Raw genomic sequence first — 57,671 nt, forward strand, 5'->3', positions numbered from 1 at the left:
CCACTAAAACAAAACCATCTCCTTAAATTGACGATTAGGAGCATTTAGTCAATTTTTAGAGGTGCCCTACAGTCTGCCACCGGCGATGATGCCAAAGAAAGCACCTGCCTGATAAAGACCGAACCCGCCGAACATCGCCTTACAATCCACCCGCTCCAACAGGTGCAATTGGTCGAGAACGAATTCTTCAAAAGAATCGTTTTCCATTTACAACCACCCTCACCTAACCTCTCCCATGAGGGAGAGGAATTTTATTAAACCTTCTCTATCTGTGTTCATCGATGGTTTCATCCATCCCCTCACCCAGCCCTTGTGATATTTCACCTTTGCCTTCATGCCCGGTACGGGTACTCACCTTGAAGGGGCGAGGAAATTTTGTACTAAATCCCCCTAACCCCCTTTTGTAAAGGGGGAATAATTGCCCCCCCTTCCGTGAAGGGGGCCGGGGGGATTTTTTTATCCTGTTTGTCCCGTTAAAATAGTTTTGTTTTGGTTTTCTCTGCGTCCTCTGCGTCTTTGCGGTAAATTTATTTTCTTATTTCAGCTCCGATCACCTGGTTGACCTCATTTAAGATGAGATCGGGGTCGACGTTGTGCATGTGTGCGGTCTCCTGCACCTGCTCGAACGCCTGACCGGGACAGGAGAAACAGCCTTCGCCGTAATGCTTTTCAAACACCGGCTTGGTTGCCGGGTAAATTTTTATCAGGCTTCCCACCAAGGTATCGGCCTGACACATTTCGCCGCGATGAATTTCTTTCCCTGAGGGAAGGTTGTCGTTTTTTTTGGATTCCTGCTTAGTGGGTGGAGATGCAGGTGCCTGCTGTTTTCCAGAGATGACAGCGTTTAATTTATTTACAAATTCGGCGCAATCCACATCGTGTTTCTTGCAGGCTTTTTCGATGCTGACGACTTTGGCGAAGGTCTTTCTCGCAGTGGGGTTGGCGAGCGATGTAAACCCGGCTTGCATGAACACCGGCATGGCTTGCGGAAACTGATCGAGGACCGTTCCCACTTTCATGTCCCCGGTGATTTCACTGGGTTTGTCGTCTTCCGTCTTCGCAGGTGACAGGACAAAATAGAGGTTATAGAACATGAATAAAAAGGCCACTCCCGCTGAAACCGCAAACAGGATAAATAGCGCGCGGAATACACCTCCTTGAAACACTGCTCCTGACGCATAAAGCGTCACCATCCCGATCAACCCGGTATTTTGCAGATAAAACTAGTATTTGACGCCTTCAGGCCACGGAACCGGACGGGCATTGAAGCGCGGCAGAACGTGAAAAGCCACTCCGGCGATGAACATCGTCATGAACCCCAGCAGGTTGAGATGAATGTGGACAAATCGTATCCGCCCCGCTAGGGAAGGTTCTACGGCCATCGCCACACCCAATACCGCTCCGATGAGGGCATAGATCAGGCTGGCTTTAATAAATAAACGTGGGTAGTTTTCCATAGAATGGGTTCAGGCCGGGTATTTTCTTCCCCGCCATTCGGTTTGCCTTTTGATGAGGGTTTGAAACATGGAGTTCAGCATGATCGCCGCCATTATAAACGCGCCGATGGGAAAAAGAAACGCGTTCCGGCGGTTGAGCCGGATTTCGTCACACAGGTGGATGGAAGCGCTCAACGTCAACAGCAATGCAACAAGAGCCACTCCCGTCAACAAGATCCCGGTTCCACTTAAAATATTCCCTAATAAAACCAGATAGGGGGTGACGAGAAAACCAAATATCACACAGATATAATACAAGGTACGAAGAACCGATTTTTTCATGGCGATGAAAATATTTTTTCTCCACCCCGTCCAGATTTCCTTAAGAGAATGATACATGCGGATCGAAAAAATGGATTTGGCATCAGCGGCCAGCAGTTTGAACCCTGCCCTTTTGGCGCGTTTCGCCAGCATGACATCTTCCAGGACTTCATCCTTTATGCTTTCATGGCCTCCGAGACTTTCATAAACTTCCTTTTTGACCATGATGAACGCACCAAACCCCATGGCGCTGGTGGAATCGGGGCTGTTTATTTTTTTGAAACGACTGAGCGCGGCGATAAAACCAAAAACCACCGGCTGCACCGCCCGCTCCCAAAACGAAACAAATTCTGTTCCCGGCATCAACGTCATCATATCCAGATCGTTCGTGGTCATATGGTATACGGCACTGGTCAGGACCCACGGCTGAAAAACGGGATCGGCATCGGTGAAAATTAAATATTCCCCTCTGGCTTTTTGCACCGCCTGATGCAGAGCGAAGGGTTTTCCCAGCCATCCACTAGGAAGCACCTGGCCTTTAAGGTGAAGCAGATTGGGGAACTCGGCGGCAAGGGACTGGATAATTTCTCCCGTGGCATCGGTCGAATGGTCGTCCACGGCGATCACTTCAAAATTTGGATAGTCCTGATGCAACAGGGACGTCAGGCAAGCCTTGATGTCACGCGCTTCATTGCGGGCCGGGACGCAGACGGAAATAAAAGGCGAGGATCGCAAGGAACCCTTCACCGGCTCCACCCGGACCAGATGGATGAGGTTCAACGCCAGATACACAACGACCGAAAAAACTAAAATAAATTGAAGAAATGTGATTAGTAATATCAAGATACAGGCCGCCTAAGCATTATATTTCTATCTCAAAAATACCCAGCATGACTTCACTATACCTTCATCTTATTGAAAAAAAATATCAAATTTAACCTTGAGAGAAAAAGAAAGGACGATTTTTCAGTTAATATTTGTTATCATCAAAGCAACAGAATTTTCTCAAGTTTTACTTTTACTTTGCGAACAAATGATCGCGAAATAAAATCTGTCACTTTCCTCGGTTTATATCTTCAAAATATCATTGAGTAATCCGGTCAGTTCCTGTGACTTGTTGAGGAAGTTTTAGTAAAAAAAATCATATCTGCAACCTTTATCCCCAAAACCTGATGCAAAAAATAATCAAACCGTTTTTCATTATTCTTTTCATGTTATTTTCGGGCCTCGAGCTTTTTCCGAAATCAAATGCGGAAGCCCTGTGTATCATTAACGATAAAGCCAACCTCCGGCAAGGGCCGGGCACACACTATGAAAAACTGTGGCAGGTTTTCAAATACATGCCCTTAAAGGAACTAAAGAAAAAAGGCGACTGGTATCGGGTGCAGGACCTCGATGGGGATATCTACTGGGTGCACAAAAAGCTGGTCACCACAAAGTACAAATGTGCGGTTATCAAGGAAAACAAAACCAACTTGCGCAAGGGCCCAGGGGCCAATCACGAACAACTCTCATGGAGTCCCGTGGATAAATATTTTTCCATGAAAGTTCTGGAAACCAAAGGGGAATGGGTCCGGGTGGAAGATAGCGCCGGAGACAAAGGCTGGGTTTACCAGCCTCTCATATGGGTTCAGTAATTTTCCATACAGGTCACGAACTGAAAGTTTGATTGATTGAAGTGACCTTTTCGAGAATGTGAAACAAAAACGGGATGGCGTGTAGTGGGAAGTTGATTAGCAGGGTTGACTACAGCATTCAGGTTTTCTGAGATTTCAACGTTGAAATTTTTGGCAGTCGGATTTTGAATTTGGTGCCGACACCCACCTCACTTTCTACCTCAATCTGCCCCTTGTGGGCTGCCACGATGTGCTTGCAGATGCTCAACCCCAGTCCGCTCCCACCCTCCTGACGTGATCGGGCTTTGTCGACCCGGAAAAACCGATTGAAGATGTTGGGGAGGTCTTCTTCGGGAATTCCAATGCCGCTATCCTGAACGGTGAAAAGAGCGGAATCCCCCTGATCCTCAAGGGAAATCTTTATCTGCCCTCCCGGCTGTGTGTATTTGATCGCATTGTGAAGAATATTCCAGACCATCTGCCGTAATCGTACCGGGTCGCCGTTGATTTCAACCGGCTCCAGAAAAGCAACGGTGATCCTGATATTTTTTTCATCCGCCAGGGCTTCCGCATGTTTAAAAATTTCGTCTATCACCTCTCTCAGGTTCATGGGTTTGCATTCCAGCTGAACCTGATTCTCATCGGACCTGGACAGGATGAACAGGTCTTCCAGAACTTTTGACATGTAGTTGATTTCCTCCAGATTGCTGGAGATGACTTCCTGATACTCTTTAACATCCCGCTCTTTATTGAGGGCCAATTCGTTCTGACCCTGAAGTACGGTGAGAGGTGTCCTGAGCTCGTGGGAGGCGTCACTACTGAACTGCCGGATTTGGGAAAATGAGCTTTCCAGACGATCCATCATATCGTTGAAGGTAGTGGCCAACTGGCCGATTTCATCTTTCACTTCCGGCACAGGAATGCGTTTACTGAGATCGACCCCGCCGCCAACTTCACGGGCCGTCTGGTTGATTTTAGATAGCGGTTTCAGAGCTCTGCGAGCCATGAGTCGACCAAACAGCGCCGCCGCCAACAGCACAAGCGGTACAGCCGTGAACAGAAAAATTTTTAGATTTTTGAGAGTTTCCTGAACCGAATCCAGAGAGGTGCCGACCTGCACCAGGTTCACCAGATCCTTGTTTCGCAATACGGGAAGGGTGATCACCCGGATCGGATGAATGCCATCGATATTGAATGTTTCGTAGGTGGTTTGGCCTTTCAGGGCTTCTGAATAGGCGACCTGGGTGAGGGGGAATTTCGAGGCATCCACATTTCTGGAACGGGAACCTACGTTGCCGGAGCCATCGTAAATCCGGTAAAACTTGTTCAGATTTGCATAACCCAGAAATTGATCAAAGAACTGTTCCAGACCAGGCAAAGGCGACTGGTTGAATTTCATCGTCGCGGAACGAGCAACCACCGTGGCGGATACTTTGAGCGAGTTATCTACACTCTCGTAAAGGCGTTTCGAGAGGAAGACATAAAGAAAAACGCTGAACAAAATCAGAACGATTCCCAGCAACACCACATACCATGCGGTCAATCGAGTCTGGATTGAATTCAACGCCATATTCATTCTTTCATGATATACCCAACACCTCGGAGGGTGTGCAGGAGCTTGTCGGGATAACTTTTATCAATCTTTTTACGCAAGTGATTGACATACACGTCTATCACATTGGTAAACGTGTCGAAGTTATAATCCCAGACATGCTCCGCGATCATGGTTCTCGTCAAGACCTTGCCCTGATTGCGCATAAAATATTCCAACACGCTGTACTCTTTTCCCGTCAGTTCAATCTCTTCCCCATTGCGGTTCACCTTGTGGCTCACCAGATCCAGGGTCAGTCCGTCGACTTGCAAAACTGTTTTGGTTTCCGCCTTGCCGCGGCGCAGTAAAACCCGGATGCGAGCAAGCAATTCCGAAAATGCAAACGGCTTTGTCAGATAATCGTCGGCGCCGGTATTCAACCCGGTCACTTTATCCTCAACTGAATCTTTTGCGGTGAGCAGAAGAATGGGGGTATCCACCTTATTTCCCCGTAACCGGGAGAGCACCTCCAAACCATCAATCACCGGAAGCATCAGGTCCAGAATAATAAGGTCATACTGGTTCTCCATGCCTAAATACAGCCCTTCTTCTCCGTCATAGGCCACATCGACAGCATAAGTTTCCTCCTCCAACCCCTTTTTAATAAAAGCGGCTACTTTTTTTTCATCTTCAACGATCAAAATACGCATTCAGGAGTCCCACTTTTTTTGAACCTTATGCAGTTCCATTTCCCCTTTAAGCATTTCGACGTGTTTTTCGCAATCTTTGAGAATAGCCTGATACATGGCCCGGCAACTATCGTCATTGGCATCGACCATCGCCTGCTTGCAGATTTTAACAGCGTCATGCGTAGCCGCCATCGCCTTGACTAGATTTTCGTTAAACTTTTTCGCCATTCTGAATGTTCCAGATAAATTATGAAGACAATACTTGACTGTCATTCTACCACATACCCCTCCTACCCCTCCGGGGCATGAGAGTTAATGAAGAGGATATCACAGGGGCATGAAGGCTATGGTGAAATTTCACAAATGCCTGCTAAGGCCTGTTCCTCTTTCTATTATTTCCACCACTCACTGCAAAAATTTGAGAACAACTTTCAACCCATAAAAAAATAAATATTCAGTGAGAGTTATTTTTCATGATCTCTTACTATCCAGTTCTTTACCGAATAAAAGCTGGACGATGATGATTCCCAGTGCAACTCCAAATAACGGAAGGTAATTGACCATTTCCAAAAGGAATTTACCAAAGGCCCCGTAATTTTTTACCAGGTTCTCAGCAAATTTAACCCCGGACTCATCCAGCCAATAAAATATAATGTTGATGATAGTCCCGCAAACAAAACCAATAAAAGCCCCAAAAATATAATAAACAATTTTTAGTATATTCATAACCCAACCCCTTGATTAAATGAAAGAAAATCCACCTGTTTTCTTTCGGAAGGACGGATTATCATGTTATATTCGGCTTTCTGGGTTCGAGGAACTTTCATTTACTTTATCTAACCATTATACATACGTTCCGGCAGAGATCAAAAACTAAGGAGAGTGCGGATGCGGCTGAAAAATAAAATTGCCATCATCACCGGCGGCGGCACGGGAATCGGCCTCAGCTGTGCCAAGCTTTTCTGCCAGGAAGGTGCGCGAGTGGTGATTTTTGGTCGCAGAAAGGACCGTTTGCAGGAAGCCGTTGCTGAAATTGGCGACCCCGCCCTGGCTGTATCAGGGGATATTACCTGCAATGAGGATATCAAGCGGCTGGTGGAAACCACTGTCAGCACCTATGGCCGGGTCGATATCCTGGTCAACAATGCCGGGATTTTTACCGGCTCCCCCGTTCACGAGATGCAAGACAGCGACTGGGACGCTATCCTCAATGTAAATTTGACCGGGGTTTTTAAATTGACTCGGGAAGTGCTTCCTCACATGATGCGTCAAAAGTCAGGAAGTCTCATCCATATCAGTTCAATCCTGGGTCTGGTAACCACTCCGAACGTGGCGGCCTATAACACGTCCAAAGGCGCCCTGAACCAGTTCAGCCGCTCCCTTGCCGTAGAGTATGGTTCTTCGGGAATCCGGTCCAATGCGGTTTGCCCCGGCCTGATCGCTACGGAAATGACCAAAGATCTTATGAACGATAAAGAATTGATGCAGGAATGGAGCAAAAATTACCCGATTGGCCGGTTCGGCCAGCCGGAAGACATCGCCTGGGCATGCCTCTTTCTGGCGAGCGATGAGTCCTCCTTTGTGACAGGAACCCTTCTTCCTGTCGATGGAGGTTACACGGCTTTATAATTTAAGGGGGTTGACTGCTTTTAAGACGGCAATTACAATACCTAAACGCACATTAACCCCCTCTATATAATGGGAATTTCCGTGCTCTCCGGAATCACAGACCACCGGTCGCTCGTAAAATTTTTAGAAATTACTATCAAATGAAGTACGAAATCGTGATTGGGCTGGAAGTACATGCCCAATTGAAGACCCAGACAAAAATTTTCTGCTCCTGCTCGACCGAATTTGGCCGCCCGGCTAACGAAAATACCTGCCCAATCTGTCTGGGCATGCCAGGTGTTTTGCCGGTGTTGAACAAACAGGCCGTCGATTTCGCTATAAAAGCCTGTCTGGCGACTTGCTGCCAGGTCAACTCGCACAACCAGTTCGACCGAAAAAATTATTTCTACCCGGATCTCCCCAAGGGGTATCAAATCACTCAGCTCGATCTTCCCATTGGCGAGCACGGCCACATCAATATCGAAGTGGATGGCAAGAAAAAGTGCGTTGGCGTGACACGCATCCATATGGAGGAAGATGCGGGAAAATTGATTCATGGGGAAAATATGGATTCTCCGGGGAAAAGTTACGTGGATTTAAACCGCACCGGGACCCCGCTCATAGAAATCGTCAGCGAACCGGATCTCCGTTCCCCTGAAGAAGCCAGGGAATATTTGACGCAGTTGAAGGCGATTCTCGAATACACCGAGGTGAGCGATTGCAATATGGAGGAAGGCAGTCTACGCTGTGACGCCAATATCTCTCTGCGGCCTGTAGGGCAAAAAGAATTTGGAACCCGGACGGAGCTTAAAAATCTGAACTCCTTCCGGTTCGTGCAAAAAGCCATCGAATATGAGGTGGAACGGCAAACCCAGATCCTGGAGCAGGGGGACAAGGTGATCCAGGAAACCCGGCTCTACGATTCCGATAAGGGCGTGACCCGCTCCATGCGAAGCAAGGAGGAGGCGCACGATTACCGTTATTTTCCGGAACCGGACCTGGTACGGCTAATGATAGCCCCGGAGGAAATTGAAAAGATCCGGAAAACGATTCCCGAACTGCCGGAACAAAAACGGCAACGGTTTGTTACGGAGCATGAAATCCCCGAATACGACGCGGGTGTTCTGACATCTTCGCTTGCTTTAGCTAACTATTATGAGGAATGTATTGCTCTTTTGGCGCAACCCAAAATCATCAGCAACTGGGTCATGGGAGATCTGTTACGCGAATTAAAAAATGACGATCGGGAAATCGAAAATTGCCCGCTGACCCCTGAGGCGTTGACCGATCTTCTGAAATTGATCGAAAAAGGCACCATCAGCGGAAAGATGGCAAAAACAGTTTTTGAAGAAATGTATCAATCCGGCAGGCCGGCGGACGAAATCGTCAAACAAAAAGGAATGACGCAAATTTCAGACAGTGGCGCGATTGAAAAGATGATCGACGACGTTATAAGCGCCAATCCGCAACAACTGGAAGGTTATCGCAACGGGAAAGAAACACTTTTGGGATACTTTGTCGGTCAGGTCATGAAAGCCAGTAAAGGTCAGGCCAACCCGGCTCTGGTCAACCAGCTGTTAAAGGATAAACTCGCGCCATAATGAATTCACCCTCAATTAAGATTTGATCGAACCATGTTATCACCGGCATTCACAAAAAATTTAAAACTTCCTTGGGCCGCCTTCTTTTTTTTCATGGCTCTGGCTGTCATCTTAACGGGAAGCGTTTCTGGTGAATCCCAGGACATTAAATATTCCGAGGACAAACGCTTCATCGATAACGACGACAAAACCGTCACCGACACGCAAACCGGGCTCCTGTGGATGCAGGAAGACTCCTACCAGTATAAAGGCCACTGGTTGAACTGGTTTCAGGCTTTTGATTACATTAAAGAACTCAACGAGGAAAGATTTGCAGATTACCTGGACTGGAGACTCCCGACGATCAAGGAATTGACCACACTCTATGAAGCGGAAAAATTTAATGGCAAGCAGGTAGGTTCCGAAATGAATCTGCGCATGGACCCCATTTTCGCCAAGGAAGGAAGCGGCACCCTTTGGACCTCCGAAAACAATGGCAACTACAATGCCTTCGGCGTGGTTTTTAATACCGGACAAAAGTTCAACAGTTCTAAAAGAAAAAAAGCGCGCCGGGCAATCAGAGCCGTCCGGCATTTAAACCCTTAGGGAAAACCTGTTTATTTAGAAAGTCCTATTTTATTATGAAACGCACCTGTCTGTTTGTACTATTTGCCCTGTTCAGCTTTGTTTATTTGTCGCCGGTGGCAGAAGCCACATTTCCTGGCAAAGCCATCTCTCATTGGTATCTGGCGGAAACCACAGATCATAAAGACCCCGATTATGAAAAAGTGCGCGAATTGGTGCGGGAGAAAAAACTCAAGGAGGCAATGGCTGTTCTCGATGAAAAAATAAAAAATTCCCCAAAGGAAACAACGGCTATTATGTTGAAGGGCCTGCTGCACAATGAAATGGGTGAATACGGGAAAGCTTTGAATGTGATCATGGCAGAAAGCCGGAGAGAACAAAAACATCCGGCGGTCCACTTTGCGTATTGTCAGATTTACCGCAACCTGGGAAATATTGAGCTGTCACAGCGAGCCTGCATCATCTCCGCTGACCAACACTATCAGGTGCCCGAGGCCCACTACGAATATGCCCAGACGTTGGCCATTCAGGGGGAAATGTCACCTGCCCTCAAGGAACTGCAAACAGCCGCCAAGCTGGACCCAAAAAACGTTCAGTACCCCATTGAAATGGGGATGATCGCTCTATATCTGGATCAAAATGATGAAGCGGAAAAATACTTTCTGCAAGCCTTGTCTCTGGACCCGGAGAATCTCGACGCGGCTTATGAGATCGCCTATTTATACGCAACACAGAAGAAATCGGAACTGGCAAAAAAATATATCTATCAAATCCTGGAAACCCGGCGGATCGACCCAAAACTCGATTCGGCAAAACTTCTCCTAGGTTACATTAGCAAAAATAACGAGGACAAACTCAACCGCAAAATCATCCCGCATATATATCATTTGAGCCGATCCCAGTCTTACTACCAGGCGGGCAAGTACGGGCTGTCCCTGATTGAAGTGCAAACCGCCGCCCGTCTCAAACCCGATGATTTGAAAATTCAGGAAATCCTGATCGGAATGTGCAGTGTCCTGTTCCGCCTTGACCTCGAAGAAAAAACGATCCACAACTTTATTGAGCTGGTTAAGGGTAAGGATGATTTGCAAGGAAAAGCTTATCAGGAATTAGGAGACATCCGCGTCACTCAAGGAAAATTAGCTGAAGCGCGTCAGTTTTATGAAAAAGCACTCTCTTTAGGAGATCCTGGCAACTTTGCAAAAATCACCCTGGCGCAATTTCCCGAGGCTTCGGCTGGCGATCCCTCTCTCCACAATCCCAACGAGCTATTTATAAAGCCCACCCATGCCCTCAACCGCAAGGGTGAGATCTTTGCTCATTACAAAATGTATGACCGGGCGATCGCCATCTATTCCATGGTGACCCGAATGGACCCGCAGCATCTGGATAGTGTCCTGAACACGGCCACAGCTTATTATCAATCCGAAAAATATGACCGCGCCATTTCAATTTTGGAGCGGTTACTGGTCACCCACCCGTCGCACGACCATATCCTGACCCATCGTTTTCTTCTCGCTCAGGCTTATGTCAAAAAAGGTGACCTGGAGGGTGGTTTAAAAAATATCCGGTGGGTCCTCAAACGGAACCCCGAAATGAAAAATACGGTCAAAGCCAGCCCGGTTTTTCAGCCTCTTCAAGGGAATACGGATTTCATGGAACTGGTTAAGTAGAGTCACCCGGAAACGTTCCTATCGAACCTCCGAATTTTATTAGACAGGAAAGCCGATTTCCCAGGCCAGGCGTGGACAACATAAAGTTTGACTTTATTTTTCCTTTCCTGTTAGTCTTGACTTTACATTGACTTTTCCATGACCCTAAAACCCCTCGTAAGCAAAAGGGGATTTTCAGCCCGAGGAGTGCCTAATATGTCCTTGAACAACATATCCCGCCAATTTTTTGATGTACCAGTAAAGTCACTTTTTACTATCTTCATGCTCTCCTTTTTTTCAATCAGCGGACTTGCAACCGCTTCAGCGGCTGATATTTGCAAAGAGGGAAAGAGGGATTTAGTCAAAAGTTTTGATGTCATTCAGGAAAAAGGTGGAATGTGGGGATTCATGGAAAAAGTTTCCGGTTTGAAGGAAAAGTCCGTTATTGGGTTGCAAGCCGATGGCAAAGTGAGGCGCACCGTCGGTATTTTTGAAGAAATGTGTGAGGATGGGAAAATACCAACTCCCGCGCTGTACGATGAAATCCAGAGTCTGATAGGGGATGGGCGGATGGTGTTTAACATGAACCCGGACCGGACGGCCCCGAAACTAATTATGGAACGCATCAACGCGGTGAACGAGAAAGCCACAGCCCTTTTAACAAAATTGGGCGAATGAACCCAGGCGAGATTTAAGAGGAATATTGCTTTATGCTTAAAGAAGGAAATAAGGCGCCCGACTTCACCGCCATCGACCAAAACGAAAACAAAGTAAAGCTCAGTTCCTTCAAGGGTAAAAAAAATGTGGTCCTGTATTTTTACCCGAAAGACATGACTCCCGGATGCACCACCGAAGCCTGTGACTTTAAAGACAATTTCAAAAATTTTAAAGATACGGTTGTCCTGGGTGTCAGTATCGACTCGCCCGAGAGACATCAAAAATTCATCGCCAAGCACGACCTCCCCTTTGATTTGATTTCAGACGTGGATCAAAAAGTCGTCAACAAATACGGCGTCTGGCAGGAAAAAAGCATGTATGGGAAAAAGTTCATGGGGATCGTTCGCAGTACTTTCATCATCGACAAAGAAGGCGTGCTCCGGAAAATTTACCCTAAGGTGAAAGTAAAAGGACACGTGGATGAGGTGATGGAGGTTCTTAAAGGAATTTGATTGCAAGGATCGCCCGGCAATCCCTCCCCTACTTTTTCGCCATCAATCGTTCGATCTCCGCAACCGTCTTGGGGATTTTCCGCGACATGTTGCGACAACCCGTTTCGTGGATAAGCAGGTTGTCTTCAATGCGGATACCGATTTCTTCATCATAGGTCCTGCCGTTCAGCTTGATCTTGAACTCCCCATACAACCCCGGCTCGTTGCTGATCAGCCACCCCGTTTTCATAGGCTCCGATAAGTAATTTCGGAAGGGATCGCCGTCGTGCTCCTGTTCGCCCATCAGGTGACTGACGCCATGCGGCCTGTTGTTGTATTTAAGTTTGCATTTACCCCCGGCCTTCTGAAACACGTTTTCCAGATCCGCATTGACAGAACCCCAGCAACAGTCATTCAGTTCGTCTATCGTCACCCCCGTTTTGGCTTTCTTCTCGACGGCCTTTTGCGCCCTCAATACAATTTCATAGAGCATTTTCTGCAACGGATTGAACTTGCCGGAGGCAGGAACGGTGCGGGAAATATCCGCATGCATCGTCATCCAACGGACGCCAAAGTCGATCAGCACCAGTTCGTTACGGGAAAAGTCATCGTCGTTTTTCATGTAATGCAACACCGTGGCATTATGACCTGACGCCACGATGGAAGGAAAACTGAGACCATACGGAGAATGCATCAGCATCTGCCCTTCCAGAAAACCCTGAACCTGATACTCGTTACTAAAACTTCTGAAATTTTTAAGGGTGGTTTTGAAGGCGTTTCCAGTAATATCACTGGCCTTTTGCGTGCTCTCTATATCATATTCATCCAATGGCAGTCGCAGAGCAAAATGGCCTTTCATGATATTGACCAATCCATTTCCAGAAGATTTCCAGGAGCGCATCCAGCGGGACAACCGGGATTTGAAGTTCCAGTTATGATCGGTGGTGATTTCCACCTTTTTACCGTTTTTGGTGCCTTCGATCCACAAAGTTCCCAGCTGTTTGTTCTTCTGCTTTAAAAACCTTTCTTTAAGGACTTTCTGTAAATCCCGGATGTCGCGCACATCTTTAATACCCGTCACTTTCTGAGCTTCGCGAACACTTTTTTCATCGCCCACGCCAAACCGAATCCCGTTCCAGAATTCAAGTTTCAAATCTTTCTCAGCCACAAAAAGAATTTCATCCGATTCTTTGGAATCCGGGTCCAGAAGCAACACCACGTCGGATTGGTTGATGCCGGTCAAATACATCATGGAGGGTTCCTGATAGGTTGCGCAGTAGGCGTAGGACCATACGGTTTGTCCTTCCGGCCCGTAAGGGACGCCGGTGATCACCATCAATTTTTGCTCCCGATCCATTAATTTTTTTCTCCGCTCGCGAAAGCGGCGTTTGGCGAACTTTCCCGCCCCGCCATCTCTGAAGATTCCTGTATAAGTTTTCTTTATATTTTTCATATCGCAGAATTAAAAATTGATAAGGTTTTCTTTAATAACCTATTATTATAGGGCATCTCTAAAAATTAGTTTATTACAGGAAATCGAACACTGTACAAGGATTTCTTATATTGGTGGCACGGGCGACCTATCCTTAAATTTAAGGGCAGGTCGCCTGTTCCACTAAAACAAAGCCATCTCCTTAAGTTGACGATTAGGAACATTTAGTCAATTTTTAGAGATACCCTATATTCATATTATCGGGTTTGCGCGATTTTTCCAATACAACCAACCTCTTTTTAGATTATGTGCGGACGCTACACCCTGACCAAACCAGCCAAATCGATTCAATCTCATTTTGGGCAAATCGAATTTAATTTTGAGCACCGGGAACGCTATAACATCGCGCCCACCCAGGAATGTCCGGTGATCGCTGTCCAGCAAGGAAATCGGCAGTTGCTGGCCATGCGTTGGGGGTTGGTTCCGCCGTGGGCCAGGGACGAAACAATGGCGGCAAAAATGATCAACGCCCGAGCGGAAACCGTTCAGGAAAAACCCAGTTTCAAACAGTCTTTTAAAACCAAACGTTGTCTGGTCCCCGCTGATGGATTTATAGAATGGAAAAAAACCGCCTCTGGAAAACAACCGCACTACTTCACCCGGAAAGGCAAGGGGCTTTTCGCCTTTGCCGGCATCTGGTCGGAATGGGAAAAAGACGGCGTCCTTCTATGGACGTTTTCACTAATCACCACGGCCTGCAATGCCCTGGTACAACCCATTCATCATCGGATGCCTGTTATCCTGGCTCCTGATGATTATGAAACCTGGCTCAACGCCGCCTTCGACGCAAAGACCCTGCAATCGCTACTCACGCCCTTTCCCGCGAACCTGATGGAGATGATTGCCGTTTCGCAGGAAATCAACTCCGCAAAAAATGACCGGATGGAATGTCTGCAACGTACGGTTCCTCAAGAAACGCAACCCTTACTTTTTCCTGAGTAACCCCAGCAACTCTTTATCTTTTCTTTTCTCGACCGAGTGAGGCGTTCTCTCGAGAGTTTCAATATCAAACTCGTCGGAAAAGTGTTCGAGGATATCCGCAGGCGTGGTGTTGAAAGGCGGCCCGCCTTTTTCGTTGGTTTCATAAAAAAGACCCGCCAGCAAACCACCTTTCTTTATAATCCGCGCCGCCGTTTCGACATAGGCAGAACGTCTGGACGGATGAATGGCGCAAAAAAACGCCTGCTCCAGCATGAGATCGTAACGCGAGATATGATTGTCACCCAACTCGAAAAAATCCTGATGCAGGATGTCGGCCTGCACACCTTTTTCCTGCAGTGATCGGGAAAGCAATTCCACAGCTCCGGGGGCATAATCTAATCCTGTAACCTGAAACCCATTCCCCGCCAGAAACAAGACCTCGTGCCCCCGCCCGCAACCGGGAATGATCACCCTCCCCTGTCCCAATTTCCCCTCTTCCCACAGCCGGACGAAAGGCGGAGCGACCTGGCCTAAATCCCAGCGCAGATCATCTTCGGCATAATGTTTCTGCCAGTCGTCTCTGCCGTATCCATCATTTGAGTTTTGCGAGCTATCCATAGTTAGAAAATATCAGGAGTTCGAGGCGCACCGAAAGCCGCCGTTAATATAGCGGGTCTCCGGCTCATAACTCTCCCGATAGGTGTGGCGAAGAATGTGGCTTTGACTGAAAACTTCATAAAACCCTTTAAGAACTGTGGCTATTCTAATAATTTTACATGGAAATTATTAAAGAATAAACCTTTGATATATTCAGAGTTTTGCCCAAAAGAAAAAGGGCAATGAAGACATTGCCCTTTTTCCAATAAGAATTGTTTTAATGAGACCCCCGCCTCAATCAGATCAAGGGGCCCTCTTTTTACTAGAATATTTTTAAATTTTTCCTAACATCTTTTATCGGTTCAGCACATCGTCCTTGACCGAACGAGCGATCTGAGCCGCTTCCCGAATCAGGTCGTTGGGAACGTTCAATTCCGTTAAAGTAGCGCCCAGGTGTTGCATCACGGCATCGAAGTGAGTCGAATTCATCCCCTTCGCAACCAAATCCTTATGTGCATCGCGCATATTTTTTCCCGAATAGTTCGGCGCGCCGCCAAAGGCATAGGTTAAAAAGGCTTTTTTTACTTGTTTCGTTGCCGGTTCATATCGACCCCGTCAAAGAACGGTTTTAATTTGCGGTCGGCTATGACCTTTTCATAAAAAATATCAACCGCGGCGTTGACTGCTTCTTTGCCGCCGATTTTTTCAAATAAAGTTTTATTTAAAGTTTTTTTTTTACCGCCGCTGGAATCACCGGTATCGGCTCCGTTGACAAGCGCCTGCAGTTCCGTAGCCAACTTGGACAGCTCCGTTGCCGCCGTCTGGGAATCAATCGCTCCCTGGGTGGTGCTTGCGGCGGCTTGCGCCACTCCAGCAATATTTTCAGATATTTCCCCGGACCCTTTGGCGGCTTCGGAAACATTTCGCGCCATTTCATTGGTCGTCGCCGTTTGTTCCTCCACGGCGCTGGCAATGGTGTTGGAGATATCGTTGATCTCGTTGATTACCTTGGTGATCTCTCTAATTGCCTCCACCGAACTCTTGGTATCTATCTGAATGGCCTGTATTTTGCTGCTGATTTCTTCCGTAGCCTTGGCCGTCTGATTTGCCAGCGCCTTGACTTCGCTGGCAACCACGGCAAACCCTTTACCGGCCTCACCGGCCCGGGCCGCCTCAATGGTCGCGTTAAGTGCCAGAAGGTTGGTTTGTTCGGCGATGGAGGTGATGACTTTGATCACCTGCCCAATTTCTATCGAACTTTCTCCAAGCTTGGTTACCGTAGCGTTGGTTTTCTCAGCAAGATTGACCGCCGACTGGGCGGTTTTGGCCGCATGACCGGCACTTTGTGAAATCTCCTTGATACTTGCGCTCATCTCTTCGGTTCCGGACGCCACAGTTTGAATATTTGTACTGACTTGTTCTGCAGCGGCGGCAACCACTGTAACCTGGGCAGAGGTCTCTTCCGCATTGGCGGCCATCTGCTGACTCACGGCGGTCAATTCTTCCGAGGAGCTTGCCAGAATCTGAGCTTTCTCGGTCACCCCATCCAGAATCCTCTTCATTTTCTCGCTGGTCTCTTTCTCATTACGTTCCATTTCCAGTCTTTTGGTGATCACTGACCAACTGACCATGGCGCCCATATAGTTACGATTTGGATCGTAGATGGCGCTGACTAAAAGATCCAGAACTTCGGGCCCCACTTGAATCTCGGCTTGATGCGGGAGATTTTTGGGGTCGGAAAGTATCTTGCGCTGATGCGCGGGGTTCTTGTGAAAGATATCGATCGACTGCCCCACCAGGTTGTCCACCTTGTCTGGAAGGTGTTGCTCCAAAGTCTTTAAGGTTTTAGAAGATGCCGGATTCATAAACTGAAGAATGAGGTCGGTGTCCGCGTACATGATGTTGATCGGAGCGTTTTCCATCATCGATGTCACCTGGGCGGCTTTAGTTTCCAATTCCAGCTTTTTAGTTATTACTTCCCAACTGACCATGGCGCCCATATAGTTCTTGTCTTTATCGTAGATGGGGCTGACCAGAAGATCCAGAACTTCGGGTCCCACTTGAATATTGGCTTGATGTGGGAGATTTTTGGGGTCGGAAAGTATTTTCCTCTGATGTGCAGGGTTTTTATGAAAGATGTCGATCGACTGGCCAATCAGGTTGTCTACCCGGTCCGGCAGATATTGCTCCAAGGTTTTTAAAGTTTTTGTCGAGATAGGATTCATATAGCGAAGAATGAGATCTGTGTCTGCGTACATGATGTTGATCGGAGCATTTTCCATCATCGATGTCACCTGGGAGACCTGAAGATCGGTCTTTTTCTTTTCAGTGATGTCGTCCCAACTCACAACATACCCGGCCAGCTGGCCATTTTGGCCATGAACGCCATTGATTTTTGCCGCTAGTGTAACAGTGCCAAAGGAAAACTCCGCCGTATGGGGTAAAGACCTGGGGTCCCGCAAAATCCTCTCGATCTTATCGGGATTGCGGTGAAACCGGTGGATCGACCCGCCAACCAGATCTTCTAAGGCTACGCCAAACTCTTTTCTTATGTCATCCCTGATCAGGGACAAAGTATCTTTGGCTTTTTCATTGGCATAGATAAGATTAAATTGAGGATCTGCAAAAAGCAGGTTCACTTGCATACTTTCCAAACTGGCAAGTAAATTTTCAGAAGATTTCAACAATGCCGACTTGCCTTTTCCCCCGTTCTTAAAAATACGAAAAATAAAAGGAACTTGAGATCCAGTTTTTTCCATTACATGCGCCATATGCCAACTCTCCTAAAAAGGATGTAGTGATTTTCTATAAATAATATCGCTAGCAGGATAATTGAAAACAACCCTAGCGAGTATAAACTAACAAAAATACTATAAATTTACATATAAATTACTGAAAAGTAAATAAATTACTATCGGATAAGCCTAAATTTAGCAATATTTACCTTTGGTTTTCCGAAAAAAATATAGAGGAGAGCCTATTTTATACTTAAAAAATTCAAGGAATGGGAAAGGAAGAGGCAGGTCAGGTTTGGCGGGTTGAAATGATAACAATGAAGAATTAATTTGGTTCCGGGATATCGGTTTTTATCATCCAAAAAAAGACTTGAGATGCGAAATGGCGGCCCGCCCCATCGCCTCCACCGCTTCAAGGGTGTTGCCGCCTATATGGGGGGTTGCCATCAGGTTGGGGAGAGCCAGAAACTCCGAATCCTCAGGCGGTTCCTGAGAAAACACATCCAGCGCCGCCCCGGCGATGCCTCCATTTTTCAGGCTCGCATTCAATGCATTCTGATCAACAACCTCCCCACGGCTGGTATTGATCAAATAGGCTGTTGATTTCATTCGTATTAGAACCTTTTCATCGATCATATTGCAAGTACTCTCGGTTAACGGCACATGCAGGGTGAGGAGTTCCGACTGTTCGATGACTTCATCGAGGCTGGCGATGGTGGCTCCGTGTTGCCGGCAAAATTCTGTTTTATCGATGACATCCTGCACCAGAACTCGGCATTTAAACGGGGCCAACAGGCGCACGACTTCGGACCCCACATGGCCGCAACCGATCACTCCCACCGTTCTCCCGGTCAATTGGATGCCCCCGTCCTTCTGCCAATCGTTCTGCTTTAAAGCAAATCCTCTGGAAAAGGTGTTGTGACAGAGGCCGATCATGAAGCCTAAAGTCAATTCCGCCACGGAAAGCCTGTTGACCCCGGCGGTCCAGCCGAATTTTACCTGATGACGGCGCAGGGCCTCCTGATCGATCGTGTCCAGGCCGACGCCGTATTTGGCGATGATTTTCAACTTGGGCAAAGCCTGCAACACATTCTCGTTGATGGGGTCCCTGCCGATGATGGCCCCCTCGGAATTTGACAGGAAGGCGATCAGCTCGGATTCGGAAAGATAACGACCTTTATCATTAAATGTGGTATTTGGAAACGATTTGCAAAGCTCGTCCCGAAGAATTGCAGATTTGCAAAAGGCTGGCGGGGTGACGGCAATTTTTATAGAGGCGGTTTGCATAAGTCCGATGGTTCGGGTTTTACAATGTTTTAGAAACCCAAGCTTTCCAGCTATGAAAAAGGGTTTCCTCCTCTCCTCCATTGGAGGAGAGGACTGAGGTGAGGAGGAATAAAAATTTATTTTTCCTCTAGCGCTTTTAGTATAACTTCCAGGATCGCTTCTGTTTCTTTTAGAACCTGATCGTTCCAAAACCTAAGAACTCGATAACCCTGAGTTTCCAAAAATTGAGTGCGTTCGTCATCTGCCTTTTTTCTTTCCACATGCTGACCGCCATCCACTTCTATGGCCAATAGCTTTTCAGGGCAGGCAAAATCAACGATAAATTTTTTGATAGGATGTTGTCGACGGAATTTGTATCCTACAAGTTGACGATTTCGGAGCAATGACCACATTCTTTTTTCTGCATCGGTTGAGTTTTTACGAAGGTTTCTGGATTTAGATTTGGACTTGGGTTTCATTGTTCCCCTCACCCAACCCTCGCCCCTTTGGGGCGAGGGATTATTTTAATAAAACCCAACCAACCTCACACCTGGTCTCTCACCCTATGGGCACTCCCACAAAATGGGCAAAGAGGTTTCCCCCTCTCCTCCATTGGAGGAGAGGGCTGAGGTGAGGAGAAATCGGTCATGTCTCGTCACCCAAAAATCTGGCTCACAATCGACGCTCCGGCCACATACGTCCCGATCGCCGACCCCATATTGGCAAGGAAAAAAATCATCAAAACCCGCACCACCCGGTTTTTCCACCACATCTTCATGGACCCCATGTCCTCGCGCAGGGCTTCAAAGTCACTCACCTTGGGCTTGCGCAGGTAGGATTCCACCAGACCGACCACCATTCCAGCGCCGACGGTCGGGTTCAGCGAGGTGAGTGGCGCGGCCACAAAAGCCGTCAGGATGGACAACGGATGCGCCAACCCAATCGCGGCGCCCAGGGCGCTAAAACCTCCGTTCACCACCACCCAGGTGATAACAAGTTGCATTCCCAGTTCCGGCGATTTGCTGTAACCCACATAAAACATGCTGAGGATCAATATGCAGATACCCCAGCCGATATAATATCCAACCTTGCCGGGGACGGGCTTTTCGTCCAATTCCTGCAAGCGCTTGTCATCCGGCGGATTGGAAAACGCCGGGACCATGCCGATGAGATGCCCTGCCCCAACGACCGCGAGGATATTTTTCGGCCCCTCTGGCAACTTGGCCAGACGGATCAAATTGCCCGTCATGTACTCATCCCGCTCATCGATAAGAACCTGTTTGAATTCCGGCAGGGCTTCTCCAAACTCCTCCACCACCGTCTGCAACATATCGCCATTTTTGAGTTCTTCAATCTGTTTCTCGCTCACTTCCTCGCCCACAAAAATACCCGCCACCAGTCCCGAGAAGATCTTCAGTTTTTGCCAGAAGGAAACACGGGTGACCATGCGTTGCAGGGTGATGGTGATATTGCGGTCGATCACTTCCAGCCGAATATCCTTTTCCTTGGAGAGCTGGATGGCCCGGACCATTTCCTGACCGGCTTCGACCCCCACCTTCTGGGCCAACCGCTTCTGATAGGCCGAAAGCGCCAGATTGACCAGTAAAAGTGTGGCTTTTTTCTGCCGGAAGACCTGGTAGATATCCATGTTTTTCCACCACGACCGGTTGACCAGATTTTCAAACCGGGGCTGGCAAAGCTCCACAGCAATGCAGTCGTATTTTCCGCTTTCAATGTGTTCTTCCACCAACTCGACACTTTGTTTGGACACATGCGCGGTGCCAACCAACGTAATGGTTGCATCGCCCACCTGAATGGTTTTCACTACTTCCTGATTGGATGCCACAAAATGCCTTTCTTTAATGAGCGCTACAAAAATTACAATCGAATGTAACTATTGGGTCCAGCGGTGTGCTTGCCTGGAAGAATGTTTCGCGTCGTGAGCAAGCTCGCCCTCCGCGAAGGAGTTGAGGAGAGAAACAGCGGATTGTGCTGATTCGCATAGCTCCAGTTTCCTTAATTTACCATAAAAATTATGCTATTTTAAATTCACTATTCCATGAACAGAGATTTAGCATGATTCCGTTTAAATTACAGGCCGAATTTCAACCCGCAGGCGACCAGCCCGAAGCGATCGCACAGCTGATTGCCAACTGCAGTTCCGAGACGCCCCGGCAAACACTGCTCGGAGTTACCGGTTCTGGAAAAACCTACACCATCGCCAATGTCATCCAGAAACTGCAAAAACCGACGTTGGTGCTGGCCCACAATAAAACCCTGGCGGCGCAACTTTACAGCGAATTCAAGGCTTTTTTTCCGGAAAACGCAGTCGGCTATTTTGTCAGCTATTACGACTATTATCAACCCGAAGCCTATCTCGCCAGCACCGACACGTTTATCGAAAAAGACGCGTCCATCAACGACGAGATCGACAAAATGCGACACGCCGCCACGCATTCGTTATTTGAACGCCGGGACGTGGTGATCGTCGCCAGCGTTTCCTGCATCTACGGGCTGGGTTCGCCGGAAGCCTACCACGGCATGCTGCTTTTTGCGGAAACCGGGATGCATATCGACCGCGAGCAGGTCCTGAAAAAACTGGTGGACATCCAGTACAAACGCAACGACATTGACTTTCAACGCGGCACTTTTCGGGTGCGCGGCGATGTGGTGGAAGTTCTGCCGGTTTACGAACGCAATGAAGCCGTGCGCATCGAATTTTTCGGCGACCAGATCGACCGCATCCAGGCCTTCGATCCGCTGACGCGGGAAAGTATACGGGATCTGGACCGGATCGCCATTTACCCCGCCAGCCATTATGCGACTCCCAAAAAACTTATAGCAAAGGCGACCGCCGCCATTCGGGAAGAGCTGATAGAACGCATCCACTATTTCGAAAGCCAGAATCTGCTGATCGAGGCGCAACGCATCGAACAACGAACCATGTTCGACCTGGAAATGATCAAGGAAGTGGGCTATTGCCAGGGCATCGAAAATTACTCCCGTCATCTCATGGACCGCCCGGCGGGGGAGCCTCCCCCTACCCTGCTCGATTATTTCCCGGACGACTCCCTGTTCATAATGGATGAAAGCCACGTCACCCTGCCGCAACTCAACGGCATGTACAAGGGCGACCGCGCACGCAAGGAAAACCTCATCCGCTACGGGTTTCGCCTGCCTTCGGCGTTCGACAACCGGCCTCTGCAATTTCATGAATTCCAGGAACACGTCAAACAGATCATCTACGTCACCGCCACGCCGGGTCCTTACGAAATCGAACAATCCGAAGGCAAGGTGGTGGAGTTGATCGTGCGCCCGACCGGGCTTGTCGATCCCGAGATTGAAATCAAGCCGGTCGGGGAGCAAGTGGACGATCTTTACCATGAGGTGTTGAAGCGGGCGCAAAAAAACGAGCGCACCTTGATCACCACACTCACCAAGCGGTTTTCAGAAGATCTTGCAGAGCACTATACGGAAATGGGCCTCAGGGTAAAATACCTGCATTCAGACATCATCACTCTGGAACGCACACAGATCATCCGTGAGTTGCGTCTCGGGGAATTCGACGCGTTGATCGGAATCAATTTGCTGCGCGAGGGGCTGGACATCCCGGAGGTTTCTCTGGTCGCCATTCTCGATGCGGACAAGGAAGGTTTTTTGCGGTCCACCACATCATTGATCCAAACGTCGGGACGGGCGGCGCGTCATGTTGAAGGGAAAGTCATCATGTATGCGGACCGTGTCACCAAGTCCATGCAGGCGGCGATCAGCGAGATGGGTCGCCGGAGAACCATTCAACAGGAATACAACGAGGAGCACGGCATCACCCCGACCTCGATCAAAAAGGCCATTGGCGAAGCCATGAGCAATGCAGAGAAATTTGCGCTCGTGCCGCTGGTGGAAGAAGAGGAAGTGGAATACAACAAAGCCGGGAGCGCCAGTCAATTTATTTCCCGGCTGGAAAAACAAATGTTCGCCGCCGCCAAAAATCTGGAATTTGAAAAAGCCGCCGAACTCCGCGACAAAATCAAACGCCTGCGCGAAAAAGAACTGATGATCCCGGCTTGAGGGGAGAGCTGGCATCCTGCCTTTTTTTAAATTGCGGTCTAAGTAATGCCGCATTTTAGTATCAGTTTGGGACTTTAACTTAATTCTTGTTACGAAATTTGTGATTAGGGATAGTAATTGCCCGATGGTCGAATCAATTCAACAATTATTAATGACAGGAGCTCTGTTCTTGCAAAATTTTGTTACATTTGTCGAACCGATTTTGCGAAATCTTGACCCATCACTTTTTAAAAGTATAACTTTGGGTATTTTGGCAATCTTTATTCCATTTGCGATTGTCTTTTTTGCAGATATTTTAAATTCAAAAAACCAAAAAAAGAGAAGCGAATTTGAGAAAATGGTTTTAAGTGATGAAGTTTTAGGGGCAAAAAAAGTTTTTTGGCTTGCAATAGGCAGCATAGGATTCTTTGCATTTTTTTAAGAACCTGATATTTCAATATCTAAAAAAATTATATCTGTTTTTGCAGTTATTGTTTTCACCTCCTTTTTTTGGTCAACGTTTAAGAGAATATTAAGATTTTCAGAGGGGAATAAGCTTGAATTTGAAATTCCCTTTTTGAAAAAATTGAGCTTTTCAAAAATACAAAGATATAAAAAGAACGCAAAAGCTGAAAAAATGATGCGGGCGTGGCATTCTTTTTGGTCTGAAAAATCAGAATTCAACGAAAGAGAATTTACGAAAATTGCTATATCTCATATTGATGACGCTATAAAATTTAGAAAGTTTGAATTTGCAATTCAGCTTTCACAAGCTTATTTGGAAAATATAGAAAAACGAGATTCTTTTTCAATTGGCAATGAGATTTTGCCAAAAGTTTTTGAGTGGAATGAAATGTTTTGGAACGAGGAACGACTTTGGCTAACAAGCTATGGCACAGAAAAAGGAATTAAAAATTTCTTTTCACAAAAACATCTTCTGTCTTTTATAAAATGGACTTTGGATATATTTAAGAAAAAGAACCCAAATAGAATTCCTTTTTGGAATTGGCATTATTTTGGTCGAGAGTTTTTTCAAGCAGTTATCAAGTCTTTACTAAAAGACAATCATGGACCATATCAACTTTTTACTTGCTTTAAGAAACATATTGAAGAATGTGAGAAATTGTTAAACAAAATTGAAGATGAAAATGAGAAAGAAAAATATTTCGACTTTATAAAAGGACTCTTTGCAAGTTTCTGCCCAACCTTATTTAATGAGATAGATAATTCGCCATCAAAATATGATATTTGGGAACATTATTTTCCAAAAGAGTGGAAAATATCAATGAAAAACATTGATGATAGAAACTCGCGCATTATTTTGGTTGAATTTTTACACTGGTCGCGAGAACGAATATTTAAAAAAGATGATAATGCTGTTTTTGACAAAGATTTAACAGAAGTAATTAATGGTATTTTCCCGAATGTTCAATCATCTTTATTTACAGTATTCCTGATGGCTTTTCCCTCAACAGAAATAAAATATGCTTTAGAAAAAGAACCTAATTTTTATATTTCAAACTTTAGTATGTTTCAGTCGGGTTCTGATGATGAGCTTGCTGAAATGATGAGAGAAAAAGAAAACTCTCGAAAAGAAGAAACAATTCAGATTATTGTTAACTTTTTTAAATTTTGGTCAATTCTCAAAATTTACACAGAAGATTTAACTGAAGAAGAGTCTCAAAATTGGAAAAGTTTTACAGAGGAAGAGAGCAAATCAATAGTTAAAAAAGTTAGAAAAGAAAAATTAGGAAAAATGAGAACTGAAGTTGAGAGCACGGAGATTAAAGAAATTTGCAAAGATTCCGAGAAAAAAGAGCGATACAGAAAAGATTTTTTGGAGTTAGTCGGACTACTACTTTTGGAAATAGAAAAATAGAACAAAGTGGATTAAAAGTAACGGCCCAACCAGCTTTAACGCACCTTGTAATTCAAAATCAGGACATTAAAGGCATTATAAGGTTCGCAATGCAAATGTAAATACCCTGAACCCCTTTAAATGGTTCTGGTAAGGGAATTTGAGGTTCGTCATTGCGAGCAGAGCGAAGCAATCCAGAGGCTTAGGGTTTAAACCCACCGAGGACGAAGGAGCAAATCTAGAAAACCAAAAAAGACTCTGGATCTACCCCTGCGGGGCACGAGAGCTAAGGAATAATATAACGGCCACGCCGCCTATTGCGGCTCGCAATGACGGGATGGACAATTCTTAAAGGTTTAATTAAAACATCCGCATTTGTAAATTTAACAACAAGCCAAAATTAAGACTAAAAACCCTGCGGCAACCCCTCCCCTTCAGTTTCCGGCGCTGAACAGAATCAAGCGCCTGCGGAACATTGACAGAGTGATTGGAAGATGGCAAAATCCGAGTCCTGTTTATCAACAAACTCGAGGGCGGCCCCTGACATGACGGAAGCAAATAAATTTCCCCCTCATTGGGATAAAATTGTAATTACTCAGGGGATGACTCACCTCTATTACGCTTTTGACGTGGGGTTTTCCATAAACCTGGAAGAAGCCGACCGACGTATTCTGACCCCGAAACAACACCGTGGGTTCAAACTCAAAAAAGCTTCGAACAAATATTTCAAGCTCACTCCGCCTCCCCTCAATATTTTCCAGTCCTGCCCTGAACTGGAGGTCACTCCGTTTCATAAAACTCTTAATGTTTCTGAAGCCATGATATGTGAGTTTGGGGCGATATCCATCTGCATACGGGTTCCTTTTTCAGGCAAGCTTGAGAACCTTCTCAAGTTGAGCCAGACTCTTTATGACAACCCGGACCTGATTCAACTGGCCCGGAACCAGCTTCAAAACCTTCTCAATGAGATCGGCCCCGCTGTCAGCAAATTGAAGGTCAACGAACATATTGAAGACTATTATGTTTTTCAATTGGAAAAACTGGACCCTGCGGTTTCCGTGGACACGCTTTTAAGCGAGTATCCCGACGCCCTGTCCTGCCTGCTACGCGCCGGCCCCATCCTGCTTTCTGAAGAAGAGATCAACGACATCATTTCTCATCGGGTCTCCTATGGGCAGGATGATGTCACTCTGGTGGATTGGGACACCACCCTGATTTATGGCAAGGAAATGGAAGATGTTTGCACCGTTCTGGAATATGCCAATGTGTTCCTGATGGAATTTTTATTCCTTGAAGGGGAAATCAATATCGCCCTGAATGAGTTTTACGACTATTTTTCCGCAAGCCGTCGTTTGTCCTGGATGCCTAACAAATCCCGGCACACTCAGCTCAGAAAAATCAGCCAGTTTCAACTGGACAGCGAAATCCTCTTTGAAAGCGTGACAAATGCCATGAAACTGTTTGAGGATGTATTCCTGGCCCGTCTCTATAAGTTGTCCTACGAAAGACTGAAGCTGAAAACATGGGAAAACAGCATCGCCAGGAAACTGCAAACCATCGAAAGCATTTATCAAAAATTTTCGGATGCCGAGTCAACCCGGCGGTTGGAAATTCTGGAATGGATCATCATCATTTTGCTCGCCGTATCCATACTCATGCCCTTCATACCTGGCATGGGAGATAAGCATTGAAAAATCCCCCCTCAACCCCGCACCAGACCTACTGATCAAGAGTCAAAACTCTCCGGCAACCCGGTATCCCCAGACACACAACTATAAGAATTTTCCTACACAAAATCAGGAATACCGCTGATTGCAGATCGAAACCGATGATCCTAGCATAGGGAGTGCCTGATAAAATTCAGAAGAAGGTTTAACATGAATCGGCTGGCCCCTAACTTCGACCCTAAATTTAATCGCGAACCGCTGGCGCCATTCATCAATGGCAGGTTTGTCAATTACCGCTACTGGCAACACCCCATTAGCGATGGAAGTCACCTGGAAGATACCTGTGGATTCAATTCCATTACGGTTTACATCAAACACGCAAGCCGCCTTGCCCTTCCTGTTACCATCGCCGGGAAAACTTCAGTCAATTTGAAAAACGACCATGAAGGCTCCATCCACGATATTTCCTTATCAGCGGTCGAGATGGACAAGGAGGTTTTTTCTCTGGAAAAACTTTCACAGGCTGAAAGCATTCGATTGGAGTTTATCCGCAAGGGTCGTTACCGTTTGCGCTATGGGTTGATCGAATCGGGCAACAGGAAAGAAGCGAGCGTCGATATTGTCGTCCGTTAATTGGGCGAAGGGGTATTTTAAAAAGGTTAATATCCCCTCATCCCAGCCTTCTCCCCAAAGGGGAGAAGGGGTAGTTTCCTCCTCTCCTCCATTAGAGGAGAGGATTGAGGTGAGGAGGGATTTAGACCTTTTCCAGGTTATTCAAATTTCTCTTATGCAAGGCACTCATTAACGCGGGGACTGCTCTTCCTTTTCCACCACTGCCTCACCCTCGACAACCGATTCAGCTTTTTCCAGTGATTCAAAAGGCGGGTAATATTTGAAGTAAGCTTCCATCACTTTCTTTGCCACCGGGGCCGCGCTGGCGCCTCCGTGGCCACCATGCTCGACCAGAACCGATACCGCGATTTCCGGTTTTTCATAGGGCGCGAATGCCACAAACCAGGCATGGTCGCGAAACTGGTAGGGAATTACATCATCCTTATCAATGTCCTCGGTTGCTTTCAACTTCACCACCTGGGCGGTTCCGGTTTTCCCTGATACCAAAATGTCTTTCAGGCGCGAGTGGCGGCCTGTTCCGTGCGGCTCGTTCACCACCCCCAAAAGCGCCTTTCGCACCAGCTCAAGATATTCCGGCTGAATATCAATTTTACTTTCCACTTTGGGATGAAATTCCTTGATCACTTTGCCATCCGGATCGATGATTTTTTTCACCAGATACGGCTTCAGCAACACGCCTCCATTGGCGACCGTGGTCATCATTTTCGCCTGCTGCAGAGGAGTGACTAAATTATAGCCTTGACCAATGGATGCGGAGATCGTCTCGCCCAACAACCAGGCCTCATTTCTGTTGGCAAGTTTCCATTGCGTGCTGGGGATGATTCCTTTTTTTTCCCCCAGCAACTTGATTCCCGTATATTCTCCCAACCCGAGAAGTTTGGCGTACTCAGATAATTTATCGATGCCCAGCCGGTTTCCCACCGTATAGAAATAGACATCGCAGGATTGCACCAGGGCTTTATGAAGGTCTACGTTTCCATGCCCTCCACGTTTCCAGCAGCGGTACCTCCCCCGTCCCAACTGGAAATGCCCCGGACAATAAACGGTCGTCTCGGGGGTGATAATTTTTTCTTGCAATCCCGCAAGTGCGGTCACGATTTTGTAAGTTGAACCTGGGGGGTATTGGCCGGTGATGGTTCTGTGTTGCAAGGGACGCAGTTCATCGTCCATCAGATGATTCCAGTCACTTTGGGAAATTCCTGCGGCGAAAAGGTTGGAGTCAAAAGAGGGTTTACTGGCGATCGCTATGATCTCCCCCGTATGAACTTTCATCACCACGACGGAGCCTGAAACGGGTTCTTCAGGAGTACCCGTCATCGCTTCTTCCAAAACTTTTTGAACGCGAAGATCCAACGTCAGGATCAGGGTGTTACCGCTTTTTGGCGGAAGCTTTCTTAGAGTTTTCAGTTCCCTGCCGGAAACATCGACCTCCACTTCCTTGTAACCCTTTTTCCCCCGCAACATGGTTTCATAAATTATCTCCAACCCGTTCTTGCCAATGAAATCTCCCTGTTCATAACTCGGATCATTCAGGCTTTCCAGTTTAGTCTTGGATATCTCTCCAAGATAACCCAGGACATGCGTCCCCAGGTCGCCGTGCACATAGCTTCTAAGCGGCTCCACCTTGATCTCGATGCCGGGGAGTCGCATCTTGCTCTCCTCCACAATCGCAACTTCCTCGCGGCGAATATCCCGCTTGATCAACACTTGTTTGAAAGATCGCGTTTCCTTGATCTTTTGAAAAACCTGCTCCTTGTCAAAGTCGATGATTCCCTCCAACCACGTCAGGTTTTCGGATAAATTTTTGGCGTCTTCAGGGGTCACATAAAGATTAAAGGAAGGGCGAATACTGACGAGGGTCTCTTGATTTCGATCTTTTATAGTTCCCCGATAGGCAGGCAGGGGGGTCAATCGAACGCGGTTGTTTTCCGACTTTTCCTGGAAATGCTGTCCTTTTAAAATCTGTAAATACCAAACCCTCATCCACAGACATAAAAAAGAAAAAATCACCAGGACGACAAAAAATTTTATTTTTCTGCGGACAGTTTCCGAAACATCCGAGCTGTAACGAAATACACTCATGATTGCCGCAAATAAGAGTTAGAAAATTTACGGAGAACCCATTTTCTGTTCAGGTCCAGAAAGTAAAATAAAATGGGGCCGACACAACCATTATATAGGGCATAGACGGGTAATGATGAAAACAAAAAACTTCCTGGAACCTCCCCCTTGAACAAAGTAATTAAAACCAAATAATAAATTATTCCATCCAGTAGAGAAGCGGTGATGATGAATAAAAAGATGGGAAGAAGCCCTTCGACCATTATTTTGTCTTTCAGGGCTGAAAAGAATACCGCTACCAGACTTTTCGAAAGAGTGTTGACTCCCAGGAGGCCGCCCGAAAGACAATCCTGGATGAAACCGACGGCAAAACCCATTCCAATGCCCCGGCTTCCACGCAAATTGATTCCGCAAAAAACCACAAAGATCAAAATCAGGTCCGGGGTGACCCCGGCGATGGCAAAATTTTCAAGAAATGTGGTTTGAGTGGAAAATAAAACCAATAAAATGATGAACTGAATCAGAAAAACCATTGGATAAAATAGTTTAAGGCATTAAAACCATAACTTCTTCCAAGCGGGAAAAATCGGCGCTGGGGACGACCTGAATTTCCTGAAATAATCCTTGTTTTTTTTTGATGGCCTGGCTCACGGTGCCAATTTTCAGCCCTTTGGGAAACGTTCCCCCCAGTCCGGAAGAAAGGACCGCATCGCCCACCTCCACATCAGCATTCATCGGCACATATTTCATATGTGTCTCGTTTTCTCCGGTTCCCACGATCACCCCTGTAAAGCGGGAGCCTTGAAACAGGGAGTCCACCGCACTGCGGCTGTCGGTGATTAACAAAACTTTTGATGTGCTTCCCGAAGATTGAATTATGTGGCCGATGACCCCGGCGTTGGTCACCACCGCAAGGTTTCCCTGAACGCCATCATTCGATCCCTTATCGACAAAAATCACGTTAGACCATTGCGTGGCGTCCCGGCCAATGACCTTCGCAACCAGTAACTTTTTTTCCTGGGGTTCTTCATGCTGGATTAGTTTTGCGACTCTTTCATGTTCCTTGATCCGCTCGACCAATTCATTTTTTTCCCTGGAAAGCTGATCGATTTCGGCCCGCAACAACTCGTTTTCCTGAGACGCATTCACAACAAAAAAATAATGCTCGAATACATTGGAGATGGAGGAAACGGTTTGGGTAAAAACCGCTTGAAAAGGGGCTGCAACCCAAATGACAAGGGATTCAAAAAAAAGGGGTTCCTTCTCCCGCTTGATGTTGATGGTCATTAAGGCCAGGGAAAACATGAGAAGCAAGGAAAGAAGCGTGATTAACCGTTTGCCTTTGATTCCCTTTTTGAACACAGCTACAAGGTGACTTTTTTAAGTAGTTTGGGGTCGCACAATACTTTCCCGGCTCCCAGGGCAACGGCCGACAGGGGGTCTTCTGCTAAAGTAATGGGCAAACCCGTTGCCTCCTTCAACAATATATCCAAGCCTTTAATTAAAGATCCTCCGCCCGCAACCACCACACCTTTATCGACAATATCCGCCGCCAGTTCAGGAGGGGTGCGTTCCAGTGCAATTTTTACCGACTCGACGATCGTTCCAAAAGTTTCGGCCAAAGCCTCACGGATTTCTTCGTCGGAAATAACAAGGGTTTTGGGAATGCCGGCGACCAGATCACGGCCCTTGACTTCCATCGTTATTCGCTTTTCCAAGGGATACGCGGAACCAATATTTATTTTAACCTCTTCCGCAGTGCGTTCGCCGATCAACAAGTTGTATTTTCGTTTTATGTAATTGACGATGGCTTCATCCATTTCATCGCCCGCAATGCGAATGGATTTACTATAAACAATTCCCGACATGGAGATGATGGCCACCTCCGTCGTGCCCCCGCCAATATCGATGATCATGTTCCCGGTCGGCTCCTGAACGGGAAGATCCACCCCAATGGCCGCGGCCATGGGTTCCTCGATTAAAAAAACTTCCCGGGCTCCCGCCGATTCAGCAGAATCCCGGACAGCGCGTGTTTCGACCTGGGTGATTCCGGAAGGAACCGCAATCACCACCCGCGGACGAACAAGAGTTTTACGATTATTATGAACCTTTTGTATGAAGTGGCGGATCATTTTTTCCGTCACCTCAAAGTGAGCAATGACTCCGTCTTTCATGGGACGAATGGCAATAATGGTTCCCGGCGCCCGACCCAGCATCTGCTTGGCCTCCATCCCCACCGCCTGCACTTCGTTGGTTTGGCTGTTCAAGGCCACAACGGAAGGTTCCCGCAAGACGATTCCCTCGCCACGAACAAAAACCAGCGTGTTGGCGGTTCCTAAATCAATCGCCAGATCATTAGAAAATAAATTCCAGAATAAGTCGAACAAGCGCCGCTCCTCAAAAAATCATCATCACTTCCATAACCTGTTGTTTTTTATAATCTTTTCCTTATATCAGTATGGCGAAAAAATTGCAAGCCAATAAAAGGCCATCTTGGTCACAATTTTATTAAAATCATGCCTGCTGTCATTCATAATCCTGCCACTTCTGGGTGATAAAACGGCCTTCATTTTTTTCGGGAATAATAAACGGTTGCGATTCATCTCATTGTTTTATTATAGTAGGTGGTTTGAATAAACGATTGTCATCTTTGAGGGAGAGTTCTGAATGCTGAATTTTGTCCGGCAACACGCTGAATCCTGGTTGGTAAAGTCCATAATATGGATGATAGTGTTTGCTTTTGTGGGTACCATTTTTTACTCATGGGGTATGGGAGGTTCTACCGGGTCTCGTGGAGGAGTTGTCGCCACAGTGGAAGGTGTCGATATCGAATACAGTGAATACGATAAAACCTTCAACAATATGGTCAATTTTTACCGGGAACAATTCAAAAGCCAGTTTTCGGAGGATTTGATCCAACGACTGGATTTGAAAACCCAGGCACTCGATGCTCTCATCCAAAGAAAACTCCTGCTTTTAGAATCGGGAAACCTCAACATCAAGATAAGTGATGAAGAAGTGATCGATCATATTCAAAGTTTCCCCGCCTTCCAAAAGGATAAAATATTCAATAAATCTTTTTACACCAACTATCTTAAGTTTAATCGATTGTCCCCACTGGATTTTGAAGAGAGCCAGCGGGAAGCATTAATGATTCAAAAGTTGGAAAGATTGATCACGGGCAATACCCTGGTTTCTAAAAGTGAAGTTCTTGACGCGTTTAACAATGAGGAAGAAACCACAAAACTCGACTACATTGCTTTCTCAGAGGACCAGTTTAAAGACCTTCAAGCCGTCACCGATGAAAATTTAAAAAAATTCTTTGAAGAGAATAAATCTCAATTTGAAGTTCCCGACCAAATCCAAGTTGAATACATCAAAGTGAGCCCTAAAGACTTCGAAAGTGACATTGAACTCAGCAAGGAAGATATTCAAGACTTTTATGAAACAAACGTCGCTGACTTCCGCGTGAAAAAGCAATACACGGCCAGCCATATTCTTTTCCAGTTGGAACCATCAAAGATTGATGAAAAAGCCAGTGTTGAGGAAAAGCAAGAAGCCTCTGAAGATGCGGCTAAAACCGAAGCCGAACAGGCGTTGAAAAAAATTAAGGACGGAGCGGATTTTGCCAAGACAGCCGAACAATTATCCGATGATCCTTCTTCGGCCAGCAAGAGCGGCAGTTTGGGCGATTTCGTTGACGGAACCATGGTCCCCGAGTTTGAAGAGGCGTTGAACAAACTGAAGGTCGGTGAAATCAGTGAACCTGTAAAGTCCCCCTTTGGTTACCATATCATCCGACTCGATGGCAAACAGGAAGCCAGAGTCAAACCGCTTTCAGAGGTGAAGGACACTGTGGTCGCAAAGGCCAAGGAAACCAAATCCCGGCAGAAAGCACGCCGCATCGTCAAACAAATTTATAAAGCCGCGGGAAAGGGAAGTGATTTTTCGCAAGCGGCGGCGGAGCAGAAGATCGTGATTAAAACTTCTGATTTTTTCAGTCGGCGAAATCACAACATCCCGGATGTGGGTGCGGCTCCCGAATTCTTCAATACCGCCTTTATCCTGGCAGACGGTCAAATCAGCGAGCCGATCAATACGCTTGAGGCATCATTCGTGTTGAAAGTAAAAGAACGAAAACCCGCAGCGATTCCCGAACTGGACAGTATTCGCGAAAAGGTGAAAGAAGCGGCCCAAAAGAAAGCCGATAAAGACTTCACTGAGAAGAGGTTTAAAGAGCTGGCGGCCAAGCTCATAAGCGGGAACGATCTGGATAAAATAGCCCAGGAAGTGAAACTGGAAATCCGGCACACACCGTTTTTCAGCCGGGTGGATTCCATTCCCGGAATCGGTGATTTTCAAAATATCAAGGATGCGGTTTTCCCTCTGGAAAAGGGTCAAGTCGCATCTGCCTCGGCGTTCAGAAAACATTATCTGCTCAGGGTCCAGGATCGAAAAATGCCCGACGCACCCACCGAGGATCAAATCGAAACCATCACAGCTCGCCTGAAAAGGCAAAAATCTACCACGGTCTTCAATGACTGGCTCAAGAACCTGAGGGAAAAATCCAACATCCTGATCGATAAAACCCTGCTGTAGAACCAGGGTTTTTGCGTATAAAAAATTACTTGCACGCGCGATGGATTTTTAAAACTTTGTCGATCAGAGATTCCACATCCTCGCTGATAACACGGATCATTTCTTCCTTTCCCATTCCCCCGATATCGTAAATGATATCGGGGACAAGCCCGCATTGGCGAATCGCATGATCGGTTCCCCATTCGAGGGAGGACCCTTCTTTTTGCCTCACCTTGCTCGGCTCGTCCGCACGGTTAAAGGTGGCGGTCTTGAACTTGAGTCGCCTGCATATGTCCATGAGTTCGGGAGTGTATTTGATATTCATTACCGCGCGCTTGGACGGATCGTGGCTCATCGCCGTCAAAACGATATTGGCGACATGCCTGGAACCCGCGTATTGTGGCGGGGAAAGGGTGACGATGTTTTCTCCGTACTTCACGATCCGCCCAGGGAACCCGATCACATCCTGATGGGTCCGGGCATCCGCAAGCCCCACGCCCAGATTGGACTGGACTTCCGGGATGAGGTGGCCAATTTTCGCATCTTTCAATACATCCACGGCGCGGGAGACGCGCTGGAAAATATCCCACCGTTCTGCATTTTGATGTAGAGGCGCCAGGGGTTCGACACTGCCCTGCCCTGTCCCAGATCGAACCCCGCCGAGAATTGCTTTTCCAATGAACTCTTTCGCATCCGCTACCGCTGACTCCAGGGATTTTCCCAGCGCCAAATTGGCGGTGATCGCCGCAGAAAGCACACAGCCGGTGCCGTGCAGGTCTTCGCTTATCAGTCGTTCGGCATCCAGCTTTACAGGACTTCCGCCGTCATAAAAAAAGTCTTCTGGATTGCCCTTCAAATGCCCGCCGGTGATCAAAACGCTTTTGACCCCGGTTTTTAAAATGATACGGGCGGCCTTCAAACGATCGGCGGGCTTGATGATCCGCATGTCGGCAAGGATTTCAGCTTCCTTTATATTTGGAGTGACCATCTGCGCCAACGGCAGCAGGGTTTCTTTCAACGCCTGGACTCCCCGTTTGGACAAAAGCGTCTTGCCGCTGGAAGACCGAATGACCGGATCAACCACCAGTTTTTTGATTTTACCCCGCTTGAGCTGACGGGCGACGCATTCGACGATGGCTTCGTTTGCCAACATCCCCGTTTTCACAGCAAGGGGGTTTTTATCTTCCAGCAAAGCGCACAACTGTTGCTCCACCGTATCGACGGGAATATCAAAAGCGCCTTTGACGCCCAATGTATTTTGAACGGTGATGGCAGTAATAACCGATTGCCCGAAAACTCCGAATGCAGAAAAGGTTTTCAAATCGGCCTGAATTCCGGCCCCGCCACTTGGGTCGGACCCGGCAATAGTCAAAGCAGTATTAACTGTTTTCATAATTTTATTTTCTTTTGATGATGGATTACAGGAAAGAAGAACTCTAACAGACGGGGATTATCGTTAGCAACAATTTATTGGAAAGCTTCCGACGACGGGTCGTAGCGGGAGGAAGAACCGGTCACTCTTCAGCCAACCGTAACCGATTTTGCCAGAGACCGGGGCTTGTCCACATTACGTTTGAGGCTGGTGGCGGTGAAATAAGAAAACAACTGCCCGATCACCATTTGAATGAGCGGTGCGATCAGCGGAGGAACACTGGGTAGAATCAATTCTTCACTGAAGAGGTCTTTATTCTTGCCGCGTTCGTCGAAATGGATTCCCAGAACAAAGCCTGATCGGGCCCGTATTTCATCAACACAATGAATAGATGCTTCATAGAGAGCTTTATCTTCCCTGGGGGGTATGAAGACAATCGACAGGATGTCCTTATCAATCATCGCCAACGTGCCGTGTTTGAGAAATCCACCCGGCATCCCCTCGGCATGAACATAAGCCACTTCTTTCATTTTCAAGGCGGACTCTAAAGCGATCGGGTAATAAATACCGCGTCCCAGATACAGCCAGTGCCTGGTTTTGCAATAATTGTGGGCAATGCGGTGGATGAACCCGGACCGTTCGTTCAATATACTCTGGATGATTCCAGGAAGCTCGCCCAGGGCCGCCATGGACTTTGCGTATGCCTTTTGGGTCAGGACTTTTTTCTTCACCCCCACCCGTAAGGCAATCATGGTCAAAATCAGCATCTGGGACAACGCCGCCTTGGTACTGATCACGCAAATTTCAGGACCGGACCCTTGCAGAATTACCTTGTCGACAAAACAGGAAATGGAAGACCCCATCGCGTTGACAATGGCCGCCGTCCTGGCTCCCTTCGACTTGGCATACTTGAGAGCGCTCAGCGTATCGTAAGTTTCTCCCGATTGGGAGAGGGCAATCACTAAACTATTCTTATCCACATTCGCAAGCGACGTGAATTCATCCGAGCTGATGGGCGGGCAAAACTCTCCCGCTAATGAGGAAAATATATAGTTGCCATAGGAGGCGACGTAAAAGGTGGTTCCGACACCCACGAGCAGCGTTTGATCACTCTTAAAAATCATCTCCGCGACTTCATCCAATGCATCGGAATCCTGCTCCAAAGCATTGGTCACCACCTGCGGTTGCTCATAGATTTCCTTGAGCATATAATGGGGATACCCACCTTTTTTAGAGGTTTCGCTGTCCCAGTCGATCTTGGTGATGCTTTTCTGGATCTCCTGTCCTGTTACGGAATCCTTTACAACGTAACTGTCCCTGGTGAGGATCGCATATTCGCCGTCATCGATGATGACTGCATTTTTTGTATAGTCGATGAAGGCGTTGAAATCGGAGCCGACATACTTGGCTTCGTCCCCGATTCCCAGCATGAGGGGCGATTCCCGTTTGGCGCAAAATATCTGCCCCGGAGCTTTTGGAGTTATGAACGCCAGCGCAAAGGTGCCTTCCAGAACATTGAGGACTTTTAAAAGGGCTTTCTCAATATTCTTCGTCTGCTTGTAATATTTTTCCAATAAGTGGGGGATCACCTCCGTATCGGTCTCGGAGTCAAATTTGTGGCCCTCACGGATCAGATTGTCTTTAAGGGGTCGAAAATTGGAGATGATGCCATTGTGCACCACCGCGAAATTGCCGTCGCAAGAGGTGAATGGATGCGTGTTGTTTTTGGTGACCGTTCCATGCGTGGCCCAGCGGGTATGGGCAATTCCGATTTTGCTGGATACGGATAAAACATTTTCTTTACGAAAAACTTCCTCCACGCCACCAATATTTTTCTTGATGACCAGGGAAGTTTTGTTCATCAAGGCCACACCACAGGAGTCGTAACCACGGTACTCCAGATTGCGGATGCCCTGGTACAATTCCTCTGAAATGTTATTTAAACCAACAACTCCGCTTATTCCGCACATTTCCGGCACCCAATAATATTTTTAAGATAATTTCAATAGTCACTATTTTCTACGACCACCAATGCCCTGTTTTCCGGGATTGGCTCTCAGCTCAAAAGACGACCTTATTCACTTTTAATTGAATAGCAGGCGGGCAGTGTTTTACCATGCGGAATCACCGTTCCCGGTTGAATGGTATTGCCAGCGCCGATCACCACATTGTCGCCAATGAAAGCTCCGAGCTTGGTTCTCCCCGTGTCGATTTTTTTATTATCGCTTTTAACAGAAATAGATTCCCAATCGATGGCGCGGTTCACGGTCATGACACCCGCCCCCACATCCACATTTTCTCCCAGCACACTATCACCGATAAAAGACAACCGCCCGATGTGGGTGCTATCCAGAACCACGCAGTTTTTCAGTTCCACGCCATAACCGACGGAACAGTTCTGCCCTAAAGAGGTGTAACTTCTTATGAGGGAATTGTTGCCGATATAGCTTCCCTTGCCAATGGTACACGGTCCTTCCAAAATAGCTCCGGCCTTGATCACCACATCGTCCTCAATCATCACAGTGCCCTGGATGGTCACATTGGACTCCAAAACCGCCGATTTGGCGATGGAAGAATTCTCCCAGGAATCCATCAATATCTTATTGGCCGTCAAAATCTCCCAGGGATAAACGATATCCAGCCATTCGTCTTCCCACATCGAAGCCATCAAGCCCTCTCCTTCCACTAATTTCTTGAGGGCTTTTTCCATAGAGCCTTTGGTGGACTCAAGGGTCTTGAATATGGATTCCGGAAGGATGTAGGCGCCGGAAAGAACGTAATTGCCAAGATCGTTTCCCTTGGGTTTTTCGATGATCTTGGTGATTTTCATGTGCGCGTTCAAAAACACGTTGCCGAACATCTCGTTCGAGGTTGGCAGGCAGATGGAAGCCACCGGGCACTTGAAGGAATGAAACGATTGCTGAATTTTACTGAAAATATTCGCCGCAGTGACGGTATCTCCGTAAATCAGAAGAAAATACTCCCCGGGGGAGATTTTGTTTTTCACCTTCAAGATGGCGTTACCGATTCCATGGCTCTTGCCCTGCTCGACATAATGCAGATTCAACCCATTGTTGCGGTGTTCGCCAATGCGCTCGATCACTTTTTCTTTCTGGTGCTCGACCACCACAAAAATATCGCTGACACCGGATTTCTGTAAAAGATCAATCGAATTATCGAACAACGTCCTGCCGGCAAGCCGTAGCATCGGGATGGGACGGGTAGATGCAAAGGGAACCAGTTTGGAAGCTTTGCCTCCGGCGAGAATAACCGCTTTCATAAGGGTGTCATCCTGGAATTAAGGTAGATCAAAAATAACTAAAGGGAAGAATTATCTTCCCTTAGTAGATGTTCCGCTTTTTTCAGATCTTCTGGAGAATTGATCCCAAAAATCTCATCCGAATCTTCGGTTTGCACCGACTGGACGGAGTGCCTGTTCTGGACAAAAAACTGTACCGTATCCGTCAGATAATATTCGTTCTGGGAATTACTATTGTCGATTTCAACCAATGCCTTATAAAACAAAGCCTTATCAAAAAAATAAACGCCGGAATTGTATTCGTCAACCTTTTTCTCAGCAGGCGTGGCGTCCTTGTTTTCCACAATGCGGACGATCGTATGATCTTCGTCTCGAAGGATGCGGCCAAAATCCTTGATTTCCCCATTTTTAGGCTTCAACGTCAGTATGGTGCAGGAGGCTTGGCTGTCCCGATGCTTTTTTATCAGATTTTTTAAGGTGGCGGGTTTGATCAAAGGCATGTCTCCGCACAAAACGAGAACGTCGCCGGCAAAATCCGCCAAACAGGATTCCGTTTGCTGGGCCGCATGGCCCGTTCCCAGTTGTTCCTTTTGCTCGACAAACTCGATGCGCGGGTCGGGAAATGCGGCCTTCACTTCATCCGCTTGAAATCCAACCACCACGCTCACACGGTCGGCATTCAGTTCTTTCACCGTCTCCAGAACATAATATAACAGCGGATGCCCCGATAACAGCTGCAACACTTTCGCAAGCGGAGATTGCATCCGGGTCCCCTTACCGGCGGCCAGAATGATGACGGCTAGACTTTTTTCGGGCATTGGATTTGATACTCGGTGATCTTTTTGCGCAGGGTATTGCGGTTGATTCCTAAAATATTGGCGGCCTGTGTCTGGTTGCCGTTTGTCTCCTTTAAGACGATATCCAATAATGGCTTTTCCACACCTCCAACGATGAGGTCATACAAGTCGCCATCCTTTTCCTGGCGCATGTACTTGACATAATCTTTCACCGTAATGTCGAGCCATTTTTCCAGGAAGGTTCTTGTTTTGTGACTGACGTTTTGCATGCTTTTGCAGATCCAGGAATGGGGAAATATCCGACCCCAAGAGGGATCGAACTGGAGTATTCAAGCGTTCAACTATTTTCGTGGGGCCGATATTACCAAACCGCAGTGAGAGGGTCAAGACCTTTACTTAAAAAGGAATTAACGCATTGAAGTTGCTTTATCTCCACCCTCAGGGAAATTCGGGTTGATTCTTAAGAAATGCTTGTTCTAAGATGAAATCCGTTATACTCAACATATTTTCTAATCACAAACCACTGGACAATGAAATCATGAAAGTCGCTTTTGCCACTCTCGGATGCCGCACCAATCAGCACGATACGGCTGAGATGCAAACCCTCATGGAACAGGAAGGGTTTGCCATCGTCAATTCCAGAGAAGTGGCGGATGTTTACGTGATCAACACCTGCTCGGTGACGCAACGAAGCGACTACAGCTCACGTCTGGCGGTGAAAAATTCTCTCACCATCAACGACAAGGCCCTGGTGGTTTTCACCGGCTGTTACGCGCAACTGGCTCCTGATGAAGCCGCCGAAATTGAAGGCCTCGACATCGTTCTCGGCAACGCCGACAAACTAGATATCGCCAGGGTCATCAAGAAAAAACTCGCGGGAGAATCGCGGTGGATTAAAGAAGATAAAACGGAAATCTTCATGTCGGACATTCACAAAAAAAGGGTGTTCCGCACCATCCCGGTTTCCGGGTTTCAGGGAAAAACCAAAGCCTTCATCAAGGTGCAAACCGGGTGCGACGAAAAATGCGCCTTTTGCACTGTCGTCCGGGCGCGGGGCAAGTCGATCAGCGACGAGAGGCAGAACATCTTCGATAACGTCACGGAAGCGATCGACTCCGGGTACAAGGAAATCACCCTCACCGGCATCAACCTGGGCACTTACGGCATGGACAAAGAAACTCCGGAAACCTTTTCCTCTTTGGTTCGAGACATAGTTCGCCTACCAGGAGACTTCCGCATCCGCCTGAGTTCTATCAACCCCATGGAAATCGACGACGATCTGCTACAACTGATCGCCGATGAAGAGAAAATCTGTCCGCATCTGCATATCCCCCTGCAAAGTGGAGACGATGCCATTCTCGCCAAAATGCGGCGCAACTACAACTCCGGGCAATATCTCGACACCGTGCATCGGGCGCTGGATAAAATCCCGCGGCTGGGCCTGGGAGCGGACGTCATCATCGGCTTTCCCGGCGAAACCGATCAAGGTTTTGAGAACACCCGCAAGCTTATCGAAAGCCTGCCCTTCACCTACCTGCATGCGTTCGCCTATTCGCCGCGCAAAGGCACCGAAGCCTATGGCTTCAAGAACAATCTCCCAAAAACCGTCAAAAAAGAGCGTATTAAAATTCTAACCGCTCTGGCGCATGAAAAATCCCTCCAGTTTCAACGACAGTTCATTGGCAAGACCGTCACCGTTCTGCTGGAGAACCATAGAGACTCCGTCACGGGAAATCTTCGCGGCTACAGCGAGCACTATATCCCCGTCACCGTCCCAGGGGATGACCGCTTTAAAAACCAACTGGTGTCAGTAACAATCGAAGACGTCAGCGAACAAGGGGTTTCCGGATGCCTGCCATCATAACTCTGACAACCGATTTCGGCCTGGAGGACCCCTTTGTCGGGATCATGAAAGGGGTGATCCTGACCATCGCTCCAACCACACGGATCGTTGATATCACCCACGGGATCGAGCCGCAAAATATCACGCAGGCCGCTCTGGCGCTGGAGGCCGCCCATTCCTATTTCCCGAAAAATAGCGTGCATCTGGTCGTCGTGGACCCTGGGGTTGGCAGTGAACGCAGGACCATCGCCGTGAAGAATAAATCCGCCACCTTCGTGGGACCGGACAATGGGGTGCTGACACCTGCGATCAACCCGGCTTCCCGCATTTATGAACTGTCCAGCAAAAAATATTTTTTACCGGAAATTTCCTTCACTTTCCACGGGCGTGACGTGTTTGCTCCCGCCGCAGCCTGGATCGCCAAGGGAACGCCGCTATCGAAAATGGGAAGAAAAATCAACGATCCCCAGCTTCTGGAACTGCCGCAACCGGAAGTGAAGAAAAATGCAATCACCGGCGAGATCATCCACATCGATCACTTCGGAAATTGCATCTCCAACATATCGTCGGAGCTTTTGAACGCCACCTTCCAGCTCAATGTCGCCTTGACTCTTAAAATCGGTAAAACCCGCATCCATGATTTTTCTTCGCATTACTCGCAATGCAAAAAGGGAGACATCGGTTGCCTGATCAACAGTTGCGGGAAAGTCGAAATCTTTTGCCGGGACGGCAACGCCGCAAGCAAGCTGAAATTCCGTCTGGGAACCCGACTCACGATAAAAAAAGATTAGACAGGATTAACAGGATCGACAGGATTTTTAATTCTTACAACCAAATTAAATTTAGACAATGGAATATAGGGAACTGACTGAAAAAATAATTGGCTGTGCTTATAAGGTTTACAATACTTTGGGATTTGGTTTTCTGGAAAGCGTTTACGAGAATTGTATGGCCATCGAATTGGAAAAATCTGGTTTAAGGTTTGCAACTCAAAAACCTATAAAAGTGCTTTATGAAAATAAAGTTGTAGGAAATTTTATATCGGATATCGTGGTTGATGACATTATTATTGTAGAACTAAAATCTGTAAAAAATGTTTCACAGCTCATGAAGTTCAATTGGTTAATTATTTGGTGGCAACGGGAAAGCCTGTTGGGTTATTAATAAACTTCGGAGAGGATAAAGTCGAAGTAAAAAGAAAATTAAAGGATATAAAAATTAGTAAGAAATAAGGGTTTGATCCATCCTGTCAATCCTGTTAATCCTGTCAAAAAAAATCAAAGAAAAATCATGGACGGTATCAAAATCATCTGCCAAAACAAAAAGGCGCGGCACAATTACTTCGTCGAAGACTCGATGGAAGCCGGTATCGTGCTACGCGGCCCCGAGGTGAAATCCCTGCGCGAGGGCAAGGCCAATCTGGTGGACAGCTACGCCTCGGTCGAGGGGGGTGAAGTCTGGCTCAATAATTTTCATATCAACCCCTACGCCCCGGCCCTCAGCCAGTTCAGCCTCCATCCCATGCGGAAACGAAAACTGCTTCTCAACAAGCGGGAAATCGAAAAACTGATCGGCAAGACCAAGGAAAAGGGATACAACCTCATCCCTCTCAAAGTTTATTTCAAGGGCGGTAAAGTCAAGATAGAGCTGTCTCTTGCCAAAGCCAAAAAACTGCACGACAAACGCGAGTCGATCAAAAAACGCGACGCCGACCGGGAAATCGATAAAGCCATGAAATCCCGCAGCCAATAAACGATCCTCCTCTATTGTCGATTTTCCAGAGTCCTCCCAATACGCGGTTTTTCAACATTACTCCAATTAAATCAATAATTTATTAAAAATAAATTTTGTTTTTTCTCGTAAAGTATTATAATATTTACATATACTGAAAATTAACACTACTGATCCGAGGCCTATGAAAACTGTATTTAAAGAAGGAACTACAGAGAATATTGGCACTTACATGAAATCTCCCATCATAACGATTCAATCCAACTCGACACTTCGGGAATTTTTAAAGCAGTTGAATGAAAACAAAATAAGCTCACTTATTGTGAGTGAAAATAATGAAAATGTAGGGATAGTTACCAAAAGGGACTTTATACGAAAGGCCATCAGTCAACGAATGGACCCTGACACCACCGAAGTTTCAAAAATCATGAATGCCCCGCTGCTCACATTGGAACGCTCCACGCCCGTTGAAGATGCAAAAAAGTTCATGATAGATAATAAAATCAGGCATGTTCCGGTGATGGATAAAAGCCAAATCGTCGGCATGCTTTCTATAAAAGATACTATTAGAAAAAGTGTGGATCAAAAATTAATCGATGCCTTTTCAAAATCCACCCTCGAAGCCGTTCAAAATTTCATGCTGGAAGCCTCCCCTCTTGCCCCCACAGAGACAGAAGATTTACCGGGGGAAATCAGCGCCATAATCAAGCTCACGGATGAAGCGAAGAACGTTGAAATCATGATCATCCTCAATTTTTCCGAGGAAGTCGCTAGAAAAGTTTATCAGGGATTGTTTGGCGAGGATGCCAGCAGCATGAAGGATATTTGTAATGTTGTTACTGAAATTTCAAATATCATCGCTGGAAACGTCAAAGTTGAAATTTCACATTTGGCAAAAGAAATTATAAATTTAACACATTCAGAAAAATCCAATAGTACGGTCAATGGAAACTTTCATTTTGACGTCGGCCTGCCCACCACCATTGTCGGAAGCGGACACAGCGTGTTTGGAGTGGAAAAACTAAGCTCCGCAAAAACCTTCATTCCTTTTGAAAATGAAGGGAATCATATATTTTTGTTGGGGCTCATATTCCAAAAGAAAGAAGAGAACTGATAGAGTACAGGTCTTATATCTATTTCCAGCGTTTATAAGTAGCGTGAGGGAGAATTTGCTCCCTCTGACCTCCACCAGAGTCACCCAATCAATCTTTCGCATTTTCCATAACTGAAGCTACCCACCGAATTCCAGTTCCGGTAAATACCCGCTTCTTCCAAAATTCCACCCCTCCCAAAAACAAAGACAAAATTTAGGGCATCTCTAAAAATGGTTCCGGGCCATGAGCGGGCCTTATGAAATAAAGGTCCGCGAGTTGCCAGACATAAAAATATCGAATTATTAGAGACACCCTTTAATAATTCTCCCGACTCTCTTTTGCTTAGAGTGGGCCTTTTCTTTGTCATTTTTCGTTATCCCCATGCAGATTTAAAGTGAAATATTAAATACTGCATCTGTTAAAATCGTGTCCAACCACCCTCAACTCTTTTTTGGAACAGAATAAAATGGAAATTGATAAAGAAATTGGGAAATTACTGAGTGCTTACCAACCGGCCTGTGTGCTCATGACGGCGAACAAGCTCAAGGTGTTTGATGAATTGAAATCCCCCGTTACGGCAAAAGATGTGGCCCGCAAGTTGAGCCTTTCCCTGAAGGGTACGGAGCGACTGCTCAACGGACTCACTGCCATGGGAATCGTGATCAAGAAGAACCATGCCTTCCACTTGCCCGGAGAGTGGCAGAACTACCTGACCAAAGACGGTGACCACTCGATGCAACAGTGGATCAAACTCTCAGCCGATCTATTACCCGTATGGCTGGAGCTGCCTGAATTCATCCGGTCGGGAAAGATGGTAAAAAACATCATGGAGGTTCTTGGCAATCAACCGGAAGAAATGCGTGCCTTCATCGACGCCATGCACGCCAAGGGACTAAAAGCCACCTGGATGCTGGCCCGTGAACTTCCCATTGGCGAGGCCCGCAAAATGCTGGATATCGGTGGCGGACCAGGAACCTATTCGCTGGAGTGGGCCAAGCTTCACAATCACCTGCATGCCACGGTTTTCGACATCCCACCCGTCATTGCCGTGGCTCAGGATTATATTCACCGCTATAGACTTGAAGACCGGGTGAACACCCAGCCCGGAGATTTCAACAAGGACGATTTTGGCGAAGGGTATGACTTGATTCTATTCGCCAATGTCATTCACATGTACGGCGAGGACGTGGGTAAAAACCTGATCCGCAAAGCTCAACGTGCCCTGGAACCTGGCGGCAGAATCGTGATCCACGGATTCTGTACTGATAAAGAGGAAACGGCGCCGGTAGAGGATGCCCTGTTCAACCTGAATATGGGGATGTTGACAGAAAGCGGGAAAGCCCATCCTGTGAAAGAAAAAATTAAATGGATGGAGGAGGAGGGGTTCGCCGAGATCCGGCATTTTCGGGTACAGGCCGTCCCCACAGGAGTCATCACCGGGGTCAAGCCGGAATAACTCTTCCGCCGTCCAGGGCTAAGTAAAGAACACTATTTCTTGACGACCACCAGAACCACGCCAACGATCGCGATTGCGGCGCCCATATATCCCCCCGTCCCAATGGTTTCCGCGATAAGGGCGCCGGAACTGAACTGCGGCAGGACAAGCATGGCTGTCAGGGTGATCATGGGGTTCATGGTGATGACGGGGCTGATGATGGTCAGTGGAATATATTTCACCGCTTCCGCCAATGCTCCGTAAGCCAGCAGGGTGTTTATCCCCAGCACCACCAGCAACAGCCAATCCATCCAGCCGATCCCCAGAAATTCCGACCATTCTACCTTGGCAACCAGAACCAGAGCCGCCACTCCGTATACTAATAAATTCAACGATTGAGCGCCGTAGGAACGGCTGAGGATTTTCTGGCAGGAAATGTACAGGACCCAAATCCCCGCCGCAAAAACAATGTAGACGGTGGCGGAGGAATATATTTCCATATCCTTTACGTTGGCCAGTTGATCTAGATAAAACAGGTAAAACCCCACCGACGCAATGCCGAATCCGGCTAACTGCTGCCAGTTCACCCGCTCCTTGAAAAACATCACCCCGACCACAACCATGATTACCGGAGCCAGTTGAATGAGAATCGCCGCGTTGGAGGGACTGCTGAGGTTGACGCTCTGGGTCATTGCGAAATAATTTGCCGCCAGCGCCGCTCCGGCCAAAATTCCCAGCAAAGGGGGTCTTCGTAAAAAACGGTGTGGCTTGGAGCCGTTAAAGAAAAGAATGAGATAAAGAATCACAAATGCAAAAATGAAACGAAAACAGGCGATGGTTCCCGCAGAAAAAGAGTTCAGGGCGATTTTCAAAAGGACCGGCAAAAACCCCCACAGCAGGGTCGTCACCAGGGCCATCAATATTCCTCGCAGGTAATGCGGGTTCTGTTCGGGTAAGGTCTGTTTCAATGGGGGATCAATCTTGAGTTTTTATAAGAGCAGGATACCACAGGGCAGATGATCTAACCATTGATCAGGGAAGCTGGTAGATGACGAAAATTTATTTTAGCTCGGAGAAATTTTTCAAAATCGTTAATCCCAGCTTTTGGCTCTTTTCAGGATGGAATTGAAAGGCATAAATATTCTCGTGATGAATGCTGGAAACGAACTCGATTCCATATTGAGTTGTCGTGGCGATGTCATCCGTTTGTTGAGGAACAACATAATAGGAATGCACAAAATAAAAATAGGACTCGTTGGGAATCGACTTAAAGAGAGGGTTATTTTTTTTTATCTGAACTGTGTTCCACCCCATGTGGGGCACTTTGAGGGAGGAACCATTCTCCGAATCTGGAATTCTGCCAGCAAATCCCACCACATCTCCAGGAAGAATTTCCAGGCCGGAAACCTGTCCGAATTCTTCGCTTTGGTGGAATAGTAACTGCAATCCCAGACAGATTCCTAGAAAGGGTTTGCCACTTTGAATTGATTTGTGAACTGCATCGACCAGTTCCAGCTGTTGCAGATTGTCCATGCAATCCTTGTAAGCCCCTACTCCAGGCAAAACAACAGCCGATGCTGAGAGAATCTCCGATAGTTTCCGGGTCACTACAGCCTTGGCCCCCACGGCTTCAAAAGCTTTTTGAACCGACCGCAGGTTTCCCATGCCGTAGTCGATAACGGCAATCACCTACAATTTTCCCTTGGTGGATGGGACCTCGCTGGATCGCGGGTCGAGAGAGCAGGCCTGGTCCATTGCTCGGGCGAAGGCCTTAAACATGGCTTCGATGATGTGATGCAGATTGGTCCACGAATCGGCATTAAAATGCAGGGTAACGCCACTATTCGCAGAAAATGCCTGAAAAAACTCCGGCACCAACTCCACGTCAAACTCGCCGATTTTGGACTTTGGCAGGTCGCAATTGAATACGAAAAAAGACCGACCCGAAATATCGATGACGCAATGCGCTAACGCTTCATTCAAAGGAAGGGATGCCTGAGCGAAACGGCGGATGCCTTTTTTATCACCCAACGCCTCACGGAATGCCTGCCCCAGGGTGATTCCCATATCCTCCACCGTATGGTGGAAGTCGATTTCGATATCGCCTTTGGCGCGGACGTGCAGATCAAAATACCCGTGTCGAGCCAGCTGGGTGAGCATGTGATCGAGAAAGGGGATGGTGGTCTGGATATCGTGCTTTCCAGTTCCATCAATATTGAGTTCGACTTCAATTTCTGTTTCGCCGGTGACGCGCCGGACTTTAGAAGTTCTAGCCATTCACTGAGTGCTTGATTTTTAGGTGCTTTTTTTCAGGCTTAATAAAGGCTTTTGTTCCGTTTCCTGACAACAGCTTCTTATCCTCGCCACTGATAGCCGATCCCTTGCCCATCTCCCGGTAATGTTCGAGAACGGTTTCATAGACGCCATCCACGTCCAGCTTGAGATCCTTACGTTGAATGGTGGGAGATCCATGCTCTAAAACAATGTCTGGCATTCCGATGCATTTGACCTGAGTTGCTGTGGAAAATTTTTCTTCGTGCAGAGTTTCCAGAATCGCGGAACCGAAACCTCCTTTGAGAGCATGTTCCTCAAGGGTTACAAAACAATTGGTGATTCCGGCATATCTACCAACCAGATCTTTATCCACAGGCTTGGCAAACCGGGCATTGATCACGGCCGCGTTGATCCCGTCTTTTGCAAGCATCCGGGCGACCTCCTCCGCCGTTTCCACCATATGACCGTAGGCAAAAATAGCGATATCCCCGCCTTCTTTGATCACCTCGCCTTTACCAATTTCCAGCGTTTCGATTTCAGGGTCCAGAGGGACGCCAAGCCCGGCGCCGCGAGGATATCTCATAGCGGCCGGCCCGTTGTGACAGATGCACGTTTTGAGCATTCTCCGCATTTCATTTTCATCTTTCGGAGCCATCAGCACCATATTAGGCAAGGCTCTCAGAAAGGAAATATCGTACAAGCCCTGATGCGTCGCACCATCTTCGCCGACAATCCCCGCCCGGTCCATGGCAAAGGTGACAGGAAGATTCATCAGACAGATATCATGCACCACCTGATCGTAGGCACGTTGCAGAAAAGTGGAATAAATGGCTACCACTGGCCTGAATCCCTCGATGGACAATGCACCGGCAAAAGCCACCGCATGTTGTTCCGCCATACCCACATCAAATGTGCGATCAGGAAATTCCTTCTCAAATATACTCATCCCGGTGCCATCGGGCATAGCTGCCGTGATACCGATAATTTTTTCATCTTCCCTGGCAAGATCAATCAACGCATCAGCAAATACGTTGGTGTACCCCGGATTGGCTTTCTTTTTATGGAATTGTCCGGTGGCGATATCGAAAGGTTTGGCGCCATGCCACACATCGGCTTTTTCCTCAGCCAACTCATAACCTTTGCCTTTTCGGGTGACAACGTGCAGAAGAGTGGGACCCTTCAAGTCGCGAATCGTCTCAAAGGTTTCTATCAGCGATTCGACATCATGACCGTCCACCGGGCCGACATAACGAAAACCCAGGTCTTCAAACAATCTGCCGGGAATAAACAATCCCTTGATCGTTTCATCAATTTTATGCGCGTACCTGGAAATTTCTTTCCCAATTCCAGGAATGGCAAGCAGAAGCTCATCGATTTCCGACTTGATTTTGAGCATGACCTGCCCTGTGAGAATCTTGCTCAAGTGGGCAGACATGCCTCCCACATTCTGGGAGATGGACATTTCATTGTCATTCAGAACAACAATCATGTCGCTCTTCAAATGCCCGGTATGGTTCAAACCCTCAAAAGCCATTCCGGCGGTGAGAGATCCGTCACCGATGACGGCAAGAACTTTACTTTTTTCATTTTTCAGATCCCGGGCCTTGGCAAAGGCAAGAGCCGCCGAAATTGAGGTCCCGCCATGGCCGCAGTTCCAATGGTCGTGAACACTCTCTTCCCTTTTTGTAAATCCACACAGGCCATCGTATTTACGCAGGGTATGGAACCGGTCAAGCCTGCCAGTCAGTAATTTATGAACATAGCTCTGGTGCCCGACATCCCAGATAAATTTATCTTTCGGACTATCAAACACGTAATGCATCGCCAGAGTCAGCTCCACCACTCCAAGGTTGGACGAAAGATGGCCTCCGCTCTGAGAAATAGTATGTAAAAGGGTATCCCTAATTTCCCTGGCAAGTTGAGGAAAGTCTTTCAATGGGACTTTCTTCAAATCATCAGGGCCCTCTATTTGGCTCAAAAGCTTGTTCATAAGCTTACCCAATTAAAATGTTCGTTGGACAAAAAACCGGGCGATCTCACGCAGGGGATCAGCTCGACCATCAAATTGTTCCAGACAAGCAATACTTTCCTTCACTAATTGATCGGCTTTATTTTTGGACTCCTGCAAACCATAAAGGGCCGGATACGTGGCTTTTTCCTTATCCAGGTCGCTCCCGACATCTTTTCCTAACATTTCCTGATCTGCAGTTATATCCAAAATATCATCGATAATTTGAAAGGCCAATCCAATATGCGCTCCATACCGAGACAAATCCTTCAACTGAGAGGGGCTTGCCCCGCCCAACCTGGCCCCCACGCCAATGCAGGCCTGAATCAAATAGCCCGTCTTGTAAATGTGAATATATTCAAGAGATTCCGAGGTTATCGGCTTACCCTCTGACTCCAAATCGACAACCTGTCCACCAATCATCCCCCCCGACCCCAAAGCCTGGGCCATTTCATGAGTGGCTTTCAAAATTTCCCGTTCCGGCACACCCTCCAGCAAAGCGGTGTTTGTCATCAAAATAAACGCCTGAGTCAACAAGGCGTCCCCTGCAAGAATGGCTATCGCCTCGCCAAACACTTTATGATTGGTTGGTTTTCCACGGCGAAAATCGTCATTATCCAAGGCAGGCAGATCATCGTGTATCAGGGTGTAGGTGTGGATCAATTCGGCCGCAACCGCAAAAGGCAGGACAGTCTTCCGGTCTCCCCCAACGGCTTCGGCTGCCGCAATCACCAATATGGGACGCAAACGTTTTCCGCCGGCTTGAACGCTGTAATTCATCGCCGAGTGGATACTTTCGGGATAGCTACTTTCCTGGGGCAAAAACTCCTGGATAGCGTCCTCTACGAACCTCTTTCCTTCCGACAAATATTGAGTTAAATCAAATCCTGTCAATTAACTAATAAATTTCTATGAGAATTTTGAGAGTATTTTAATATTTATCCTACTGACGATGGAGCAAATATTATCATATATCCAACCACAGTCAACCTTATTCGTCATATCATGAAAATTATAAAAGTTATTATATTTTAGGACTTTAGAGCACTCAGTCTTTCCATTTAAAGCCCCCTTCGGCCACACCCTGAGGTACTTTCCTGTTGATTGAAACCCCCTCCTAACCGACTCATAATTTAACCCCTAAGCCCTGCAGACCGATGCCTTCTTCTGTGCGCTACGGATAAATCGGTGTCTCGAAAAATCTACTAGAGCAACGCCGTCAATCAGAAAGTAAAATAATTGCCACATAGATTTTAAAATCCCTATAGCGCCCCCTTTACAGGCGAAACTTCAAAGATATTCCGCCTTCCAATATTCCCCACGGGAAAACAGAAAATCTGGCGGTTTTTCAATAAAATTAGATTTTTACTACGCCTTATTTTTTGCATAAAAGCACACTTTCAAAAATTTATTTCCACAAATTTCCTATTTTATTGTAATATAAGGAGATATGCGAATTATGTCAGATCCGAAAATACACATATTCAAATTTCATTGAATAGAAATGTATAATTATAATTAAGCATCGAAGTAGATGCTTAAAATTGCCTTTTTTAAGGATTCCACTATGGGAAATATGACTGTTACCTGGGCAGGATATATCTGCCTGATCTGCTTTATCCTTGCCTACACCCTGGTTATTTTCGAAGAAAAAATCCACATGCGAAAATCCAAGCCAGTCGTTTTCACCGGCTGTTTTATGTGGGCCCTGATCGGAATTTATGAAGCCCAGCATGGTGGAGAGGGACACGCCCACGATTATCTTAAGGAATTGATCGCCGAAATTGGGGAATTGTTTTTCTTTCTCCTTTCGGCCATGACCTATATCAACACGATGGACGAAAGAAACGTGTTCCAGGCCCTGCGGTCCTGGTTGCTAAGAAAAGGCCTGGGGTTCAAAAAGCTGTTCTGGGCCACCGGTTTGATCACTTTTCTCCTGTCCCCGTTAGCAGATAACCTGACCAGCGCTCTTCTGATGTCTACCGTCGCTCTGGCAGTCAGCGGCGGAAACGCCAAGTTCATCGTGCCTGCCTTTGTGAATATCATTGTGGCCGCTAATGCGGGCGGGGCCTGGAGTCCTTTTGGCGATATCACCACCCTGATGGTCTGGACATCGGGAAAAGTCCAAACCATGGAATTCGCTTATCTGATGATACCTGCCGTGATCAACTGGATCATTCCAGCGCTCATCATGTACCCCTTTGTGCCCAATGAAAAACCTGAGGGCAACTCGGATGTCGTGCCGTTAAAACCCGGCGCCAGGGTTGTCATCGGCCTCGGAATCGCCACTGTCGCCACGGCAGTCTCCTTCCACCAGTTCCTGCATCTGCCTCCATTTCTGGGGATGATGTTTGGTTTGGGGGCCTTGATGCTATTTGGATTTTATCTGAAACGTTGGGGAGACGCGCCTTACCTCAAGGAGCTGGGTATTGAAGACCGCAGGCAAAAACCGCGGTTCGATATTTTCAAGAGGGTGGAAGTGGTCGAGTTTGACACTCTGCTTTTCTTTTTTGGGGTTCTCACCGCTGTAGGAGCTTTGCAATATATCGGTTATCTGGCATTGGCCAGCCAAAATTTATATGGAACCCTGGGGCCGACCGCCTCCAATATCATTGTGGGCCTTCTTTCCGCCATCGTCGATAATATCCCGGTCATGTACGCCGTCCTGAAGATGGACCCGGCCATGGGACTGGACCAATGGCTGTTAATCACCATGACCACGGGTGTAGGAGGAAGCCTGCTTTCCGTCGGTTCCGCCGCCGGAGTCGCGGTTATGGGTGTCGACCGGGAAAACTATACATTCATGAAACATCTCAAGTGGGCACCGGCGATTGCAGTGGGTTATTTCGCCAGCATTGGCTCCTGGTGGTTTATCACCACAAGTCTGCGGTAGTCGTTGGGTTCTTCATGAAGACAGGGTTTCTATCGCATTGCCGTAGGGCAAGGCTCGGGCCAGGGTGAACACATCAACGCGCCCGGCTCCGGCTCGCTTCAGCACTTTGGCCGCCTCATTGGCGGTCGCACCGGTGGTTAAAACATCATCCACCAGAAGAATGTCCAGTCCTGCGACCCGTTCGGGCCGGTTAACCTGAAAAGCGCCTTTGATATTTTTCGCCCGTTCGACCCTGGTTTTTTTGGCCTGGGACTCCGTATCCTTCACTCTTAGTAACAACCCGTTGGCCAGCGGCAAACTCAATGTCCTGGCGACTTCCCTGGCCAGCAAAAAGGATTGATCGAACGTCCTTGCCTTCATTCTTCTGAAATGCAAAGGAACGGGAGCCACATAAAAGCCTTCCCAGGATTCATCCTTTTTTTCAAAGTAACCGGCAAGAAGAGGAACGATGTCTTTCATAACTCCCGGCTGGTTGCAAAACTTTAAATGCAGAATCAATTGTTTCAAGACGGAATCATAGGGTCCCAACGACCGGGCCCGGTCAAAGGTATACAAATTTTTCCGGCACAACGCGCACTCAAAATTCTCTTTGGGAGTCTCGTAGGAAATATCGGCGGGAATACCGCAACCCCTACAAAACGGCGGGTCGATAAACGCGATTTCATTTTCGCACAGGCCACATAAAAACTCCCCTCCCCGGTCCCGGCTTTTTTCACAAAAAATACAATTGCGGGGGAACAGTCCTTCCAAAAGGGCCGCAAGCGTCCCTCGTCCCAATCGTTTAATTTTTTCGAAAATTATCATGTCCCTGACCCTGACGGGGATTACCCATTCTAGATGCCCGAATTATGGGACCTTTTGCTATGTTCATCAATAACAAATTATGCTAATGTTTCTGGTTTCAATAAATTAAGACTAAATTTACAAGGCTTGAAAATTCATGAAAAACAATCAGGACATAGTGAAGCTGACTCAGCAGCATGTCGCCTCCACCTACGGCCGCTATCCCATTGCTCTGGTTCGGGGAAAAGGAACTCAGGTCTGGGACGCCTCAGGAAAACAATACACCGATTTTGTCTCTGGGATCGCCGTAGACAATTTAGGCCATTGCCACCCTGCGGTGGTTTCTGCCATTCGCAAACAAGCGGGTCAGTTGCTTCACGTATCGAACTTATTCCACATCGAATCGCAATCTTTACTGGCCGCAGAATTGACCCGCCTTTCTTTCGCGGATAAAGTATTTTTTTGTAACAGTGGCACCGAAGCCAATGAAGGGGCCATCAAACTGGCACGCCGGTATTTTTTTGACAAGGGCGACAAAAACCGCCACGAGATTATCACCATGAATAACTCTTTTCATGGACGCACGACCGGCTCTCTTTCCGCAACGGGACAAAAAAAATTCCATACAGGGTTCGGCCCTCTGTTACCCGGTTTTAAATATGTTGCCTTCAATGATATTCCGGCGGTACAAAAAGCCCTGTCTTCCAAAACCTGCGCCGTGCTGGTCGAACCGGTTCAGGGAGAAGGGGGCGTCAACATTCCAGACAAAAAGTATCTCAAGGAACTAAGAAAGTTATCCACGAAAAACGGCTGCTTATTAATTCTGGACGAAGTGCAAACCGCATTCGGGAGAACGGGTCCACTTTTTGCCTATGAGAGATTCGGCATCAAACCCGACATCATGACGCTTGCGAAAGCTCTGGGCGCGGGTGTCGCCATTGGCGCATTGGCCGCGACCAACCGTGTGATGAAATCTTTCGTCCCTGGAACCCATGCCGCCACTTTTGGAGGAAATCCCCTGGCCTGCTCCGCCGCGCTGGCGGCTCTTGAAATTTATACGAAACCGGGTTTTCTGGAAAAAGCGGAACAGATCGGAAACTATTTTTTCTCGCGCCTTGAGGAACTGGCAGAAAACTTTTCAATCGTCAAAGAGGCTCGCGGCGTCGGGATGCTATTGGCGTTGGAGCTCAAGCAACCGGGCGCGAGTATCGTAGAGGATTGCATGCGCCAGGGATATCTGGTCAACTGCATCCAGCAAAATATACTTCGATTCACTCCTCCTTTGATCGTGACCAAAAAGGAAATCGATGGATTGATCAGTTGCTTGTCCAAAAGTTTGAAAACGGCTGAAGCGGAATAGCTCAGTTAGCCGGAATCAATTTTCTCCACTAACATGTAACTTATTGGATATCTTATGAAAAAGGATTTGCTTGCAATCAACGACTTCAGCCGTGAGGAAATTTTAAAGCTTCTGGAAAAGTCCGCTCAATTAAAACGGTTGCGCATCGACAACGTCCCCTATGAACCCTTGAAGGGAAAATCACTGGGGATGATTTTCAGCAAGCACTCCACCAGGACGCGGATTTCTTTTGAAGTCGGTATGTTTGAACTGGGAGGCCAGTCCTTGTTTTTAACCACGGATCAACTGCAAATGACCCGCGGCGAAACGGTGGAAGATTCGGCAAAGGTTCTTTCCAGGTATCTGCATGGGCTTGTTGTAAGAACCTACGACCACGAAGATGTGACCAACCTGGCCAAACACGCCACCATCCCCATAATCAATGGCCTCACCGACCTGAATCATCCGGTGCAGATTTTATCCGATCTGTTCACCATTCATGAAAAGCTGGGGGACATCGAAAATATCAAAGTCGCCTATGTAGGCGATGGAAATAATGTCGTTTATTCCTGGATCGTGGGAGCTTCGGTCATGGGATTTGATCTTGCAGTCGCCAGTCCCAAAAATTTTCAACTCCCATGGCCCAAAGGGTTGCCCTCCCAGAAAAATATCGAGATCCTGGAAGACCCTATGGAAGCGGTTCGCAATGCGGATGTGATTTATACCGATGTCTGGGTCAGCATGGGCCAGGAGAACGAAGCGGAAGATAAAATCAAACAATTGCAACCTTATCAGATCAACCAGAAGCTGGTCGATGCCGCCAAAGACGGCGTGCTGGTCATGCACTGCCTGCCCGCCCATCGCGAAATGGAAATAACCTCGGAAGTCATGGATGGCAGCCATTCCATTGTTTTTGACCAGGCCGAAAATCGTCTCCATATGGAAAAAGCCATCCTGGAAACATTGTTAACCCCGCCTCAACAATGATATGATTCGAACTCAGGAACGTTCAATAAAAATACTTTCCGGGTTCTGACTCCATAAACATTGTGACCACTTTGCAAAGTTCACTCGCCTTACGCCCGCCAACCCTCTTTAAATCGCGTTGCATCCAACGGGCCCTTGCCATCTTTTTAGTTGGGGTATTTTGCCTCCTCACCACAGGAATTTGCCTGGCCGCTGAAGATGCGGAGAATAACGACAGAGACAAAATCCGCCGCCACCTTTTCCTGATAACAAAAAAAAATCTGGTCCTTCAACGGGAAATTGATGACCTGCTGAAACAGCCCCCATCCAAAAAAGCCACCGAAGAAATCGGGCAACTTCAGGCCCAATTGGACAAATTGGACCTGGACTTTGAATCCATGGCCACCCAGCTTTCTATTGAGGATGCCGAAGAGAAAGGGAAATTGGAATGGATCGAGGAAGTGGAAGAACTCACCAGGCCGTTGCTATCAGCCATCCGCAACCTCACCGAAAAACCCCGGCAGATTGACGAGTTAAAGGGCAAAATCAAAGACCTGGAAGCCAAATTTATTCTCCATCAGGAAGCCTCAAAAAATATTTCTGCGATCCTTGAGGATATAGAAAAAGATCCACCTAAGGACATGGAGGATGAAAAAACCTACCTGACCCACCTCCGTCTTTTACGAGACAAGTATTACCCTGAGCTGGTCCAGCTCAACGTGGAAAAGGCACGCAGCAATCTGGAAAAATTGCTCGGCGCCGATGAGTCGGTGATAGATACTGCAACCCAGACCCTCAAGGAATTTTTCAAGACCCGGGGTCGGAATTTATTGGTCACCATCGCAGCCTTTACAGGGTTTTGGTGGGTGCTTTCCCGGCTCCGCAAATGGATTCTGACCCGAAAATTTCTAACGAAAAGAACGTCTTCCATCGGCAAACTTTTCAGCGCCGCCTACAACTTTGTCGTCCTGCTGTTTTGCCTGCTCGTCGGACTCGTTTGTCTCTACTTTTTCAATGACTGGCTGCTGATCACTCTGATCGTCATGGGGTTTTTCCTCGTGGTGTGGACATCCCGTCAATGGATACCGAAATTTCTCCAGGAGATCAAGTTAATCGTGGACCTCGGAACCGTCCGGGAGGGACAACGCCTGATCTGGAATGGAGTTCCCTGGCTGGTAAAGGAAATCCGCCTGCAGGCCACGTTGGTCAACGAACGGCTTGAGGGAGGTGAAATTTATCTACCACTTTCTATGTTGGTCGATTTGCATTCCCGCCCCGTGGTGAAAAATGAGCCTTGGTTTCCGACCAAGACGCATGACTGGGTTCTTCTTGGCGATGATATTTACGGCAGGGTGGAATACCAGACCATGGAGCAGGTGGTGATCAATTTGAAAGAGGGAGGCGCGTTGAAATATTACTCGACGGAGGATTTTCTAGGCCAGAATCCCGTTAATATTTCTAACGGGTTTGAATATTCCATTGAATTCGGATTGGATTATGAAGTTCAATCCAGAATTTGCGACGAAATTCCCCAGCTATTTGAAAAGGAAGTCAGGCGGCATCTCAAACACCATTTTGAAGGAGAGGACCCCAACTTCTATGAACTCGAAGTCATTTTCGATAATGCGGGGGCCAGTTCCCTCAACCTGGTGATAGAAGTTTATGTGCATGGACGAAATGCCGACCGCTATGAAGAGTGCCGTAGGGAGATTCAAACCACCCTGGTCAGAATCTGCAATGAACACGGACTCGGCATTCCATTCAACCAACTGACCGTCCACCTGCCCAAGCAAATAACGGAACAAGAAAGAAAATCTCCTTAAACCTAAAGATCCGTCGCGGCGTAACCATGTTTA

The 57,671-nt window shown here is 47.2% G+C and carries 52 protein-coding genes and 3 pseudogenes (1 of these 55 running past the window's edge); 25 read left to right on the plus strand and 30 right to left on the minus strand.

Going from position 1 to position 57,671, the window contains the following annotated elements; translation table 11 throughout:
• Nucleotides 1-66 precede the first annotated feature (66 nt).
• The 4 genes from O3C58_06895 to O3C58_06910 all read right to left on the minus strand — a co-directional run bounded on the left by O3C58_06895 (nt 67) and on the right by O3C58_06910 (nt 2,600).
• The gene (locus O3C58_06895) at nt 67-207 is read right to left on the minus strand and encodes a TfoX/Sxy family protein (protein ID MDA0691581.1); all 141 of its coding nucleotides are present in this window, start codon (nt 205-207) and stop codon (nt 67-69) included.
• A 320-nt stretch (nt 208-527) separates the two neighbouring features.
• Nucleotides 528-1,166, minus strand: coding sequence for a DUF1858 domain-containing protein (locus tag O3C58_06900; GenBank protein ID MDA0691582.1), 639 nt, complete (start codon nt 1,164-1,166; stop codon nt 528-530).
• Nucleotides 1,167-1,223: 57 nt separating this feature from the next.
• Nucleotides 1,224-1,457, minus strand: coding sequence for a hypothetical protein (locus O3C58_06905; GenBank protein MDA0691583.1), 234 nt, complete (start codon nt 1,455-1,457; stop codon nt 1,224-1,226).
• Between the two features lie 9 nt (nt 1,458-1,466).
• Nucleotides 1,467-2,600 carry a glycosyltransferase gene (locus O3C58_06910; GenBank protein MDA0691584.1) on the minus strand — a complete coding sequence of 378 codons (1,134 nt, stop codon included), beginning with the start codon at nt 2,598-2,600 and terminating at the stop codon, nt 1,467-1,469.
• Nucleotides 2,601-2,929: 329 nt separating this feature from the next.
• Between O3C58_06910 and O3C58_06915 the strand changes: the two genes are divergently transcribed.
• On the plus strand, nt 2,930-3,394 hold the full coding sequence (locus tag O3C58_06915) for an SH3 domain-containing protein (GenBank protein ID MDA0691585.1): 465 nt from the start codon (nt 2,930-2,932) through the stop codon (nt 3,392-3,394).
• A gap of 118 nt (nt 3,395-3,512) precedes the next feature.
• Here O3C58_06915 and O3C58_06920 read toward each other — a convergent pair whose 3' ends face one another.
• The 4 genes from O3C58_06920 to O3C58_06935 form a co-directional block, all read right to left on the minus strand.
• On the minus strand, nt 3,513-4,943 hold the full coding sequence (locus O3C58_06920; GenBank protein ID MDA0691586.1) for a heavy metal sensor histidine kinase: 1,431 nt from the start codon (nt 4,941-4,943) through the stop codon (nt 3,513-3,515).
• A gap of 2 nt (nt 4,944-4,945) precedes the next feature.
• Nucleotides 4,946-5,614: a response regulator transcription factor gene (locus O3C58_06925; GenBank protein ID MDA0691587.1), complete on the minus strand. Its 669-nt coding sequence runs from the start codon at nt 5,612-5,614 to the stop codon at nt 4,946-4,948.
• On the minus strand, nt 5,615-5,821 hold the full coding sequence (locus tag O3C58_06930) for a hypothetical protein (GenBank protein MDA0691588.1): 207 nt from the start codon (nt 5,819-5,821) through the stop codon (nt 5,615-5,617).
• A gap of 243 nt (nt 5,822-6,064) precedes the next feature.
• Nucleotides 6,065-6,319, minus strand: coding sequence for a hypothetical protein (locus tag O3C58_06935; protein ID MDA0691589.1), 255 nt, complete (start codon nt 6,317-6,319; stop codon nt 6,065-6,067).
• 162 nt (nt 6,320-6,481) lie between these two features.
• Between O3C58_06935 and O3C58_06940 the strand changes: the two genes are divergently transcribed.
• From O3C58_06940 to bcp, 6 genes are all read left to right on the plus strand, one after another.
• On the plus strand, nt 6,482-7,222 hold the full coding sequence (locus O3C58_06940) for an SDR family oxidoreductase (GenBank protein ID MDA0691590.1): 741 nt from the start codon (nt 6,482-6,484) through the stop codon (nt 7,220-7,222).
• Between the two features lie 140 nt (nt 7,223-7,362).
• Entirely contained in the window at nt 7,363-8,802 is a 1,440-nt protein-coding gene (gene gatB, locus O3C58_06945) for an Asp-tRNA(Asn)/Glu-tRNA(Gln) amidotransferase subunit GatB (protein MDA0691591.1), read from the plus strand.
• A gap of 93 nt (nt 8,803-8,895) precedes the next feature.
• The gene (locus tag O3C58_06950; protein ID MDA0691592.1) at nt 8,896-9,387 is read left to right on the plus strand and encodes a DUF1566 domain-containing protein; all 492 of its coding nucleotides are present in this window, start codon (nt 8,896-8,898) and stop codon (nt 9,385-9,387) included.
• A gap of 35 nt (nt 9,388-9,422) precedes the next feature.
• Complete coding sequence (locus O3C58_06955) at nt 9,423-11,039, plus strand: tetratricopeptide repeat protein (GenBank protein MDA0691593.1); 1,617 nt, start codon at nt 9,423-9,425, stop codon at nt 11,037-11,039.
• A 195-nt stretch (nt 11,040-11,234) separates the two neighbouring features.
• Nucleotides 11,235-11,696 carry a hypothetical protein gene (locus O3C58_06960; GenBank protein ID MDA0691594.1) on the plus strand — a complete coding sequence of 154 codons (462 nt, stop codon included), beginning with the start codon at nt 11,235-11,237 and terminating at the stop codon, nt 11,694-11,696.
• 32 nt (nt 11,697-11,728) lie between these two features.
• Nucleotides 11,729-12,187: a thioredoxin-dependent thiol peroxidase gene (gene bcp, locus O3C58_06965; protein MDA0691595.1), complete on the plus strand. Its 459-nt coding sequence runs from the start codon at nt 11,729-11,731 to the stop codon at nt 12,185-12,187.
• Between the two features lie 28 nt (nt 12,188-12,215).
• On the opposite strand, the gene O3C58_06970 is transcribed toward bcp, so the two are convergent.
• Nucleotides 12,216-13,619, minus strand: coding sequence for a Xaa-Pro aminopeptidase (locus O3C58_06970; GenBank protein MDA0691596.1), 1,404 nt, complete (start codon nt 13,617-13,619; stop codon nt 12,216-12,218).
• Nucleotides 13,620-13,904: 285 nt separating this feature from the next.
• Here O3C58_06970 and O3C58_06975 point away from each other — a divergent pair, with 285 nt between their 5' ends.
• Nucleotides 13,905-14,600 carry an SOS response-associated peptidase gene (locus tag O3C58_06975; GenBank protein MDA0691597.1) on the plus strand — a complete coding sequence of 232 codons (696 nt, stop codon included), beginning with the start codon at nt 13,905-13,907 and terminating at the stop codon, nt 14,598-14,600.
• On the opposite strand, the gene O3C58_06980 is transcribed toward O3C58_06975, so the two are convergent.
• From O3C58_06980 to O3C58_07005, 6 genes and pseudogenes are all read right to left on the minus strand, one after another.
• Nucleotides 14,583-15,197 carry a methyltransferase domain-containing protein gene (locus O3C58_06980; GenBank protein MDA0691598.1) on the minus strand — a complete coding sequence of 205 codons (615 nt, stop codon included), beginning with the start codon at nt 15,195-15,197 and terminating at the stop codon, nt 14,583-14,585. The genes O3C58_06975 and O3C58_06980 overlap by 18 nt on opposite strands.
• 333 nt (nt 15,198-15,530) lie before the next feature.
• Nucleotides 15,531-15,877, minus strand: a pseudogene (locus O3C58_06985) (group 1 truncated hemoglobin).
• Between the two features lie 156 nt (nt 15,878-16,033).
• Nucleotides 16,034-16,549, minus strand: a pseudogene (locus O3C58_06990) (methyl-accepting chemotaxis protein).
• Between the two features lie 1,716 nt (nt 16,550-18,265).
• Nucleotides 18,266-19,198: a phosphoglycerate dehydrogenase gene (locus O3C58_06995; protein MDA0691599.1), complete on the minus strand. Its 933-nt coding sequence runs from the start codon at nt 19,196-19,198 to the stop codon at nt 18,266-18,268.
• 116 nt (nt 19,199-19,314) lie between these two features.
• On the minus strand, nt 19,315-19,656 hold the full coding sequence (locus O3C58_07000; GenBank protein MDA0691600.1) for a DUF559 domain-containing protein: 342 nt from the start codon (nt 19,654-19,656) through the stop codon (nt 19,315-19,317).
• A 176-nt stretch (nt 19,657-19,832) separates the two neighbouring features.
• Nucleotides 19,833-21,023, minus strand: a complete 1,191-nt coding sequence (locus O3C58_07005) for a TraB/GumN family protein (GenBank protein ID MDA0691601.1) — start codon at nt 21,021-21,023, stop codon at nt 19,833-19,835.
• Nucleotides 21,024-21,253: 230 nt separating this feature from the next.
• Between O3C58_07005 and uvrB the strand changes: the two genes are divergently transcribed.
• The 5 genes from uvrB (at nt 21,254) to O3C58_07030 (ending at nt 27,382) form a co-directional block, all read left to right on the plus strand.
• Nucleotides 21,254-23,245 (plus strand): excinuclease ABC subunit UvrB, encoded by a 1,992-nt coding sequence (uvrB, locus tag O3C58_07010; GenBank protein MDA0691602.1) that lies wholly within the window; start codon nt 21,254-21,256, stop codon nt 23,243-23,245.
• A gap of 124 nt (nt 23,246-23,369) precedes the next feature.
• Nucleotides 23,370-23,666, plus strand: coding sequence for a hypothetical protein (locus tag O3C58_07015; GenBank protein ID MDA0691603.1), 297 nt, complete (start codon nt 23,370-23,372; stop codon nt 23,664-23,666).
• Nucleotides 23,667-23,801: 135 nt separating this feature from the next.
• Complete coding sequence (locus tag O3C58_07020) at nt 23,802-25,103, plus strand: hypothetical protein (GenBank protein MDA0691604.1); 1,302 nt, start codon at nt 23,802-23,804, stop codon at nt 25,101-25,103.
• 524 nt (nt 25,104-25,627) lie between these two features.
• A complete protein-coding gene (locus tag O3C58_07025) occupies nt 25,628-26,773 on the plus strand; it encodes a hypothetical protein (GenBank protein ID MDA0691605.1) in 1,146 nt (381 codons plus the stop codon).
• A 186-nt stretch (nt 26,774-26,959) separates the two neighbouring features.
• Nucleotides 26,960-27,382: a hypothetical protein gene (locus tag O3C58_07030; protein MDA0691606.1), complete on the plus strand. Its 423-nt coding sequence runs from the start codon at nt 26,960-26,962 to the stop codon at nt 27,380-27,382.
• Nucleotides 27,383-27,550: 168 nt separating this feature from the next.
• Here O3C58_07030 and mrdA read toward each other — a convergent pair whose 3' ends face one another.
• The 4 genes from mrdA to O3C58_07050 are packed head-to-tail and all read right to left on the minus strand — an operon-like array spanning nt 27,551 to nt 31,830.
• Nucleotides 27,551-29,464, minus strand: coding sequence for a penicillin-binding protein 2 (mrdA, locus tag O3C58_07035; GenBank protein MDA0691607.1), 1,914 nt, complete (start codon nt 29,462-29,464; stop codon nt 27,551-27,553).
• Nucleotides 29,461-29,976, minus strand: a complete 516-nt coding sequence (gene mreD / locus O3C58_07040) for a rod shape-determining protein MreD (GenBank protein MDA0691608.1) — start codon at nt 29,974-29,976, stop codon at nt 29,461-29,463. Before mreD ends, mrdA begins: the two co-directional genes overlap by 4 nt.
• 13 nt (nt 29,977-29,989) lie before the next feature.
• Nucleotides 29,990-30,805 carry a rod shape-determining protein MreC gene (mreC, locus tag O3C58_07045; protein MDA0691609.1) on the minus strand — a complete coding sequence of 272 codons (816 nt, stop codon included), beginning with the start codon at nt 30,803-30,805 and terminating at the stop codon, nt 29,990-29,992.
• 2 nt (nt 30,806-30,807) lie between these two features.
• Nucleotides 30,808-31,830: a rod shape-determining protein gene (locus O3C58_07050; GenBank protein ID MDA0691610.1), complete on the minus strand. Its 1,023-nt coding sequence runs from the start codon at nt 31,828-31,830 to the stop codon at nt 30,808-30,810.
• A 280-nt stretch (nt 31,831-32,110) separates the two neighbouring features.
• Here O3C58_07050 and O3C58_07055 point away from each other — a divergent pair, with 280 nt between their 5' ends.
• On the plus strand, nt 32,111-34,042 hold the full coding sequence (locus O3C58_07055; protein ID MDA0691611.1) for a SurA N-terminal domain-containing protein: 1,932 nt from the start codon (nt 32,111-32,113) through the stop codon (nt 34,040-34,042).
• Nucleotides 34,043-34,067: 25 nt separating this feature from the next.
• Here the strand turns inward: O3C58_07055 and thiD are convergent, their stop codons facing one another.
• From thiD to O3C58_07080, 5 genes are all read right to left on the minus strand, one after another.
• Nucleotides 34,068-35,414, minus strand: coding sequence for a bifunctional hydroxymethylpyrimidine kinase/phosphomethylpyrimidine kinase (gene thiD, locus O3C58_07060; GenBank protein MDA0691612.1), 1,347 nt, complete (start codon nt 35,412-35,414; stop codon nt 34,068-34,070).
• A 128-nt stretch (nt 35,415-35,542) separates the two neighbouring features.
• Nucleotides 35,543-37,363 (minus strand): glutamine--fructose-6-phosphate transaminase (isomerizing), encoded by a 1,821-nt coding sequence (glmS, locus tag O3C58_07065; GenBank protein ID MDA0691613.1) that lies wholly within the window; start codon nt 37,361-37,363, stop codon nt 35,543-35,545.
• 104 nt (nt 37,364-37,467) lie between these two features.
• Complete coding sequence (locus O3C58_07070; GenBank protein MDA0691614.1) at nt 37,468-38,673, minus strand: sugar phosphate nucleotidyltransferase; 1,206 nt, start codon at nt 38,671-38,673, stop codon at nt 37,468-37,470.
• Between the two features lie 38 nt (nt 38,674-38,711).
• Nucleotides 38,712-39,470: an NTP transferase domain-containing protein gene (locus tag O3C58_07075; GenBank protein MDA0691615.1), complete on the minus strand. Its 759-nt coding sequence runs from the start codon at nt 39,468-39,470 to the stop codon at nt 38,712-38,714.
• The gene (locus O3C58_07080; GenBank protein ID MDA0691616.1) at nt 39,452-39,718 is read right to left on the minus strand and encodes a Fis family transcriptional regulator; all 267 of its coding nucleotides are present in this window, start codon (nt 39,716-39,718) and stop codon (nt 39,452-39,454) included. Before O3C58_07080 ends, O3C58_07075 begins: the two co-directional genes overlap by 19 nt.
• A gap of 212 nt (nt 39,719-39,930) precedes the next feature.
• On the opposite strand from O3C58_07080, the gene mtaB reads away from it, so the two are divergent.
• From mtaB to O3C58_07110, 6 genes and pseudogenes are all read left to right on the plus strand, one after another.
• On the plus strand, nt 39,931-41,313 hold the full coding sequence (gene mtaB, locus O3C58_07085) for a tRNA (N(6)-L-threonylcarbamoyladenosine(37)-C(2))-methylthiotransferase MtaB (GenBank protein ID MDA0691617.1): 1,383 nt from the start codon (nt 39,931-39,933) through the stop codon (nt 41,311-41,313).
• Nucleotides 41,298-42,083 carry an SAM-dependent chlorinase/fluorinase gene (locus O3C58_07090; protein MDA0691618.1) on the plus strand — a complete coding sequence of 262 codons (786 nt, stop codon included), beginning with the start codon at nt 41,298-41,300 and terminating at the stop codon, nt 42,081-42,083. The genes mtaB and O3C58_07090 overlap by 16 nt, the downstream gene beginning before the upstream one ends.
• A 58-nt stretch (nt 42,084-42,141) precedes the next feature.
• Nucleotides 42,142-42,524: pseudogene (locus O3C58_07095) on the plus strand (GxxExxY protein).
• A gap of 58 nt (nt 42,525-42,582) precedes the next feature.
• A complete protein-coding gene (smpB, locus tag O3C58_07100) occupies nt 42,583-43,044 on the plus strand; it encodes an SsrA-binding protein SmpB (GenBank protein MDA0691619.1) in 462 nt (153 codons plus the stop codon).
• Nucleotides 43,045-43,207: 163 nt separating this feature from the next.
• On the plus strand, nt 43,208-44,137 hold the full coding sequence (locus O3C58_07105; protein MDA0691620.1) for a CBS domain-containing protein: 930 nt from the start codon (nt 43,208-43,210) through the stop codon (nt 44,135-44,137).
• Between the two features lie 446 nt (nt 44,138-44,583).
• On the plus strand, nt 44,584-45,573 hold the full coding sequence (locus O3C58_07110; GenBank protein ID MDA0691621.1) for a methyltransferase: 990 nt from the start codon (nt 44,584-44,586) through the stop codon (nt 45,571-45,573).
• A gap of 32 nt (nt 45,574-45,605) precedes the next feature.
• Here the strand turns inward: O3C58_07110 and O3C58_07115 are convergent, their stop codons facing one another.
• From O3C58_07115 to O3C58_07135, 5 genes are all read right to left on the minus strand, one after another.
• The gene (locus tag O3C58_07115; protein ID MDA0691622.1) at nt 45,606-46,520 is read right to left on the minus strand and encodes a DMT family transporter; all 915 of its coding nucleotides are present in this window, start codon (nt 46,518-46,520) and stop codon (nt 45,606-45,608) included.
• Between the two features lie 91 nt (nt 46,521-46,611).
• Nucleotides 46,612-47,241, minus strand: a complete 630-nt coding sequence (gene hisH, locus O3C58_07120) for an imidazole glycerol phosphate synthase subunit HisH (GenBank protein MDA0691623.1) — start codon at nt 47,239-47,241, stop codon at nt 46,612-46,614.
• Nucleotides 47,242-47,829: an imidazoleglycerol-phosphate dehydratase HisB gene (gene hisB, locus O3C58_07125; protein MDA0691624.1), complete on the minus strand. Its 588-nt coding sequence runs from the start codon at nt 47,827-47,829 to the stop codon at nt 47,242-47,244.
• Nucleotides 47,822-49,816, minus strand: coding sequence for a 1-deoxy-D-xylulose-5-phosphate synthase (dxs, locus tag O3C58_07130; GenBank protein ID MDA0691625.1), 1,995 nt, complete (start codon nt 49,814-49,816; stop codon nt 47,822-47,824). The genes hisB and dxs overlap by 8 nt, the downstream gene beginning before the upstream one ends.
• Nucleotides 49,817-49,828: 12 nt before the next feature.
• Nucleotides 49,829-50,728 carry a polyprenyl synthetase family protein gene (locus O3C58_07135; GenBank protein ID MDA0691626.1) on the minus strand — a complete coding sequence of 300 codons (900 nt, stop codon included), beginning with the start codon at nt 50,726-50,728 and terminating at the stop codon, nt 49,829-49,831.
• A gap of 673 nt (nt 50,729-51,401) precedes the next feature.
• On the opposite strand from O3C58_07135, the gene nhaD reads away from it, so the two are divergent.
• A complete protein-coding gene (nhaD, locus tag O3C58_07140) occupies nt 51,402-52,727 on the plus strand; it encodes a sodium:proton antiporter NhaD (protein MDA0691627.1) in 1,326 nt (441 codons plus the stop codon).
• 12 nt (nt 52,728-52,739) lie between these two features.
• Here nhaD and O3C58_07145 read toward each other — a convergent pair whose 3' ends face one another.
• Complete coding sequence (locus tag O3C58_07145; GenBank protein MDA0691628.1) at nt 52,740-53,531, minus strand: ComF family protein; 792 nt, start codon at nt 53,529-53,531, stop codon at nt 52,740-52,742.
• Between the two features lie 136 nt (nt 53,532-53,667).
• On the opposite strand from O3C58_07145, the gene O3C58_07150 reads away from it, so the two are divergent.
• The 4 genes from O3C58_07150 to tgt all read left to right on the plus strand — a co-directional run.
• A complete protein-coding gene (locus tag O3C58_07150; GenBank protein ID MDA0691629.1) occupies nt 53,668-54,870 on the plus strand; it encodes an aspartate aminotransferase family protein in 1,203 nt (400 codons plus the stop codon).
• Between the two features lie 54 nt (nt 54,871-54,924).
• Nucleotides 54,925-55,836, plus strand: coding sequence for an ornithine carbamoyltransferase (gene argF / locus O3C58_07155; protein ID MDA0691630.1), 912 nt, complete (start codon nt 54,925-54,927; stop codon nt 55,834-55,836).
• A gap of 62 nt (nt 55,837-55,898) precedes the next feature.
• A complete protein-coding gene (locus O3C58_07160) occupies nt 55,899-57,638 on the plus strand; it encodes a mechanosensitive ion channel (GenBank protein MDA0691631.1) in 1,740 nt (579 codons plus the stop codon).
• 26 nt (nt 57,639-57,664) lie between these two features.
• Nucleotides 57,665-57,671, plus strand: the 5' end (the start) of a protein-coding gene (tgt, locus tag O3C58_07165; GenBank protein MDA0691632.1) for a tRNA guanosine(34) transglycosylase Tgt. It continues 1,115 nt past the right edge of the window; only the first 7 of its 1,122 coding nucleotides appear in the window; its start codon is at nt 57,665-57,667; its stop codon lies beyond the right edge, outside the window.

Source organism: Nitrospinota bacterium (assembly GCA_027619975.1).
Classification (GTDB): Bacteria; Nitrospinota; Nitrospinia; order Nitrospinales; family VA-1; genus JADFGI01.

Bases quoted from the DNA above. Each gene is read 5' to 3' on its own strand.
- mrdA (MDA0691607.1), bottom strand. From the start codon at position 29,464: ATGAGTGTATTTCGTTACAGCTCGGATGTTTCGGAAACTGTCCGCAGA.
- O3C58_07015 (MDA0691603.1), top strand. From the start codon at position 23,370: ATGGTCGAATCAATTCAACAATTATTAATGACAGGAGCTCTGTTCTTG.
- O3C58_06915 (MDA0691585.1), top strand. From the start codon at position 2,930: ATGCAAAAAATAATCAAACCGTTTTTCATTATTCTTTTCATGTTATTT.
- O3C58_06995 (MDA0691599.1), bottom strand. From the start codon at position 19,198: ATGCAAACCGCCTCTATAAAAATTGCCGTCACCCCGCCAGCCTTTTGC.
- O3C58_07075 (MDA0691615.1), bottom strand. From the start codon at position 39,470: ATGCCCGAAAAAAGTCTAGCCGTCATCATTCTGGCCGCCGGTAAGGGG.
- O3C58_06940 (MDA0691590.1), top strand. From the start codon at position 6,482: ATGCGGCTGAAAAATAAAATTGCCATCATCACCGGCGGCGGCACGGGA.
- O3C58_06930 (MDA0691588.1), bottom strand. From the start codon at position 5,821: ATGGCGAAAAAGTTTAACGAAAATCTAGTCAAGGCGATGGCGGCTACG.
- O3C58_06960 (MDA0691594.1), top strand. From the start codon at position 11,235: ATGTCCTTGAACAACATATCCCGCCAATTTTTTGATGTACCAGTAAAG.
- O3C58_07090 (MDA0691618.1), top strand. From the start codon at position 41,298: ATGCCTGCCATCATAACTCTGACAACCGATTTCGGCCTGGAGGACCCC.
- glmS (MDA0691613.1), bottom strand. From the start codon at position 37,363: ATGTGCGGAATAAGCGGAGTTGTTGGTTTAAATAACATTTCAGAGGAA.
- smpB (MDA0691619.1), top strand. From the start codon at position 42,583: ATGGACGGTATCAAAATCATCTGCCAAAACAAAAAGGCGCGGCACAAT.
- O3C58_06895 (MDA0691581.1), bottom strand. From the start codon at position 207: ATGGAAAACGATTCTTTTGAAGAATTCGTTCTCGACCAATTGCACCTG.
- O3C58_06905 (MDA0691583.1), bottom strand. From the start codon at position 1,457: ATGGAAAACTACCCACGTTTATTTATTAAAGCCAGCCTGATCTATGCC.
- O3C58_07105 (MDA0691620.1), top strand. From the start codon at position 43,208: ATGAAAACTGTATTTAAAGAAGGAACTACAGAGAATATTGGCACTTAC.
- thiD (MDA0691612.1), bottom strand. From the start codon at position 35,414: ATGAAAACAGTTAATACTGCTTTGACTATTGCCGGGTCCGACCCAAGT.
- O3C58_06980 (MDA0691598.1), bottom strand. From the start codon at position 15,197: ATGGATAGCTCGCAAAACTCAAATGATGGATACGGCAGAGACGACTGG.
- O3C58_07000 (MDA0691600.1), bottom strand. From the start codon at position 19,656: ATGAAACCCAAGTCCAAATCTAAATCCAGAAACCTTCGTAAAAACTCA.
- O3C58_07110 (MDA0691621.1), top strand. From the start codon at position 44,584: ATGGAAATTGATAAAGAAATTGGGAAATTACTGAGTGCTTACCAACCG.
- O3C58_06950 (MDA0691592.1), top strand. From the start codon at position 8,896: ATGGCTCTGGCTGTCATCTTAACGGGAAGCGTTTCTGGTGAATCCCAG.
- O3C58_06935 (MDA0691589.1), bottom strand. From the start codon at position 6,319: ATGAATATACTAAAAATTGTTTATTATATTTTTGGGGCTTTTATTGGT.
- argF (MDA0691630.1), top strand. From the start codon at position 54,925: ATGAAAAAGGATTTGCTTGCAATCAACGACTTCAGCCGTGAGGAAATT.
- O3C58_07055 (MDA0691611.1), top strand. From the start codon at position 32,111: ATGCTGAATTTTGTCCGGCAACACGCTGAATCCTGGTTGGTAAAGTCC.
- uvrB (MDA0691602.1), top strand. From the start codon at position 21,254: ATGATTCCGTTTAAATTACAGGCCGAATTTCAACCCGCAGGCGACCAG.
- O3C58_07145 (MDA0691628.1), bottom strand. From the start codon at position 53,531: ATGATAATTTTCGAAAAAATTAAACGATTGGGACGAGGGACGCTTGCG.
- O3C58_07150 (MDA0691629.1), top strand. From the start codon at position 53,668: ATGAAAAACAATCAGGACATAGTGAAGCTGACTCAGCAGCATGTCGCC.
- O3C58_06925 (MDA0691587.1), bottom strand. From the start codon at position 5,614: ATGCGTATTTTGATCGTTGAAGATGAAAAAAAAGTAGCCGCTTTTATT.
- O3C58_06955 (MDA0691593.1), top strand. From the start codon at position 9,423: ATGAAACGCACCTGTCTGTTTGTACTATTTGCCCTGTTCAGCTTTGTT.
- hisB (MDA0691624.1), bottom strand. From the start codon at position 47,829: ATGGCTAGAACTTCTAAAGTCCGGCGCGTCACCGGCGAAACAGAAATT.
- O3C58_06975 (MDA0691597.1), top strand. From the start codon at position 13,905: ATGTGCGGACGCTACACCCTGACCAAACCAGCCAAATCGATTCAATCT.
- O3C58_07025 (MDA0691605.1), top strand. From the start codon at position 25,628: ATGACGGAAGCAAATAAATTTCCCCCTCATTGGGATAAAATTGTAATT.
- gatB (MDA0691591.1), top strand. From the start codon at position 7,363: ATGAAGTACGAAATCGTGATTGGGCTGGAAGTACATGCCCAATTGAAG.
- mreD (MDA0691608.1), bottom strand. From the start codon at position 29,976: ATGGTTTTTCTGATTCAGTTCATCATTTTATTGGTTTTATTTTCCACT.
- nhaD (MDA0691627.1), top strand. From the start codon at position 51,402: ATGGGAAATATGACTGTTACCTGGGCAGGATATATCTGCCTGATCTGC.
- bcp (MDA0691595.1), top strand. From the start codon at position 11,729: ATGCTTAAAGAAGGAAATAAGGCGCCCGACTTCACCGCCATCGACCAA.
- O3C58_07030 (MDA0691606.1), top strand. From the start codon at position 26,960: ATGAATCGGCTGGCCCCTAACTTCGACCCTAAATTTAATCGCGAACCG.
- O3C58_06920 (MDA0691586.1), bottom strand. From the start codon at position 4,943: ATGGCGTTGAATTCAATCCAGACTCGATTGACCGCATGGTATGTGGTG.
- dxs (MDA0691625.1), bottom strand. From the start codon at position 49,816: ATGAACAAGCTTTTGAGCCAAATAGAGGGCCCTGATGATTTGAAGAAA.
- O3C58_07070 (MDA0691614.1), bottom strand. From the start codon at position 38,673: ATGAAAGCGGTTATTCTCGCCGGAGGCAAAGCTTCCAAACTGGTTCCC.
- O3C58_07080 (MDA0691616.1), bottom strand. From the start codon at position 39,718: ATGCAAAACGTCAGTCACAAAACAAGAACCTTCCTGGAAAAATGGCTC.
- mtaB (MDA0691617.1), top strand. From the start codon at position 39,931: ATGAAATCCGTTATACTCAACATATTTTCTAATCACAAACCACTGGAC.
- O3C58_06970 (MDA0691596.1), bottom strand. From the start codon at position 13,619: ATGAAAAATATAAAGAAAACTTATACAGGAATCTTCAGAGATGGCGGG.